This window comes from Paracoccus sp. R12_2, from assembly GCF_017744015.1.
Taxonomy (GTDB): domain Bacteria; phylum Pseudomonadota; class Alphaproteobacteria; order Rhodobacterales; family Rhodobacteraceae; genus Paracoccus.
Genome location: NZ_JAGHRA010000010.1, coordinates 56,036 through 111,154 on the forward strand (window position 1 = coordinate 56,036; position 55,119 = coordinate 111,154).

58 protein-coding genes (1 of these 58 running past the window's edge) are annotated in these 55,119 nt (G+C 64.8%); 25 read left to right on the plus strand and 33 right to left on the minus strand.

What is annotated here, in order from left to right; all coding sequences use genetic code 11:
* From rpe to J7359_RS12875, 6 genes are all read right to left on the minus strand, one after another.
* Positions 1-391 carry the 5' portion of a ribulose-phosphate 3-epimerase gene (gene rpe, locus J7359_RS12850; RefSeq protein ID WP_209057134.1) on the minus strand. Its footprint begins 293 nt before the window's first position, so the window shows 391 of its 684 coding nt (coding positions 1-391); its start codon is at positions 389-391; its stop codon lies beyond the left edge, outside the window.
* Positions 388-1,353: a CbbX protein gene (gene cbbX / locus J7359_RS12855; RefSeq protein ID WP_209057135.1), complete on the minus strand. Its 966-nt coding sequence runs from the start codon at positions 1,351-1,353 to the stop codon at positions 388-390. Before cbbX ends, rpe begins: the two co-directional genes overlap by 4 nt.
* A gap of 61 nt (positions 1,354-1,414) precedes the next feature.
* Positions 1,415-1,834, minus strand: a complete 420-nt coding sequence (locus tag J7359_RS12860; RefSeq protein ID WP_209057136.1) for a ribulose bisphosphate carboxylase small subunit — start codon at positions 1,832-1,834, stop codon at positions 1,415-1,417.
* A gap of 11 nt (positions 1,835-1,845) precedes the next feature.
* The gene (locus tag J7359_RS12865; RefSeq protein WP_209057137.1) at positions 1,846-3,312 is read right to left on the minus strand and encodes a form I ribulose bisphosphate carboxylase large subunit; all 1,467 of its coding nucleotides are present in this window, start codon (positions 3,310-3,312) and stop codon (positions 1,846-1,848) included.
* Positions 3,313-3,432: 120 nt separating this feature from the next.
* A complete protein-coding gene (locus J7359_RS12870; RefSeq protein WP_209057139.1) occupies positions 3,433-4,305 on the minus strand; it encodes a phosphoribulokinase in 873 nt (290 codons plus the stop codon).
* A gap of 8 nt (positions 4,306-4,313) precedes the next feature.
* Positions 4,314-5,309, minus strand: a complete 996-nt coding sequence (locus tag J7359_RS12875) for a class 1 fructose-bisphosphatase (protein WP_209057141.1) — start codon at positions 5,307-5,309, stop codon at positions 4,314-4,316.
* Positions 5,310-5,411: 102 nt separating this feature from the next.
* Here J7359_RS12875 and J7359_RS12880 point away from each other — a divergent pair, with 102 nt between their 5' ends.
* Positions 5,412-6,332 (plus strand): LysR family regulator CbbR, encoded by a 921-nt coding sequence (locus J7359_RS12880; protein WP_209057143.1) that lies wholly within the window; start codon positions 5,412-5,414, stop codon positions 6,330-6,332.
* Between the two features lie 109 nt (positions 6,333-6,441).
* Here J7359_RS12880 and J7359_RS12885 read toward each other — a convergent pair whose 3' ends face one another.
* Together J7359_RS12885 and J7359_RS12890 are read right to left on the minus strand one after the other, a co-directional pair.
* The gene (locus tag J7359_RS12885) at positions 6,442-7,107 is read right to left on the minus strand and encodes a flagellar hook capping FlgD N-terminal domain-containing protein (RefSeq protein WP_209057145.1); all 666 of its coding nucleotides are present in this window, start codon (positions 7,105-7,107) and stop codon (positions 6,442-6,444) included.
* A gap of 11 nt (positions 7,108-7,118) precedes the next feature.
* A complete protein-coding gene (locus tag J7359_RS12890) occupies positions 7,119-8,294 on the minus strand; it encodes a flagellar hook-length control protein FliK (protein WP_209057147.1) in 1,176 nt (391 codons plus the stop codon).
* A 102-nt stretch (positions 8,295-8,396) separates the two neighbouring features.
* On the opposite strand from J7359_RS12890, the gene J7359_RS12895 reads away from it, so the two are divergent.
* The 7 genes from J7359_RS12895 to carB all read left to right on the plus strand — a co-directional run bounded on the left by J7359_RS12895 (position 8,397) and on the right by carB (position 15,412).
* Entirely contained in the window at positions 8,397-8,642 is a 246-nt protein-coding gene (locus tag J7359_RS12895) for a rod-binding protein (protein WP_209057148.1), read from the plus strand.
* Positions 8,639-8,956 (plus strand): hypothetical protein, encoded by a 318-nt coding sequence (locus J7359_RS12900; RefSeq protein ID WP_209057149.1) that lies wholly within the window; start codon positions 8,639-8,641, stop codon positions 8,954-8,956. The genes J7359_RS12895 and J7359_RS12900 overlap by 4 nt, the downstream gene beginning before the upstream one ends.
* 176 nt (positions 8,957-9,132) lie before the next feature.
* Complete coding sequence (locus J7359_RS12905) at positions 9,133-9,975, plus strand: flagellin (RefSeq protein WP_209057150.1); 843 nt, start codon at positions 9,133-9,135, stop codon at positions 9,973-9,975.
* Between the two features lie 84 nt (positions 9,976-10,059).
* Positions 10,060-10,407 (plus strand): flagellar biosynthesis regulator FlaF, encoded by a 348-nt coding sequence (flaF, locus tag J7359_RS12910; RefSeq protein WP_209057151.1) that lies wholly within the window; start codon positions 10,060-10,062, stop codon positions 10,405-10,407.
* The gene (gene flbT, locus J7359_RS12915) at positions 10,404-10,808 is read left to right on the plus strand and encodes a flagellar biosynthesis repressor FlbT (RefSeq protein ID WP_209057152.1); all 405 of its coding nucleotides are present in this window, start codon (positions 10,404-10,406) and stop codon (positions 10,806-10,808) included. The genes flaF and flbT overlap by 4 nt, the downstream gene beginning before the upstream one ends.
* 7 nt (positions 10,809-10,815) lie before the next feature.
* Positions 10,816-11,595 (plus strand): DUF1217 domain-containing protein, encoded by a 780-nt coding sequence (locus J7359_RS12920; RefSeq protein WP_209057153.1) that lies wholly within the window; start codon positions 10,816-10,818, stop codon positions 11,593-11,595.
* A 478-nt stretch (positions 11,596-12,073) separates the two neighbouring features.
* Positions 12,074-15,412, plus strand: coding sequence for a carbamoyl-phosphate synthase large subunit (gene carB / locus J7359_RS12925; RefSeq protein WP_209057155.1), 3,339 nt, complete (start codon positions 12,074-12,076; stop codon positions 15,410-15,412).
* Positions 15,413-16,188: 776 nt separating this feature from the next.
* Here carB and J7359_RS12935 read toward each other — a convergent pair.
* Together J7359_RS12935 and J7359_RS12940 are read right to left on the minus strand one after the other, a co-directional pair.
* Positions 16,189-16,779 carry a hypothetical protein gene (locus J7359_RS12935; protein ID WP_209057158.1) on the minus strand — a complete coding sequence of 197 codons (591 nt, stop codon included), beginning with the start codon at positions 16,777-16,779 and terminating at the stop codon, positions 16,189-16,191.
* Between the two features lie 209 nt (positions 16,780-16,988).
* Positions 16,989-17,516 carry a BrnA antitoxin family protein gene (locus J7359_RS12940; protein WP_209057159.1) on the minus strand — a complete coding sequence of 176 codons (528 nt, stop codon included), beginning with the start codon at positions 17,514-17,516 and terminating at the stop codon, positions 16,989-16,991.
* 191 nt (positions 17,517-17,707) lie between these two features.
* Between J7359_RS12940 and serB the strand changes: the two genes are divergently transcribed.
* Positions 17,708-18,586 (plus strand): phosphoserine phosphatase SerB, encoded by an 879-nt coding sequence (gene serB, locus J7359_RS12945; protein ID WP_209057160.1) that lies wholly within the window; start codon positions 17,708-17,710, stop codon positions 18,584-18,586.
* Here the strand turns inward: serB and J7359_RS12950 are convergent.
* Positions 18,576-19,583 (minus strand): nitronate monooxygenase, encoded by a 1,008-nt coding sequence (locus J7359_RS12950; RefSeq protein ID WP_209057161.1) that lies wholly within the window; start codon positions 19,581-19,583, stop codon positions 18,576-18,578. The genes serB and J7359_RS12950 overlap by 11 nt on opposite strands.
* A 108-nt stretch (positions 19,584-19,691) precedes the next feature.
* On the opposite strand from J7359_RS12950, the gene J7359_RS12955 reads away from it, so the two are divergent.
* Entirely contained in the window at positions 19,692-20,450 is a 759-nt protein-coding gene (locus J7359_RS12955; RefSeq protein ID WP_209057257.1) for a TSUP family transporter, read from the plus strand.
* A 129-nt stretch (positions 20,451-20,579) separates the two neighbouring features.
* Here the strand turns inward: J7359_RS12955 and J7359_RS12960 are convergent, their stop codons facing one another.
* Positions 20,580-21,566 (minus strand): asparaginase, encoded by a 987-nt coding sequence (locus J7359_RS12960; RefSeq protein WP_209057162.1) that lies wholly within the window; start codon positions 21,564-21,566, stop codon positions 20,580-20,582.
* Positions 21,567-21,720: 154 nt separating this feature from the next.
* Between J7359_RS12960 and J7359_RS12965 the strand changes: the two genes are divergently transcribed.
* From J7359_RS12965 to J7359_RS12975, 3 genes are all read left to right on the plus strand, one after another.
* Positions 21,721-22,242, plus strand: coding sequence for an invasion associated locus B family protein (locus J7359_RS12965; protein ID WP_209057163.1), 522 nt, complete (start codon positions 21,721-21,723; stop codon positions 22,240-22,242).
* A 126-nt stretch (positions 22,243-22,368) separates the two neighbouring features.
* Positions 22,369-23,541, plus strand: coding sequence for a 23S rRNA (adenine(2503)-C(2))-methyltransferase RlmN (rlmN, locus tag J7359_RS12970; RefSeq protein ID WP_209057164.1), 1,173 nt, complete (start codon positions 22,369-22,371; stop codon positions 23,539-23,541).
* 85 nt (positions 23,542-23,626) lie between these two features.
* Positions 23,627-24,166 carry an N-acetyltransferase gene (locus J7359_RS12975; RefSeq protein WP_209057166.1) on the plus strand — a complete coding sequence of 180 codons (540 nt, stop codon included), beginning with the start codon at positions 23,627-23,629 and terminating at the stop codon, positions 24,164-24,166.
* Between the two features lie 100 nt (positions 24,167-24,266).
* Here J7359_RS12975 and J7359_RS12980 read toward each other — a convergent pair whose 3' ends face one another.
* Positions 24,267-25,091, minus strand: coding sequence for an LOG family protein (locus J7359_RS12980; RefSeq protein ID WP_209057167.1), 825 nt, complete (start codon positions 25,089-25,091; stop codon positions 24,267-24,269).
* A gap of 114 nt (positions 25,092-25,205) precedes the next feature.
* Between J7359_RS12980 and dapD the strand changes: the two genes are divergently transcribed.
* The 3 genes from dapD (at position 25,206) to J7359_RS12995 (ending at position 27,128) form a co-directional block, all read left to right on the plus strand.
* A complete protein-coding gene (gene dapD, locus J7359_RS12985) occupies positions 25,206-26,027 on the plus strand; it encodes a 2,3,4,5-tetrahydropyridine-2,6-dicarboxylate N-succinyltransferase (RefSeq protein ID WP_209057168.1) in 822 nt (273 codons plus the stop codon).
* Positions 26,024-26,476, plus strand: coding sequence for a YaiI/YqxD family protein (locus tag J7359_RS12990; RefSeq protein ID WP_209057169.1), 453 nt, complete (start codon positions 26,024-26,026; stop codon positions 26,474-26,476). Before dapD ends, J7359_RS12990 begins: the two co-directional genes overlap by 4 nt.
* A gap of 73 nt (positions 26,477-26,549) precedes the next feature.
* Positions 26,550-27,128 carry an exopolysaccharide biosynthesis protein gene (locus tag J7359_RS12995; protein ID WP_209057170.1) on the plus strand — a complete coding sequence of 193 codons (579 nt, stop codon included), beginning with the start codon at positions 26,550-26,552 and terminating at the stop codon, positions 27,126-27,128.
* Between the two features lie 13 nt (positions 27,129-27,141).
* On the opposite strand, the gene J7359_RS13000 is transcribed toward J7359_RS12995, so the two are convergent.
* The 7 genes from J7359_RS13000 to J7359_RS13030 all read right to left on the minus strand — a co-directional run bounded on the left by J7359_RS13000 (position 27,142) and on the right by J7359_RS13030 (position 32,837).
* On the minus strand, positions 27,142-27,942 hold the full coding sequence (locus J7359_RS13000; RefSeq protein WP_209057171.1) for a crotonase/enoyl-CoA hydratase family protein: 801 nt from the start codon (positions 27,940-27,942) through the stop codon (positions 27,142-27,144).
* 66 nt (positions 27,943-28,008) lie between these two features.
* Positions 28,009-28,935: an AEC family transporter gene (locus J7359_RS13005; protein ID WP_209057172.1), complete on the minus strand. Its 927-nt coding sequence runs from the start codon at positions 28,933-28,935 to the stop codon at positions 28,009-28,011.
* Between the two features lie 166 nt (positions 28,936-29,101).
* On the minus strand, positions 29,102-30,076 hold the full coding sequence (gene mbfA, locus J7359_RS13010; RefSeq protein WP_209057258.1) for an iron exporter MbfA: 975 nt from the start codon (positions 30,074-30,076) through the stop codon (positions 29,102-29,104).
* A 12-nt stretch (positions 30,077-30,088) separates the two neighbouring features.
* Positions 30,089-30,379, minus strand: a complete 291-nt coding sequence (locus J7359_RS13015) for a sulfurtransferase TusA family protein (protein WP_348524384.1) — start codon at positions 30,377-30,379, stop codon at positions 30,089-30,091.
* Positions 30,349-30,867: a DUF2478 domain-containing protein gene (locus J7359_RS13020; RefSeq protein ID WP_209057174.1), complete on the minus strand. Its 519-nt coding sequence runs from the start codon at positions 30,865-30,867 to the stop codon at positions 30,349-30,351. The genes J7359_RS13015 and J7359_RS13020 overlap by 31 nt, the downstream gene beginning before the upstream one ends.
* Positions 30,868-30,876: 9 nt before the next feature.
* Positions 30,877-31,500, minus strand: coding sequence for a response regulator transcription factor (locus tag J7359_RS13025; RefSeq protein ID WP_209057176.1), 624 nt, complete (start codon positions 31,498-31,500; stop codon positions 30,877-30,879).
* 11 nt (positions 31,501-31,511) lie between these two features.
* The gene (locus J7359_RS13030; RefSeq protein ID WP_209057178.1) at positions 31,512-32,837 is read right to left on the minus strand and encodes a histidine kinase; all 1,326 of its coding nucleotides are present in this window, start codon (positions 32,835-32,837) and stop codon (positions 31,512-31,514) included.
* Positions 32,838-32,975: 138 nt separating this feature from the next.
* Here J7359_RS13030 and J7359_RS13035 point away from each other — a divergent pair, with 138 nt between their 5' ends.
* The 4 genes from J7359_RS13035 to J7359_RS13050 are packed head-to-tail and all read left to right on the plus strand — an operon-like array spanning position 32,976 to position 35,072.
* Positions 32,976-33,428, plus strand: a complete 453-nt coding sequence (locus J7359_RS13035) for a GAF domain-containing protein (protein ID WP_209057180.1) — start codon at positions 32,976-32,978, stop codon at positions 33,426-33,428.
* Positions 33,406-33,798 (plus strand): GFA family protein, encoded by a 393-nt coding sequence (locus J7359_RS13040; protein ID WP_209057182.1) that lies wholly within the window; start codon positions 33,406-33,408, stop codon positions 33,796-33,798. The genes J7359_RS13035 and J7359_RS13040 overlap by 23 nt, the downstream gene beginning before the upstream one ends.
* A gap of 3 nt (positions 33,799-33,801) precedes the next feature.
* Positions 33,802-34,428 (plus strand): LysE family translocator, encoded by a 627-nt coding sequence (locus J7359_RS13045; RefSeq protein WP_209057184.1) that lies wholly within the window; start codon positions 33,802-33,804, stop codon positions 34,426-34,428.
* Complete coding sequence (locus J7359_RS13050) at positions 34,425-35,072, plus strand: pseudouridine synthase (protein ID WP_209057186.1); 648 nt, start codon at positions 34,425-34,427, stop codon at positions 35,070-35,072. Before J7359_RS13045 ends, J7359_RS13050 begins: the two co-directional genes overlap by 4 nt.
* Here J7359_RS13050 and J7359_RS13055 read toward each other — a convergent pair.
* Entirely contained in the window at positions 35,069-35,842 is a 774-nt protein-coding gene (locus tag J7359_RS13055; protein WP_209057188.1) for an MBL fold metallo-hydrolase, read from the minus strand. The genes J7359_RS13050 and J7359_RS13055 overlap by 4 nt on opposite strands.
* Positions 35,843-35,968: 126 nt before the next feature.
* On the opposite strand from J7359_RS13055, the gene J7359_RS13060 reads away from it, so the two are divergent.
* From J7359_RS13060 to J7359_RS13070, 3 genes are all read left to right on the plus strand, one after another.
* Entirely contained in the window at positions 35,969-37,024 is a 1,056-nt protein-coding gene (locus J7359_RS13060) for a saccharopine dehydrogenase (RefSeq protein ID WP_209057191.1), read from the plus strand.
* 1 nt (position 37,025) lies between these two features.
* Positions 37,026-38,165 carry a saccharopine dehydrogenase family protein gene (locus tag J7359_RS13065; RefSeq protein WP_209057193.1) on the plus strand — a complete coding sequence of 380 codons (1,140 nt, stop codon included), beginning with the start codon at positions 37,026-37,028 and terminating at the stop codon, positions 38,163-38,165.
* 82 nt (positions 38,166-38,247) lie between these two features.
* Positions 38,248-39,423 carry a PQQ-dependent sugar dehydrogenase gene (locus J7359_RS13070; RefSeq protein ID WP_209057195.1) on the plus strand — a complete coding sequence of 392 codons (1,176 nt, stop codon included), beginning with the start codon at positions 38,248-38,250 and terminating at the stop codon, positions 39,421-39,423.
* A 57-nt stretch (positions 39,424-39,480) separates the two neighbouring features.
* On the opposite strand, the gene J7359_RS13075 is transcribed toward J7359_RS13070, so the two are convergent.
* The 9 genes from J7359_RS13075 to J7359_RS13115 form a co-directional block, all read right to left on the minus strand.
* Positions 39,481-39,660: a hypothetical protein gene (locus J7359_RS13075; protein ID WP_209057198.1), complete on the minus strand. Its 180-nt coding sequence runs from the start codon at positions 39,658-39,660 to the stop codon at positions 39,481-39,483.
* 95 nt (positions 39,661-39,755) lie between these two features.
* Positions 39,756-40,127, minus strand: a complete 372-nt coding sequence (locus J7359_RS13080) for a DUF3775 domain-containing protein (protein ID WP_209057200.1) — start codon at positions 40,125-40,127, stop codon at positions 39,756-39,758.
* A 48-nt stretch (positions 40,128-40,175) separates the two neighbouring features.
* The gene (mutL, locus tag J7359_RS13085; protein ID WP_209057202.1) at positions 40,176-41,999 is read right to left on the minus strand and encodes a DNA mismatch repair endonuclease MutL; all 1,824 of its coding nucleotides are present in this window, start codon (positions 41,997-41,999) and stop codon (positions 40,176-40,178) included.
* Positions 42,000-42,057: 58 nt separating this feature from the next.
* Positions 42,058-43,419, minus strand: coding sequence for a pitrilysin family protein (locus J7359_RS13090; protein ID WP_209057204.1), 1,362 nt, complete (start codon positions 43,417-43,419; stop codon positions 42,058-42,060).
* Positions 43,416-44,921 carry a pitrilysin family protein gene (locus J7359_RS13095; protein ID WP_348524385.1) on the minus strand — a complete coding sequence of 502 codons (1,506 nt, stop codon included), beginning with the start codon at positions 44,919-44,921 and terminating at the stop codon, positions 43,416-43,418. Before J7359_RS13095 ends, J7359_RS13090 begins: the two co-directional genes overlap by 4 nt.
* Before the next feature lie 183 nt (positions 44,922-45,104).
* Positions 45,105-45,626 carry a DUF3035 domain-containing protein gene (locus J7359_RS13100; protein WP_209057206.1) on the minus strand — a complete coding sequence of 174 codons (522 nt, stop codon included), beginning with the start codon at positions 45,624-45,626 and terminating at the stop codon, positions 45,105-45,107.
* 29 nt (positions 45,627-45,655) lie between these two features.
* Entirely contained in the window at positions 45,656-46,306 is a 651-nt protein-coding gene (lspA, locus tag J7359_RS13105) for a signal peptidase II (protein WP_247740376.1), read from the minus strand.
* A complete protein-coding gene (gene purH / locus J7359_RS13110; protein WP_209057208.1) occupies positions 46,306-47,895 on the minus strand; it encodes a bifunctional phosphoribosylaminoimidazolecarboxamide formyltransferase/IMP cyclohydrolase in 1,590 nt (529 codons plus the stop codon). Before purH ends, lspA begins: the two co-directional genes overlap by 1 nt.
* Before the next feature lie 192 nt (positions 47,896-48,087).
* Positions 48,088-49,341, minus strand: coding sequence for a transcription antitermination factor NusB (locus J7359_RS13115; RefSeq protein ID WP_209057210.1), 1,254 nt, complete (start codon positions 49,339-49,341; stop codon positions 48,088-48,090).
* 71 nt (positions 49,342-49,412) lie between these two features.
* Between J7359_RS13115 and J7359_RS13120 the strand changes: the two genes are divergently transcribed.
* Positions 49,413-49,589, plus strand: a complete 177-nt coding sequence (locus J7359_RS13120; RefSeq protein ID WP_209057212.1) for a DUF1674 domain-containing protein — start codon at positions 49,413-49,415, stop codon at positions 49,587-49,589.
* A 2-nt stretch (positions 49,590-49,591) separates the two neighbouring features.
* A complete protein-coding gene (locus J7359_RS13125) occupies positions 49,592-50,926 on the plus strand; it encodes an amidase (RefSeq protein WP_209057214.1) in 1,335 nt (444 codons plus the stop codon).
* 15 nt (positions 50,927-50,941) lie between these two features.
* Here J7359_RS13125 and radC read toward each other — a convergent pair whose 3' ends face one another.
* From radC to dnaK, 3 genes are all read right to left on the minus strand, one after another.
* On the minus strand, positions 50,942-51,727 hold the full coding sequence (gene radC / locus J7359_RS13130; RefSeq protein WP_209057216.1) for a DNA repair protein RadC: 786 nt from the start codon (positions 51,725-51,727) through the stop codon (positions 50,942-50,944).
* A 58-nt stretch (positions 51,728-51,785) separates the two neighbouring features.
* Positions 51,786-52,952: a molecular chaperone DnaJ gene (gene dnaJ, locus J7359_RS13135; RefSeq protein WP_209057218.1), complete on the minus strand. Its 1,167-nt coding sequence runs from the start codon at positions 52,950-52,952 to the stop codon at positions 51,786-51,788.
* Between the two features lie 79 nt (positions 52,953-53,031).
* Entirely contained in the window at positions 53,032-54,948 is a 1,917-nt protein-coding gene (gene dnaK, locus J7359_RS13140) for a molecular chaperone DnaK (protein WP_209057220.1), read from the minus strand.
* Between the last annotated feature and the right edge of the window lie 171 nt (positions 54,949-55,119).

Here is a 55,119-nt window from a genome sequence, read left to right on the forward strand (position 1 = left end):
GGTAATCGACCGCCTCCAGCGGCGTGCCGGGGTTCAGCGCGATGCCCGCCTTCTTGCCGGTCGCGCGGATCGCCTGCAGCGTGCGGTGCGGATGGGGACCGGCCTCGACATGGGCGGTGATCAGGTCGGCGCCCGCCTCGGCATAGGCCTCGATATAGGCATCGACCGGCGCGATCATCAAATGCACGTCCATGAAGGTCGTCACATGCGGCCGGAACGCCTTCACGGCGGGCGGGCCGAAGGTCAGGTTCGGCACGAAATGCCCGTCCATCACATCGACATGCACCCAGTCGGCACCCTCGGCTTCGATGGCGCGGATCTCGCGCCCGAAATCGGCGAAATCGGCGGACAGGATCGACGGCGCGATCCTGATCTTGCGGTCGAATGTCATGGCGGTGTTCCCTCGGCTTGCCTGGCTGCCTGCTGCCCGCTTGCGCGCGTCCCGTCAAGCCCGCCGCGAAACACCCGGCTGGCGCGCAGGTCGGGTTCGGTGATCGTGGACAGGGTATCCGCATCAAGCGGCCCCCGCGCCTCGTTGAACAGCCGGTTCGCCTGCCGCAGCCGCGCCCGGTCCAGCGCGTTGCGGACCGAACGGGCGTTGGCGAAATGCGACTGGCCGCGTCGCGCCGCGATGTATTCGGCCATCGTCCGCCGCGCGTCGTCATCAAGGCGATAGTTCTGCTGATCCAGCATCCTCTCGGCGATGTGCAGCAGTTCGTCGTCCTGGTAATCCGGAAACTCGATGTGATGCGCGATGCGCGACCGGAACCCCGGATTCGAGGCAAAGAACCTGTCCATCCGATCCGCATAGCCCGCCAGGATCACCACCAGGTCGTCGCGGTTGTTCTCCATCACCTGCAACAGGATCTCGATCGCCTCCTGCCCGTAGTCGCGTTCGTTCTCGGGCCGGTAGAGGTAATAGGCCTCGTCGATGAACAGGACGCCGCCCATCGCCTTCTTCAGCACCTCCTTGGTCTTGGGTGCGGTATGGCCGATATACTGGCCCACCAGGTCGTCGCGCGTCACCGTCACCAGATGGCCCTTGCGGACATAGCCAAGGCGGTGCAGCAGGTCGGCCATCTTCAGCGCCACCGTCGTCTTGCCGGTGCCGGGATTGCCGGTGAAGGACATGTGCAGCGTCGGCGTCTCGGTGGCCAATCCCATCTGTCGGCGGGCCTTGTCCACCAGCAGCAGCGCGGCCGTCTCGCGGATGCGCGCCTTGACCGGCTTCAATCCGATCAGGGTGCGGTCCAGTTCTTCCAGCACGTCGCGGACGCCGCTTTCCTCGAAGGCGGCGGCCAGATCGACGCGGGTCGGTGGGGCGGTTGCGGCGGGATCGGTGTCGTCGGTCATCATGGCCTCTTGCAATCGGAACCTGTTCCGGGCGGCGAAGGGGGCACCGCCCGGAACTCCGTCAGGCGTAGCGGGCGCCTTCGGGTTCGCGCACCGCATAGCTTTCGACGGTGTAGCGGATGATCCGGCCCTCGCCTTCCTGCCGCACGACGCGGAAGCCGGGCTCGGTCGCGGGACGGTTGACGATGAACCCCATCCTGACCGATTCCCATCCGGGCGAGGCGTCGAAGGCGATCACCCGGATATATTTCCCGCCATGTTCCTTGCGGCATTCGTTGACCTCATAGACCACGGCGGCGGCATCCGGGTTGTCGAACATCGGGTGGCCCCACATCTCCCAGTAGGTGTTCCGGGGATGCGGGTCGTCGGTGTATTCGACCGACACGGCCCAGCCCATGTCGATGGCGTATTGGGCCTGAACCCGGATGTCGTCGTCGGTCAGGTCGGGCAGAAAGCTGAATTGTCCCTGGCGCAGTTTCATGTCGTTTCTCCTTACGCGGACACTTCGGGGGTGGGGGCGAAATCGGGCGCATCGGTCGAGGCATAGTTGAAGCTGACGTCCTTCCAGACATCCAGCGCCTGCTTCAGCGGTGTGCAGCTGCGGGCCGCGTCGCGCAGGATATCCTCGCCCTCGTTCCAGATGTCGCGCCCGGCATTGCGGGCAAAGACCATCGCCTCCAGCGCGACGCGGTTCGCCTGCGCGCCCGCCTCGATCCCATGCGGATGGCCGATCGTGCCGCCGCCGAACTGCAACACCACATCCTCGCCCAGATAGGTCAGCAGCTGGTGCATCTGCCCGGCATGGATGCCGCCCGAGGCGACCGGCATCATCTTGTTGAGGCTGGCCCATTCCTGATCGAAGAAGATCCCGTTCTCCAGCGCCACGGGATTCCGTTCCTCGCGGAAGATGTCGTAATAGCCCTTGGTGGTCGCCGGATCGCCTTCCAGCTTGCCGACGACGGTGCCGGCATGCAGGTGATCGACCCCCGCCAGCCGCATCCATTTCGCGATCACGCGGAAACTGACGCCGTGGCTGCGCTGGCGGGTATAGGTGCTGTGCCCCGCGCGATGCAGGTGCAGGATCATGTCGTTGTCGCGCGCCCATTTGGCCATCGACTGGATCGCGGTATAGCCGATCACCAGGTCGATCATTACGATCACCGACCCCAGCGATTTCGCGAACTCGGCGCGGGCATACATCTCTTCCATGGTGCCGGCGGTGACGTTCAGATATGTGCCCTTGACCTCTCCGGTCGCAGCAGACGCGCGGTTCACCGCCTCCATGCAGTACAGGAACCGGTCGCGCCAATGCATGAAGGGCTGGCTGTTGATGTTCTCGTCATCCTTGGTGAAATCCAGACCGCCCTTCAGCGCCTCATAAACGACGCGGCCGTAATTGCGCCCCGACAGGCCCAGCTTGGGTTTCACCGTCGCCCCCAGCAGCGGGCGGCCATAGCAGTTCAGCCGTTCACGCTCGACCACGATGCCGGTCGCCGGGCCCTGAAAGGTCTTCACATATGCCACGGGCAGGCGCATGTCCTCCAGCCGCAGGGCCTTCAGCGGCTTGAAGCCGAAGACATTACCGATGATGGATGCCGTCAGGTTGGCGATGCTGCCGCCCTCGAACAGGTCCAGGTCATAGGCGATATAGGCAAAGAACTCGCCCTCGCTGCCCGGGACCGGATCGACGCGATAGGCCTTGGCGCGGTATTTCTCGCAGGCCGTCAGCCGGTCGGTCCAGACCACCGTCCAGGTCGCGGTGCTGCTTTCGCCGGCCACGGCCGCCGCCGCCTCGACCGCGTCCACCCCGTCCTGCGGCGTGATGCGGAACAGCGCGATCACGTCCGTGTCCTTGGGCTCGTAATCGGGTTCCCAATAGCCCATCTGGGCGTATTTCATCACGCCCGCCGAGTATCTTTTCTTGGCGTCGGTCACGGTCTGGTTCGACATCTCGTTCATCTCTCTCTCCCTTCAGGCGGCGCATGCGCCGGTTCTGGCCGGGTCACGTTGCCCCGCCTCATGCGATCTGGTGGTCCTTCCCGGTGGCGGTGATCCGGCAACCGGTCCGGGGCGGCGTCCTCAGGCCCGTTTCGAATCTCCGACCAGCCGCAGGATCATCGGGGTCAGGATCAGCTGCATCGCCAGGTCCAGCTTGGGGCCTGGTATGACGATCGAATTCGCACGGCTCATCCACGACCCCTGGATCATCGAGGTCAGGTAGGGGAAATCGATCCCCCGCGGGTTTCTGAAACGGATCACCACAAGGCTTTCGTCCGCCGTGGGAATCCAGCGCGCGATGAACGGGTTCGAGGTATCGACCACCGGCACGCGCTGGAAATTGATGTCGGTCTGCGTGAACTGCGGACAGATGCAGTGCACATAGGCGTGCATCCGGCGCAGGATCACATCGGTCACCGCCTCGGTCGTATAGCCGCGGCTGGCCTTGTCGCGGTGGATCTTCTGGATCCATTCAAGATTGACCACCGGCACCACGCCGATCTTCAGATCCGCCAGCGCGGCAAGGTTCACCCGGTCGTTGACGACCGCGCCGTGCAGCCCCTCGTAGAACAGCAGGTCGCTGCCATCCTCGAACGGGGCCCAGTCGGTGAACGTGCCGGGCGGCGCGCCGTATCTGGCGGCCTCGTCATCGTCATGGACATAGTGGCGCGTCTCGCCCCGGCCGGTCTGGCCATAGATGCGAAAGATGTCTTCCAGCTTTTCCAGCTCGTTCGCATCAAAGCTGAAATGGCTGAAGGTCGCATCCCCGTCGGCCAGCCTTTGCACCAGTTCGGCCTTCATCGCGGCCCGGTCAAAGCGGTGAAAGGCGTCGCCTTCGATGCTGACCGCGCTGATGCCCTCGCGGCGGAAAATCTGGTCGAAGGTCGATTTCACCGTGGTCGTGCCCGCGCCGGACGAGCCTGTGACAGATATGATCGGATGGGTTTTGCTCATGTCATTCCTCAGGCGCGGAACAGGCCGCGATTGCCGAACAGCGCCGACACCTCAGCCTCGGGCAGGTCGTGATAGGCGGCGACTCGGTTGACCTTGTCGGCGCTGCCGAACACGAACGGCGTGCGGCCGTGCAGCGCGGTGACGCGGGCATCCAGGATCGGCAGCGCGCCGTCCGTCGCCCGTCCGCCCGCCTGTTCGATCAGGAACGCGATGGGCGCGCATTCATACAGCATCCGCAGCCGTCCGCGTCCGTATCCCGGACGGTCATCGGCGGGATAAAGAAAGATCCCGCCGCGCATCAGGATGCGATGCGCCTCGGCCACCAGGCTGCCGATCCAGCGCATGTTGAAATTCTTGTCGCGGGGGCCGTCGGTTCCTGCCAGGCAATCATCGATATAGGCGCGGACGGGACGCGGCCAATGACGATAGTTCGAGGCGTTGATCGCGAACTCGAAAGAGGTATCGGGGAATGACAGCCGCGCATCGGTCAGGTCGAAACAGCCGGTGTCGGGGTTCAGTGCATAGATCTGGGTGCCGTCGCCGAAGCTGACGACCATGCTGCAACGGGGGCCGTAAATGACATAGCCGCCGCAGATCAGCTCGCGCGCCGGGCGCAGAAAGCTTGCATTTGCGTCCGTGCCGGCGGGATAGACCGCAAAGATCGTCCCGATCGAGACATTGGTGTCGATATTGCTGGACCCGTCCAGCGGGTCGATGGCCAGCGCCCAGTCGCCGCCGTCCTGCATCGCAACGGGGTCGCACAGCTCCTCGCTGGCATACCAGCGCAGCCCCGCATGCCGCAGCGCGTCGCGAAACAGCGCGTCGGCATCCAGATCCAGCCGTTTCTGTCCGTCGCCGTTGCTGTTGACGCCCATCTCGGCGGCCATGCGACGATCGCCGCGCCGAATGACCCCTGCCATTTCCGCCGCGCCGCGCGCCATCGCCAGCATCAGGGGCCGCAGCGGTGCGGGAACATGCGTGGTGTCGATGCTGGGCGCACTCATCGGCCCCTCCTCAGGCGTCAGTTCTGTATGACATGCAGCTTGACAGGATCGCGGCTTCGGGAAAATTTAATAAGATGGAAGCCAAATTAGAGAAATTCTAAGATGCGTCTCGATGCCCTGACACTTCGGCAACTGCGCGCGCTGCGCGCCGTGGCTGAAACCGGCAGCCTGACCGCCGCGGCCGCGGCGCTTGGACTGACGCCGCCGGCCGTCCACAGCCAGCTGCGCGGGCTGGAGGGGCTGGCGGGGTGCACGCTCATGGCGCGTGCCGAACATGGTGCGTTCCGTCCCACGGCCGAGGGACGCGCCCTGCTGCAGGCCGAGGCGCAGGTCGGCGTTGCCCTGGGGCGCGCGGGCCGCGAAATCGGCGCGCTGCGGCAGGGTCTCAGCGGCAATGTGGTTCTGGGGGTGGTCTCGACCGGCAAGTATTTCGCGCCGGCGCTTGTTGCGCGGCTGCTGCGGCTGCTGCCGATGATCGAGGTGACATTGCGGATCGGCAACCGCGACGCGATCCTTGCCGCGCTGGCGGGAAACGAACTGGATCTGGCGATCATGGGCCGCCCGCCGCGAGAGCCTGCCGTGCTGGCCGACCCGATCGGCCCTCATCCCCACATCATCATCGCCGCCCCCGATCATCCCCTGGCCGCGCAGGATCCGGTCACCTCGGGCGATCTTCTGGGCCAGACCTTCCTGTCCCGCGAATCGGGATCGGGCACGCGCATCCTGATGACCCGTTTTCTGGACCGCATCGGCGAGGGCACGCCCTGGCGCGCGGTCGAAATGGGCACGAACGAGACGATCAAGCAGGCGGTGATGGCGGGGCTGGGGATCGCGCTGATCTCGCAGCATACCGTGACCGAGGAATTGCGGTCGGGGCGACTGGTGGCGCTGTCGGCGATCGGTCTGCCGATCCAGCGCAGCTGGTATCTGCTGCGGCAGGCGGATCGCGACATGACACCGGCCACCGCGCGCGTCCATGCCGAGATCGAGGCGCTGCGCGGCAGTTTCCTGCCCACGATCTGAAGACGAACCACGCGATGCGACCCGCCACCCGACCCGACGCGGCGTCGGACCGACCCGAAACGCAGGCCGGTCACAGCGACCCGCCTACGCGGCCTTTCAATAGGGGCCGTCAGGCCGGATCGCGCAACGCCGCGATGTCGGATGCGGGTGCCGAACTGCCGCCCTCGAAGATCAACTGCACGCCGTCGGAGCCGGTCTCGGCCTCGACGATGCGCGCATAGGCGCCGACCGCATCCTCGGAGATCACCTCGCCGTTGCGGCTGCTTTCGATGACGAAGGAATAGCGCCCGTCGGGCAGCTTGTCGCCGGCGGCGTCCCGACCGTACCAGTCGATCTGGCCGGCGCCGGGGCCGATTTCCTCGCGCGACACCTGCTGGCCGGTGGCTGTCAGTGTGACCAGCGTCACGGCGTCGGCCGCCGTATCAGGCCGGACATCCAGCGTCACCGCCTTGTCGCCGAACCAGACCGGCTGCGTGGTCCGGGCCTCTTTGCCGATCCAGTCCGCGACCTGACCCAGCCCGCCGCCACCCAGCTGCGCGATCATCTGGTTCAGCAGCTTGTTGGTCTGCGCCTGCTGTTCGACCCCCGAGAATGTCGCAAGCTGCACCGCGAATTCGGTCCCCTCCATGGGGTTCAGCGGATCCTGGTTCTGCAACTGCGCGGTCAGCATCTTCAGGAAGGTATCGAAATCCGCATTGCTGGTGGCGGTCGCGGCGGTGGTGGTGGTGGCGGTCGCGGCAACGGCCGCGGTGGAACTTCCAAGTGCGGAAATCATCCCTTTTCCTCTCACAATCTGATATCGATCCGGCGGTCGCCCGCCATCGTGGCTGACCCAAGCCGGACGGCATGGGCGATGATCTGACCGCTCATTTCGGCCGCCGGGACGGCGTCGGGAAGATCCGTGGCGCTGCGGTCCGGATGATCCTTCCGGCCGCGCCCTTCCTCGCGGAATTCCAGCGCCGCGCCGTTCAGACCGGCCTCGTCGAAATGGCTCTGCAGCATGGCCGCGTTGCGGCGAATCAGGTCCATGACCTCGGGCCTCTCGACCCAGACGGTGACATGCGGCGCGCGCTCGGACCCGGTCACGACCAACCGCACCCGCCCCAGTTCTTCGGGGGACAGGGCGATCTCGATCCGGTCGTCGCGCGTGGTCACGACGGCGTCGGCGATCTGCCGGATCACCGCCTGCGGATGCAGATGCGCTGGACGCCAGTCGGGCTGCGCGGCGATGCCGCGGGGCATGTCGGAGAGACCGGCCGGTGTCGCAGGTGTCGCTTGCGGTTCGACCTGCGGCATGTCTGGAAACGGGGGCGCGGCCGGCGCCGCCCGCATGGCGGTGGTGCCCGGCTGATCGCCGCGCTCTGGTCGCGGAATGGGCGCGTCACGGGTGCCGGTCGCCAATGGCGTGCGATTCGTCTCGCCGTCTGCCTGCGGATCTGCTGTCTGGCTGGCCTCGACCTGGGCCTGAGCCTGGACCTGGGCCAGCGGCGCGGCCTCGGGCTTTGCCTGCTGCCCGGCACCGGCGGACGCAAGCGCCAGCGTCGACGATGCGTCCGACAGGCCCATCGTCTGTCCCGGCATCTGCGCCGCCTCGTCTGACTGGGGCATCGGCTGCAGATCAATTGCTGCACCACCGCCAACCTGCGCGCTGATGCCCGACCAGCTTTCCAGCATCATCGCCACGGCGTCGGGCGATGCCGGGGGGGCGCTTGTCGGTACCTCCTCGGTCGCCGGATCCCCTCCGGCTTCCGGCTCGGTCGCGATATCGGGGGTTTCGCGCCGATCCCAGGCTTCTTCTGCCTTGTCGGCTGCGGGCGCGTCGGACGGCGACACCTCATTCAATATCGCGTCGAACCGGTCCGCGCCCTCGTGATCGGCGGCAGCCGCGGCGCCTTGTGGCGACGCCGACCGGCCTTCGCCTGCCGCGACCGCGCCGAATGTCATGAATGCCGAACTGTCCATATCCGCGCCCTTCGATTTCACGCATATGTAACGGCTAATCATTACCTATTATTTACCGATAGGCCCTAAATTCCGAAATTCTGAACAATTCGGAGAGTCAGGATGCAAATTCAGCATGTTTCCCTTGCGGCGCCCGCAACATCGGCGCCGACGCCAGCCGACCGGTTGGAACAGGTATTTCTGGAAGAGATGTTGAAATATTGTGGCCCGCGCGCAGCCGAGGGGGCGTTCGCGGGCGGCGCGACGGAACAGCAATTCGAAAGTTTCCTCACCCGCGAATACGCCGCGATCCTGGCGGAAAAGCTGGACCTGGGGTTCGGCGACATGATCGCGGGGGACGCGCAATGAAGACCTCGATCGCCCGAAATCTGGCATCTGTGAAGTCCGCGATCATCGCGGGCGATCCCATCACGGCGCTGATGACATTGGAAAAACTTGCAGCGACCTTGGAACGCGAGGGCTTGCCGCCTGCGGACCGGACCGCCCTGACGGACGCGATGTCCGAACTGATGGTCCTGGCCGAGGCGTCGCTGCGCGGGGCGCGGCAGGTCTCCGAGGAGGTGCAGGCCATCATCCAGGCGGCGCGCAGCCTGCAGACATATGACAGCGATGGATGTCGCCGCACGGCACTGGTCACGGCGCCGGCGCCACGCCGATTTTGACTAAAATGCGCGACGTTGCGGATTTGAGAGGAGGGCCGGAATTCACTATTTGTAAATGGCCAGCCGATTAGAACGGTGGACGTGCGAAGAAACGCACGGGGCATTTCAGCCCGCCAGGTCAGAAGGCCGGATCTCTCAATCGCGGGTGCAAAGCGCCCCATTTCACGGAGGACAACATGTCCAGCATTCTGACCAATAACGGCGCCATCGTCGCCCTGCAGACCCTGAAGTCGATCAACGCGGGTCTCGACAAGGCCCAATCCGAGATTTCGACCGGCAAGTCCATCGCCAATGCGCAGGACAATGCCGCGATCTGGGCGATCTCGAAGGTCATGGAAACCGACCAGGCGGCGTTCAAGACGATCCAGAGCGGCCTGAACGTGGCCGAGGCGACCGTCGCAACCGCCCGTGCGGGTGCCGAACAGGTGACCGACCTTCTGAACGAGATGAAGAATCTCGCGCTGAATGCCGGGACCGACGGCTTCGACTACGACAAGGTTCAGACCGACATCACCGCCAAAATGGCGCAGATCACCTCGATCGTTTCGGGCACGCAGATGAACGGCGTGAACCTGCTCAGCACGAACGGCATCGATGGCGGCGCGACCTTCACGGTCCTGGCGTCACTGGATCGTTCGGTCGCCACGGCCGCGACCACGTCGAACACCATCGTCGTGGACTCGGCTGATTTCGAGGCCAGCATCGTCGGTGGCACGCTGACCGCGATCACCGATCGCGCGACTGCGGACACCGCGGTTCACGATCTCGAGGTCCTGATCGAGGCCGCCGTGAACGGCGCCGCCGATCTGGGTTCGGCCGGCAAGCGCATCGCCGACCAGTCGGATTTCGTGGGCAAGCTGGCCGATTCGCTGAAAGCGGGCATCGGGTCGCTTGTGGACGCCGACATGGAAGAGGCGTCGGCCCGTCTGCAGGCGCTGCAGACCCAGCAGCAGCTGGGCATCCAGTCGCTGTCGATCGCCAACCAGGCGCCGTCGTCGATCCTGGCGCTGTTCCGCTGATGACATTGCGGGGCGCCTTCGGGCGCCCCGTTCCAGCTACACCACACCACATCGGGAATCACGACATTGAACGCGGTAACACCCTTGTCTGAGACCGGCTATGGCGCCAACGCCGTCCGGACGGCGCGCGACGCCGAATACGATATCCTCTCGCGTGTCACCCGGCTGCTGAAGCAGTCCGACCGCACAGGTCGCAGTGCCGACACGGTCATGGCGGTGCACAAGAACAACCAGCTCTGGACGATCTTCGCGTCGGATCTTGCAGATCCACAGAACGGGCTGGCGGATGAGATCAAGGCAGGTCTGCTGTCCCTGGCCGGTTTCTCGCTGCGCCATGGCCACGCGGTGCTGTCGGGCTCCGCCACGACCGATGCGCTGATCGACATCAACATGTCCATCATGAAAGGATTGCGCGGCGAGGCTGACATATGAGCGGCCTGGTCCTCAAGCTTGCCCCGAACGAGCGGGTGCTGATCAACGGTGCCGTGATCGAGAATGGCGACCGCAGGTCGAAGATCGCGATCAAGACCCCGAACGCGAACGTGCTGCGCCTGAAGGACGCGATCCATCCGGATCGGGCATGCACGCCAGTGGCGCGGGCCTGCTATATCGCGCAGCTGATCCTGTCGGGGGATGCCGACCTGTCGCAGGGGCGCAAGCAGCTTCTGCTTGCGATGGAACAGTTGAGCCAGGTTTTCGACGATCGCGACAGTCGCAGGGTCCTTGCGGACGCGACGGACCACGCGGTCGATGGCAATGCCTATCAGGCCCTGCGAAGCCTGCGGCAGCTTCTTCCTAGAGAGGCGCGGCTGTTCGCTGCCCGGCAACAATGAGATTGGCATGACGGCTGCGATCACCTTCGGCGCGGGCGGCCTGCTGGGATGGCGGGTTCTGAAGCAAAGCGAGGATCGGCAGATGGAAATTCTGTCGAAGGATCCGGTCCTGCAGCGCAACACCGCATATTTCAGGCAGAATATAGACACTACCTTGACCGCCGAAGATCTGGTCAAGGACTATCGCTTGCTGAACGTGGCGCTGGGCGCCTTTGGTCTGGAAGCCGATATCTCGAACAAGGCCTTTATCAGGCAGGTCCTGGACTCGGATGTCAGCGACCGCACGTCACTGGTCAACCGGCTCAGCGACAAGCGGTATCTGCGACTGGCAGAGGCACTCGGCTTTGGCGCGGGCGCACCTGCCGCGGACGAACTGGGCGCGAAGGTATCTGCCGCATATCTGCAGCGAGAGTTCGAACGGCGGGTCGGCGAAGGCGACGAAAACCTGCGCCTTGCCCTGAATGCACGCCGCGAACTGCAGGGATTTGCCGGTCGCGATTCGAAGGATTCGACCCTGTGGTTCGAGGTGATGGGAAACCCGCCGCTGCGCGAGGTGTTCGAAGGCGCATTCGGTTTCGGCAACGCCTATGGCAAGCTGTCCATCGATCGCCAGCTGGAGGAATTCACGAAGGCCTCTGAACGCTATCTGGGCAGCGCGTCCTTCGCGGATATCGCCACCGATCAGGGCATCGACAAACTGGTGCGCAACTTCCTTGCGCGCTCGCAACTGGAACAGGCTCAGGTCCAGAACCGCTACAGCGCCGCACTGACCCTGCTGTCCTCGTAGGACAACGATCTTTTCGGGTCATCCACACGCCATCGACCGGATCGGGCGTCGCACATGGCGGGTGGCCAGACCCCACCCCGTGTCGCGACCTGGTGTTCGCAGACAGGGCGGCCCTCGCGATTCGCGAAAAATCCCGGACGACACGCGGTTCCTGTTATGTCAGGCAAGTCACATCCCTCGGTCATCCGTGACCTCGGCGCCTGGCCATCGGTGAGCTTGACGCCCGGCCGCCGCAGGAACAGCAGGGTGCGATCAGCGGCTGGGCGCGCCTTCGGGCATGATCATTCGCGTTGGTCGCGGGCCCGACCGCATCTTCTGGATCCACCAGACGCCTTGCCGACCGGCGATCCGCGGCACGCGGCTTTTCGTGTCGCGGGACCGATTTCCTGCCGGATGCGGCTTCTTGCCTTGAACCCCGGGCGTGCTTGGCTATAACCCCGGACGATTTGCGCAGATCCAAGCCAGCCCCGGAGGCTCCATGCCGAAAAGAACCGATATCAAGTCCATCCTGATCATCGGGGCAGGGCCCATCGTCATCGGGCAGGCCTGCGAGTTCGACTATTCCGGCGCACAGGCCTGCAAGGCCCTGCGCGAGGAAGGCTATCGGGTGATCCTCGTGAACTCGAATCCCGCGACGATCATGACCGATCCGGAAATGGCCGACGCGACCTATATCGAACCGATCACGCCCGGCATCGTCGAAAAGATCATCGCCAAGGAACGCCCCGATGCGCTGCTGCCAACGATGGGCGGGCAGACCGGTCTTAACACCGCGCTGGCGCTGGCCGATGCAGGGGTTCTGAACCGTTACGGCGTCGAACTGATCGGGGCGCAGCGCTCGGCGATCGAGATGGCCGAGGATCGCAAGCTGTTCCGCGAGGCGATGGACCGGATCGGTCTGGAAAACCCGCGCGCCACCATCATTGCCGCACCCAAGCTGGCCAGCGGCAAATACGACATCAATGCCGGCGTCCAGCAGGCGGTCGAGGCGCTGGAGGATATCGGCCTGCCCGCCATCATCCGTCCCGCCTATACGCTGGGCGGGACCGGCGGCGGTGTCGCCTATAACCGCGATGACTATGAACGGATCGTGCGGTCGGGGCTGGATGCCAGCCCGGTCGCGCAGGTGCTGATCGACGAAAGCCTGCTGGGCTGGAAGGAATACGAGATGGAGGTGGTGCGCGACCGCGCCGACAACGCCATCATCGTCTGTTCCATCGAGAACGTCGATCCGATGGGGGTTCACACGGGCGATTCGATCACCGTCGCCCCCGCCCTGACCCTGACCGATCGCGAATATCAGCGGATGCGGAACGGCAGCATCGCGGTCCTGCGCGAGATCGGCGTAGAGACCGGCGGCTCGAACGTGCAATGGGCCATCAATCCCGAGGATGGCCGGATGGTGGTGATCGAGATGAACCCCCGCGTCAGCCGCTCCTCGGCGCTGGCGTCCAAGGCGACCGGCTTCCCGATCGCCAAGATCGCCGCGAAGCTGGCCGTGGGCTATACACTGGACGAGTTGGACAATGACATCACCAAGGTCACGCCCGCGTCGTTCGAGCCCTCGATCGACTATGTCGTGACCAAGATCCCGCGCTTCGCGTTCGAGAAATTCCCCGGATCGAAGCCAGAGCTGACCACCGCCATGAAATCAGTGGGCGAGGTCATGGCGATCGGACGCAGCTTCCATGAATCGCTGCAGAAGGCCCTGACCTCGATGGAGAACGGCCTGACCGGACTGGATGAAATCGTCATCGAGGGCGCGGCGGAACAGGGCAAGCCCGCCGTCATCGCCGCGCTGTCCAAGCAGACCCCGGACCGCATCCGCATCATTGCCGAGGCGATGCGCTTCGGCCTCTCCGATGACGAGATCCAGCGTGTCACCAGCTTCGATCCGTGGTTCCTGTCGCGGATCCGCGAGATCATCGACGCCGAACACCGCGTCCGCGAAAACGGCCTGCCCGTCGATGCCGACGCCCTGCGCGCGCTGAAGATGATGGGCTTTACCGATGCCCGGCTGGCGCATCTTACGGGCGGTGAGGAATCCGATATCCGCCGCGCCCGCGCCGCCGTCGGCATCCGTCCCGTGTTCAAGCGCATCGATACCTGCGCCGCCGAATTCGAGGCCCAGACCCCCTACATGTATTCCACCTACGAGGCCCCGGCGATGGGCGACGTGGAATGCGAATCCCGCCCCACCGACGCCAAGAAGGTCGTCATCCTCGGCGGCGGCCCGAACCGCATCGGCCAGGGCATCGAATTCGACTATTGCTGCTGCCATGCCTGTTTCGCGCTGACCGACGCGGGCTATGAGACCATCATGGTCAACTGCAACCCGGAAACCGTCTCGACCGACTACGACACCTCGGACCGGCTGTATTTCGAACCGCTGACCCTGGAACATGTGCTGGAAATCCTGCGCGTGGAACAGGAAAACGGCACGCTGCACGGCGTCATCGTCCAGTTCGGCGGCCAGACGCCGCTGAAGCTGGCCAACGATCTGGAGGCCGAGGGGATCCCGATCCTGGGCACCACCCCCGACGCCATCGACCTGGCCGAGGATCGCGAACGGTTCCAGGACCTGCTGAACCGCCTGAACCTCAAGCAGCCGATCAACGGCATCGCCAGCAGCGACGATCAGGCCATCGCCATCGCCGAACGCATCGGCTTCCCGCTGGTCATCCGCCCCTCCTACGTGCTGGGCGGCCGCGCGATGGAGATCGTGCGCGACATGGACCACCTGAAACGCTACATCACCGAGGCGGTGACCGTCTCGGGCAAGAACCCGGTGCTTCTGGACAGCTACCTGTCCGGCGCGATCGAGGTTGATGTGGACGCGCTGTCGGATGGCGACAATGTCCACGTCGCCGGCATCATGGAACATATCGAGGAGGCGGGCGTCCATTCCGGCGACAGCGCCTGTTCGCTGCCCCCGCACACGCTGGACGCCGCCACGATCCAGGAACTGAAACGCCAGACCACCGCGATGGCCCGCGCCCTGCGCGTGGTCGGGCTGATGAATGTCCAGTTCGCGCTGAAGGACGGTCAGATCTACGTGCTCGAGGTCAATCCCCGCGCCTCGCGCACCGTGCCCTTCGTCGCCAAGGCCACCGACAGCGCCATCGCCTCCATCGCCGCGCGCCTGATGGCGGGCGAGCCGATGTCGAACTTCCCCGAACGCGCGCCCTATCCCGAAGGCGTCGGCCCCGAGGATGATCTGCCCTTTGCCGACCCGCTGACGCTGGCCGACCCGATCACGCCGTGGTTTTCGGTGAAAGAGGCCGTGCTGCCCTTCGCCCGCTTCCCCGGCGTCGATACGCTATTAGGCCCCGAAATGCGCTCGACCGGCGAGGTGATGGGCTGGGACCGCAACTTCCCGCGCGCCTTCCTCAAGGCGCAGCTTGGCGCGGGCACGCTGCTGCCCTTCGAAGGCCGCATCTTCATCTCGATCAAGGATGCCGACAAATCCGACGCGCTGGCCGACGCCGCCCGCGATCTGGTCCAGATGGGCTTTTCGCTGGTCGCCACCTCGGGCACGGCCGATTTCCTGGGCCAGCACGGCGTCGCCACGACCCGCGTGAACAAGGTCTATGAGGGCCGCCCGAACATCGTCGACCGCCTCAAGAACGGCGATATCGCCATGGTCCTGAACACGACCGAGGGCACCCAGGCCATCGCCGACAGCCGCGAAATCCGCGCCGTCGCGCTGTATGACAAGATCCCCTACTTCACCACGGCCGCCGGCAGCATCGCCGCCGTGGCGGCGATCAAGTCACGCGAGGAGGGGGAAGTCGGGGTGAGGAGCTTGCAGGCTTAGGTGACTAGTGTCACGTGTTGCTAGGAGCGCGAAACCGCGCTGACTGATTAAGTAACGGCACGAGATAAGTTTGCGGAGCGTCAGTATGCGTCAAGCCACCAACTTTCGTTCCAACCTAAGTCTGCGACGAACCTTAATCGAACTTAACACTCAAGTGGACCATCTAAAGGATTGGATCGCTTTAAACGGCTCCTCCGATTCATTCTCAAGTCTGAGTAAGTCTTTTGAAGATCGCGATCATCTGCCACAGGTCGTTTTCGATATTCTTGTACTGGAAGATCGGCGTTTTTTCAAACATCGGGGGGCGGAGTTTAGATCAATCCCCCGCGGACTAAAGAGGCGAGTTCGGACCGGGAAGATTGGCGGGACTAGTACTATCGATCAACTACTAGTAAGGACCTGTATTCAAAGAAGCGAAAGAACGTTCGCAAGGAAGGCTCGTGAAACGCTGCTCGCTCTTCTGATTAATTTACACTGTGGAAAAGACGAGATTGCACTCTCGTTTGTTAATTCGGCCTATTTCGGGTCCCGAATGTATGGCGCTGACTCTGCCTCTATTCTGCTATTCGGATTACAGGCAATTCAATTGCGGGGCGACTATAGCGCATTTGTTGCAAGCTTGCTCCCATATCCCGTGCCGGTTAACGTTTCAAAGTTTGTTAGGACGGTGCATAGTTTTTCTCATCCATTCGACCTTCTTCGCGCATTCGAGGTCAGCAACCCTTGGTGGGTTGGCCGGGTTAGAGCGAGAATGGAGTATCTCAAGGACCTCCGGCCTAAATATTCAGCAGCCTCTTTATTAGCCGCCAGTCGCTGATATATTCGTTCTTCGGATCCTTCCAGTCGTAAATCTTTTGGAGAGATCCTATTTTTTCTTCTGAGATCAGCCCCGATAGTTTCTTGCAATACTGAAAAACTTTTGTAGAAATGATAGAAAGCTCACCATCGAGCGAGGCGATCTGCATTTCTAAAGGAGCGTCCTGTTTAAGGAGTTTTACTACGAGATTTCCGTGCTCTACAATTTTGTTGTTGAGCTTGTTTTCGAAATAGAGAACTTCGGAATATGACGTGTAGTAGAAGAGTCGGTATCTTATCTCGTTGTAGCTTTCCGAGTATAGCTTCACGGCGGCGCGATATTCGTCTATGATTCTATCTTTATTAACATCAGATAAATTCAGCAGCAGGAACCTCTGTGCGACGATTCTCTTGTCAAAGGCTGTCGCAATGTCGCTAACTAGCGCCGTTGCCTCCTTAGTTTCTCGAACTCGAATTTCTTCCCTAGTTGCGCGTAGCCAGTGCATCCTTTGGAAGCGCGCGGTTACAAAAATGCCGACGAAAGCAAGGAGTGCCGCTAAGGGTATGTTCATGGCGCTTGCCTCTTAGGTCAACCTTTGCAAGCTTATGATCGCACGATTAATGGTGCTTGGCCAGGGGGCCAAAGACTGGCCCGGGTAGCGCCAGCTCTGGCTGAGGAAATCCATCCGTCCGTCCGCGTGCAGTCACGACCCTGACAGCTTAGCGCAGGCTGAGGGGGCGTCAAACATTGATGCGCGCCGCGGCTGTCGCGTCTGGCCCCTCACACCTCCCCGATCCCGTTCCGCTTCTTCATCTCCTCCATCAGCGCCTGCCGCGCCACGGGGGACATCGTGGTGACGCGCTGGGGCATCGGCACGCCGCCCTTGTCGCGCCAGCCCTCGGGGTTTTCGGGGCCCAGCATGTCGTCGCGCTTGCGCTGATACTCTCCGAACTCGGGGCGCGGGCCATCCAGCATCTGATCCTCGCGCCGGGCCAGGTAATCCATCGTCTCGCCGCCATGGATCAGCCCGGCCAGGCGCGCATGCATCCAGACCGACATCAGCCGGTTGACGCGCACCTGCCAGTCCGGCCCCATGCTGCGAAAGAATTTCACGATGTCCTCGTCCAGCCGCAGGGTGACGCGGGTCCTGGGTCGGGCGGGTTTCTCGCGGGCGATCTGGTGCCATTCCTCGGGGATCCGCATCCGGTCCAGGATGGTGCTGTGCAGGTCCCATTCCAGTTGCCGCATCGCGTCGGCCATGTAGTGGTAATTGACCCGCCGCGTCTCTTCCGCCTTGCCGATGCCCATCGCCGTGCCGCCCCGTTGCTTGCCAGTGTCTGCCCGTGACGACGGTGGCGCGGGGTGGTTAACGCGGCCTTAACAGGCCGTGCGTTGTCGGTGTACGCGCTGTGCACGCCCGGTGCTGCGCGGGTGCACGGCTTGTGCGGCGGCGATCTTCGGCCTAGACGGCGTGCCGAGGATGCCCAAGGAAGACCGCCATGCACACCGTCTCGCTGATCGCCGCGCCCACCGTCGCCAATCTGGAAAGCGCGCTGCTTGACGGGCTGGCAAAGTCCTGGGATGGCGGCAGCCCGCGCTGGCTGAACCCTGGAATCGCTGGGGAATTCGACATTCCGGCGCTGCCCGACGACGCCGAACAGGTCTGGTCGGACCTGCAGACGATCGGCATAGACCTGGCCATTCAGCCCACCGCCGCGCGGCATAAATCGATCCTGCTGGCCGACATGGATTCAACCATGATCGATCAGGAATGCATCGACGAAATCGCCGCCTTCGCCGGCGCCGGCCCCCGCGTCGCCGCCATCACCGCCCGCGCCATGAATGGCGAACTGAACTTTCACGAGGCGCTGGTCGAACGCGTCAACCTGTTGGCGGGATTGCAGGAATCGGTGATCGACGAAGTCCTGGCGACGCGCATCACGCTGGCGTCGGGCGGTCGCGAACTGGTCGCCACGATGCGCGCGAACGGCGGATATGCGGCGCTGGTCTCGGGCGGGTTCACCTCATTCACGGGCCCGGTCGCCGCCCGGCTCGGGTTTGATGAGCATCGTGCCAATACACTGCTGGCCGAAAGCGGGGTGCTGACCGGCCATGTCGCCCTGCCTGTGCTGGGCCGCGAGGCAAAGATCGAGGCTTTGCGCGACGTGGCCGTCGCGCGCGGTCTGACCCCCGACGACGTGCTTGCGGTCGGCGACGGCGCCAACGATCTGGGCATGCTGCAACTGGCCGGCACCGGCGTCGCCCTGCACGCAAAGCCCGCCGTCGCCGCGCAGGCGAAGCTGCGTATCAACCACGGCGATCTGACCGCGCTGCTGTATCTTCAGGGATACCGCGCGACCGAGTTCGTCACGGACTGATCGCGGCGATTGTCTCGGCCGCAGGCCTTGCGACCGCAGCCGCCGCCCCGGTGCCGGCCCAGAACGCGCCAAACCGGGTTTCTCCGGTTGCCAGGGCCGCGGCGTTCAACGCTTTTCCTGCATCGTAAGTCACGGGATAGGCAGGGGCTTCAGCGTCATCTATCGCGGTGAAAAGATTTTCCAGTCCGCGTGCCGGCCGGCCCGATATCGCCCGGGTCATGCGGGTGCGGCCAGTACCCATCGCCTCTCGGTGGGGCGCTGAGGTCGCGGCTTCGGGGGCAAGCAGGAATGCCGTCCCGCATTGCACGGCCACAGCCCCGTCGGCGATGGCGGCACGTGCGTCCTGTCGCGTCATGATCGCCCCGGCAGCGACGACCGGCAGTCCCAGTCCGGCAATCTGGCGCAGCAGCGGCCGTGTCTGCAAGCCGGGATCCTCGGCATCGGGATCGAACATGCCGCGATGGCCGCCGGCCTGCCAGCCCTGCGCCACGATCACGTCCAGACCTGCGGCCACGATCAGGCGCGCTTCGGCCAGATTCGTGGCGGTGGCCATCAGAGCCGCGCCTGTCTGACGCAGGGCGGCAATCTGGTCCGCAGTGGGCAGGCCGAAATGAAAGCTGATCGCGGCGGGCCTGACCTCTTGCAGCAGCCGCATCATCGGGTCGTTGACCCGAAAGCTTTGATAGATTTCGGACAGGGATTGCGGAGGCTGGGCTTTGAACCGCGCAAATTCGGGCCGCAGTCGGTCCAGCCAGGCTGCTTCGCGCGCCGCGTTCCGGACCGCCGGGGCGTGGCAGAAAAGGTTCACCGCAAAGGGACGCGCGGTCAGCGCGCGTGTCTGTGCGATGGCGCTTCTTGCCCCGGCCACATCCAGTGCCCCAAGCGCGACCGAACCCAGCCCACCGGCATTGCATGCGGCCGCTGCCAGCGCCGGCGTTGATACGCCCGCCATCGGGGCCTGAACGATCGGATGCCGCAGATCCAGCTGTTCCAGCATGACGTGATCCCCTCGTTTTCCCTGCCAAGCTATCTCACGCCGGGAACGGCGAAGGAACCCCGTTGCCCAGGGCTTTACAATCCGGTGTCCGCAGCGCAATGGCCGATCATGCTGGATCTAAGCCTGAATCTTGTCTTGGTGCTGATCGCCGCGGGTTTTGCGGCGGGGTTCGTGGATGCCATTGCCGGCGGTGGTGGCCTGATTACCGTTCCGGCGCTGATGCTGGCGGGGGTGCCGCCGGCGCAGGCGTTGGCCACCAACAAGGTGCAGGGCGTGTTCGGGGCGGCGACAGCGGCGATCAGCTATGCCGCGCGCGGCCTTGTGGATCTGCGTCAGCAATGGCACCTTGCGCTGCTGGCCGGGGCCGGAGGCATTCTGGGCGCCGCGCTTGTGACCCGTCTGCCGACCGAGGGTTTGCGGCTGGCCTTGCCGGTAGTTCTGATCGGAATCGCGGTCTTCTTCGCGGTGAAGCCGGGCCTGGATGATCTGGACCGGTTGCGCCGGATGTCGCCCGCACTGTTGGGCGCGCTGGTCGTGCCGCTGATCGGTTTCTATGACGGCTTGATCGGACCCGGCGCCGGGTCTTTCTACATGATCGCGTTCGTGTCGCTGGCTGGATACGGCGTCTTGAAAGCCACTGCGCATACCAAGCTTCTGAACCTGTTTTCCAATCTGGGTGGATTGCTGACCTTTGCCTTGGTCGGATCGCCGCTTTGGGGGCTGGGGTTGATGATGGGGCTGGCCCAGGTTGCCGGGGCGGCTTTGGGCGCCCGGCTGGCGGCGCGGATCGGATCGCGCCTGATCAAGCCGCTGCTTGTGCTGACCTCGACCGTGCTGGCGCTGCGACTGATCTGGGAGATGATCTGACGGCCGTCCGCGGGCGGGCCGGCGCCCGCTCTGCCAAGGGACGCCGACCGATCTTCGCCCGGAGGGAGGCGGTGGGGGAACCGCCCTCATCGGCATTCAAGCAGAAAACTGCGTCGGATTCGTGACGATTCAGGCCGGAAATCCCGGCGCGGTTCGCATTTCTCCGGTCACCATGCCGCGCCAGTTGCGGATCGGGCCGGTCAGAAAAGTCTGGACTGCGGGCTGGGCGCGATCCAGCACGCCCAGATGGACGAGGATGGCGGTGATCGCGGCTTCTGCCGCACGGGTGCCGCCATCGGCAATCTTCAGCGCGACGCCCAGACCCTGTTCCGGCAGGATGGCGACGAAGACGGCTTCTGCCCCGGTCTTTGCCGCGACATGCCCGCCCATTGCCCGCATCAGCAATGTGCAGGCCCTGCCTTCCCCCGCGACCAATTCGGGATGGGCCCGCATGGCGTCAACCAGCCGCTTCATGGCCCGGCCGCGACGATCCGATCCGGGATTGGCGAATGCCGCCATCGCGCGTCCAAGCCCCTCGAGCGAGCATGACCAGTTCGGCGCCGAACAGCCGTCGATCCCATAGCCGGGGCTGATCTCGTCGGTGACTTCCTCGAAGGCGGTCTTCACCGCCTGCTGGACCGGATGATCGGCATCGACATAGTCGGGGCCACCGCGCAGATGCTGGTTCAGCGTCAGGAACCCCGCATGCTTGCCCGAGCAGTTGTTGTGCAGCTGGCAGGGGCTTTCATCCGAACATGTCAGGCGGCGGTTCTCGTCGCGGTCGCGGGGCATGTGGCTGCCGCAGCGCAGATCCGCCTCGGACAGGCCAAGGGTGTTCAGCCAATCGCCGACCGCGCTGACATGCATCCGCGCGCCGCTGTGGCTGGCGCAGGCCAGGGCCAGTTGTCGTTCGGTCAGGCCTGCGGCGTCGGCCGCACCGCTTTCGACCAAAGGCAGCGCCTGCACCATCTTGCACGATGATCGCGGAAATATGATCCGCGATGGTTCGCCCCAGGCCTCGACCACGCCCCTGCGGTCGCAGACCACCGCGTGCCCGCGATGCAGGCTTTCGCGCTGGCCTCCGCGCCATAATTCGATCAATTTGGCTGAACGCATCGCAATCTCCCCCTGACAATTGCGCGATTTCATGCCTTGCGCTCTTTTTCGCGCAATGATTTTGGCTATCCTGATTGCAGAAGGTTGAAAAGACCACAGCAATCGGCAAGAACGCCGGGCAAAGCGGCGAAGCGAAACGGCAGGAGGCCAGAGCATGAAGAATACCACGCTGCGCGGCATGGCAGCCATTGCGGTCCTGATGGCGGGGCTGGGTTCGGCGGTCGCACAGGAATCGACGAATGTGGTGGCGACCGAGGATGACTGGACCGTCTTCGCGGCCGACGATCCGCGGGAATGCTGGGCGGTTTCACCCCCGAAATCCACGCTGAACACCAAGGACGGCGAAGAGGTCGAGGTGACGCGGGGCGACATCCGCCTGTATGTCGCCTATCGTCCAGGCAACAACGGCGAGGTCTCGTTCACCGGCGGCTATCCGTTCGCCCCCGGCTCGACGGTCGAGGTCGATATCGGCGGACAGAAGTTCAACCTGTTCACCGAAGGCGAGAATGCCTGGACCGGCAGCCCGTCCGAGGATCAGAAGCTGATCGGCGCCTTGCGCGCAGGGTCGTCCGTCGTGGTCACCGGCCGTTCTTCCCGTGGCACGACGACCAAGGACACGTTCAGCCTGATCGGCATTACCGCCGCGACCAACAGCGCAAAATCGCGCTGCGAGTGATCCCTTCGCGGTCGGGCCTTCCAGCCCTGCCGTGACAAGGATGGCGGACTGCAAGGCAGAGGCCGGTTGAATTGCCGGCCCATTTCGCTTATCTGCGGATCTTTCACGCGCAACTCTGGTAAATCCATGTCCGCTCCGATCACGCAGGATGTCCTGACCATTCCCCGCAAGCTGCCGGAAGGCGGTCGGGTGAACATTGTCGGGTTTACCCGCGAACAGCTTCACGACGCGCTGATTGCCGCGGGCACGCCCGAGCGGCAGGCGAAGATGCGTGTCGGGCAGGTCTGGCAATGGGTCTATCACTGGGGCGTGCGCGATTTCGCGGCGATGACCAATCTGGCCAAGGATTATCGCGCGCTGCTGGCCGACCGGTTCGAGATTTCGCTGCCCGAGGTGGTGACGCGTCAGGTCAGCGCTGATGGCACGCGCAAGTATCTGCTGCGGATTGCCGGCGGGCACGAGGTCGAGGCGGTCTATATCCCCGAGGAAGGGCGCGGAACATTGTGCGTCAGCAGCCAGGTGGGCTGCACGCTGACCTGTTCCTTCTGCCACACCGGCACGCAAAAGCTGGTCCGCAACCTGACACCGGGCGAGATCGTCGGTCAGTTGATGATCGCCCGCGACGATCTGGACGAATGGCCCACGCAGGGCGCACCGAAGAACGAGACACGTCTGATCAGCAACATGGTGCTGATGGGCATGGGCGAGCCGCTTTATAATTTCGAGGGCGTGCGTGATGCGATGAAAGTGGTGATGGACGGCGAGGGGCTGTCCCTGTCACGCCGCCGCATCACCCTGTCGACCAGCGGTGTCGTGCCCGAAATCGCGCGCACCGCCGAGGAAATCGGCTGCCTTCTGGCGGTCAGCTTTCATGCGACCACCGACGAGGTGCGTGACAGGCTGGTGCCGATCAACAAGCGCTGGAACATTCAGACCCTGCTGGATGCGCTGCGCGAGTATCCCCGGCTTTCCAATTCCGAACGGATCACCTTCGAATATGTGATGCTGGACGGGGTTAACGACAGCGATGAAGACGCGCGCAGGCTGGTCAGGCTGATCCAGGGCATTCCGGCCAAGATCAACCTGATCCCGTTCAACGAATGGCCCGGTGCGCCCTATCAGCGATCAAGCTGGGAACGCATCGAATCTTTTGCGGATATCGTCCACAAGGCAGGCTATGCCAGCCCGATCCGCACCCCGCGCGGCGAGGATATCATGGCGGCGTGCGGTCAGTTGAAATCCGCCACCGAACGCGGCCGCAAGAGCCGTGCCCAGATCGCGGCCGAGGCGGCGGGATAATCGCGCGGCCGGGGCGGTCTTGGCGAATCTCCGGCGTCTTGTCTGTGGAAAACCGGCAGATACACCTCCTTACCGGAAACGCGTCATGGACTTTTCAACGGACTACACCGCTCACGCTGACGCAATCACCCAGCTCTTTCATTCTGCCTTCACCGCATCGGAAGGTGCGGAAGAGGGAGCGCTGATCAGCGATCTTGCGCGTCGAATCATGCTGGAGACGTCTGCCGAGGACCTGCGTGTCCTGACGGCTTGGCAAGATGGAACGCTTGTCGGGGGTGCCTTCTTCACACGGCTTGTCTATCCCGAGGATCGGCGTTCCGTCTTCCTGATCGCGCCCGTTGCAGTCGCGCCCGAACGGCAGGGTCAAGGCATCGGACAACTTCTTCTTCGTCGCGGCCTTGATGCACTGCGCCAGGAAGGGGTGGGCATCGCCGTCACCTATGGCGACCCGTCCTTCTACGGTCGGGTCGGGTTCAAGGCGATGTCACAGACCGACATGGCCGCCCCGCAACCGTTGCAACAACCACAGGGCTGGATCGGCCTGTCGTTGACCAGGCAGCCGCTGACACCGGTGCGCGGGCCATGCCGCTGCGTCGCGGCCTTCGACGACCCGGCATTCTGGTGATGTCGGCAACAGGCATGGTGCCGGTCGCCGTTTCATCCTGAAATTGGACTGGGGCCAACAGCCGCGAATTCTGGCTTGCAAGCCTCAATGATCAATGGCGCTAACAGGGTTCTTCCCACGCGTCGATGATCGCCACCGCCTCCTCGGCTGTTTCGACATAGTGGAACAGGTCCAGATCGGATTCGCTGATCGTGCCCGCTTCGGCCAGTGCCTCCCAATTCAGGATCCTGTCCCAGAACTCGGCCCCGAACAGCAGGATCGGGATCGGCTTCATCCGCTTGGTCTGCACCAGTGTCAGCGTCTCGAACAACTCGTCCAGCGTCCCGAAGCCGCCGGGAAAGACGGTGATCGCCCGCGCGCGCATCAGGAAATGCATCTTGCGGATCGCGAAATAATGGAAATTGAAGCACAGATCCGGCGTGACATAGCGGTTCGGCGCCTGCTCGTGCGGCAGCACGATACCCAGCCCGATCGACGCGCCACCGGCTTCTTCGGCGCCCATGTTGCCGGCCTCCATCACGCCCGGCCCGCCGCCGGTGCAGATGACGAATTCACGGCCATAGGTTTCCAGGCTGCGCCGCGTCATCTCGCGTGCGAAAAGCCTTGCCTGCTCGTAATATTTCGCCAGGTCCGCCAGCGTTTTCGTGCGGGCTTGGTCGGCGTGTTCGGGCGACGGGATGCGTGCGCCGCCGAACATGACGACAGTGGATTCGACCCCGCGTTCGTCCATCACCATCTGCGGCTTCAGCAGTTCCAGTTGCAGCCGCAGCGGGCGCAGTTCCTCTCGCAGCATGAAATCGCGGTCGGTGAAGGCCAGCCGATAGGCGGGAGACCGCGTCTGCGGCGTGTCGGGAATGCGATCGGCGCGGGCCGCGTCCTCGTCGCTGTGCGGAAAGGGGTGGGCGCGGTCTTCCTTGTCGGTCATCGAAAGCCTCGGAGGTGTTTCGCGGTCCGCGCGGATTGCGCGGCGCTTTTCACAGGCTTATAGCCCTGACGTGACAGTTTCCACCCGGACGCGACATATCGAGGAGAGGCCGCGATGACCCAAGCCCTGGAACATGCCATCGAAACCGCGTGGGACAACCGCGCCGACATCAGCAGCGCCACGCAGGGTCAGGTCCGCGAGGCCGTCGATGAGGCACTGAACCGGCTGGACACGGGCGAACTGCGTGTCGCCGAAAAGCGCGGTGCCGACTGGCATGTGAACCAGTGGGCGAAAAAGGCCGTGCTGCTGTCGTTCCGCCTGAACGACATGACAGAAATGTCGGGCGGTCCGCAGGGCGCCAACTGGTGGGACAAGGTGCCATCGAAATTCGCGGGCTGGGGAGACAACCAGTGGCGCGCCGCCGGGTTCCGCGCGGTGCCCGGCGCGATCGTGCGGCGCAGCGCCTTCATCGGCAAGGGGGCGGTGCTGATGCCGTCCTTCGTGAACCTTGGCGCGCATGTGGGCGAGGGCACGATGGTGGACACATGGGCCACGGTGGGATCCTGCGCGCAGATCGGGAAGCACGTGCATCTGTCGGGCGGCGTCGGCATCGGCGGCGTGCTGGAACCCCTGCAGGCCGGACCGACGATCATCGAGGACGAATGCTTCATCGGCGCGCGCTCCGAAGTGGTCGAGGGTTGCATTGTCCGCGAAGGGTCCGTGCTGGGCATGGGCGTGTTCATTGGCCAATCCACCAAGATCGTGGACCGAGAGACCGGGCAGGTCATGTATGGCGAGGTGCCCGCCGGGTCGGTCGTCGTCGCAGGCTCGATGCCATCCAAGAACGGCGTGAACCTGTATTGCGCCGTGATCGTCAAGCGGGTGGATGCAAGAACGCGCGCCAAGACATCGGTCAACGAATTGCTGCGCGATTGACGACGCTTTACATCGACGCGGATGCCTGCCCGGTCAAGGCCGAGGCCGAACGTGTGGCGACCCGCCTGCAGGTGCCGATGGTTCTGGTCTGCAATGGCGGGTTGCGGCCGTCGCCGAATCCGCTGGTGTCCCTGCGGATCGTGGCCGAGGGGCCGGATGAGGCCGACAAATGGATCGCCGAGGCATGCGGACCCGGTGACGTGGTGGTGACGGCCGATCTGCCATTGGCCGATCGCTGCCTGAAGGCAGGCGCGCAGGTGCTGCAGCATGACGGCGAGGTGCTGTCCGCGGCAAATATCGGCCCGCGCCTGGCGACCCGTGACCTGATGGCCGATATCCGGTCGGCCAATCCCTTTCATCAGGGTGGCGGCGCCGGGTTTTCCAAGGCCGACCGGTCTCGTTTCCTGCAATCTCTGGATCGACTGTTGCAGAGCGCATTGCGCGACTAGGGATGCGAACTTTCGGCGCCGGATGCCGTTGCCTTGCAGCTTGCCGCGATCCGCGGCGCCTGAGGGGATGGGAATGGCAGAGCATGTCAGCATCGTCGGACTGATCGAACGCGTCGAGAATGCGTCCGGCGACAAGATGACAAGCGTCGCGCAGATTCTGCGTGCGCTGGGGCAGAACTCGTTCACGCCAAACCTGCTGATCCCGGCTTTGGCGGTGCTGTCGCCGCTGTCGGGGGTGCCGCTGGTTTCCACGTTCTGCGGCTGCCTGATCGCCCTGGTCTCGGCGCAGATGCTGCTGGGGCGCGATCACATCTGGCTGCCGCGGGCGCTGATGGCGCGCCAGATCGGAACGGCACGGCTGCGGCAGGTCGGCGCGTTCATCAAGCGGCCGGCGCGCTGGCTGGACCGGGTGACGCGGCCCAGGCTGCAGATCCTGTCGCAGCCGCCCTTCAGCGTCATGGCGCGAGTGATCTGCCTGGTCGGTGGCATGTCGATGCCATTCCTTGAACTGGTTCCGTTCACCTCGTCGATCGTCGGGGCGGTGGTCGCGCTGCTTGCGTTCGGCATGCTGGCGCGGGACGGGGTTTTCACGCTTGTGGCGTTCGTGGCGGTTCTGCTTCTGGCCGGGGGGCTGGTCTGGTTGCTTGTCTGAGGCTGCGGCCGCCTCAGCCCTGTGGCTTGATCTTGTTGGCCGTGCCCTTCGCGAACGCCTCCAGCCGTGCCTTGGCGGCGTCCTGTGTGTTGACTACACCTGCCACGACCGCCTCGGCATAGGCCGCGTCCAGCGCGCTCATGTTCTGCATGTGGCTGATGGCCGAACAGATCGCGAAATTGGACAGCGGCGGATTCTGGGCCGCGTTCCTTGCGATCTCCCATGCCTTGGCCTCTGCGTCCTCGACCAGGTACTGGCACAGGCCGACATCGACGGCTTCCTGTCCGCGATACAGCCGGCCCGACAGCATCATGTCGATCATGCGCGCCTTGCCGATCAGATCCGCGACCCGGATCGTCGCGCCGCCGCCGGTGAACAACCCGCGCTGGCCTTCGGGCAGGCCGAAATAGCTGTCGGTCCCCGCCACCCGGATATGCGCGGCGGACGCCAGTTCAAGTCCGCCGCCGACGACCGCGCCCTTCAGCACCGCGATGATCGGGACACCGCCATATTCCATCTTGTTGAACGCCTCGTGCCAGCGCAGGCAGACATGCATGAAATCGCTTGCCGAGCGGTTCTCGCGGTGATGTTCCACCAGATCCAGCCCGGCGCTGAAGTGATCGCCGTTCGCACGCAGGATCGCGGCTTTCACGCCCGCCCGCGGCAGTGTCGAGAAGATGTCGACCAGTTCGTCGATGGTTGCCAGATCCAGCGCATTGCGTTTCTCGGGGCGGTTCAGCGTGACGGTCGCGATGCCGTCGTCATCGACCTCCAGCAGGATGTTTTGCAGCCTCAGATTGCCGATATCGCGCATGATACCCTCCCTAGTTTTGGCTGTGGCATAGCGCGGGTGGCGGGCCTGGTCGAGGGGGTTGAAGCATCAGGTCTGGCCGATCAGCGCCATCACCACCGGCACGGTCAGGATGCTGGCCGCTGTCGAGATCAGGATCGCCGCCGAAACGCGCTGTTGCGCGACGCCGAAATATTGCGCGAGGATATAGACATTTCCCGCCACCGGCAGTGCCGCTGCAGCCATCATCACGCCCGCCGCGAACGGGGCGACGCCGCAGGCCCAGGATGCCAGCCCGACCGCCGCCGGATGCAGCACCAGCTTGGCGAAGCTGAGCCATCCCGACGCTGCCACGCGCTGCAGTCGCCGTGCGGCCAGGCTGGCGCCGATGGCGAACAGGGCACCGGGTGTGGCTGCGGCGCCAAGCAGCGTCAGGAATTCGGCGAACGGCCCCGGCATCGGCAGCCGCATCTGCGCCCAGATCAGGCCGGCGACCATCGACAGGATCATCGGATTGGCGACGATGCCGCGCATCACCGGCAGGATCGTGCGCAGCCGCAACCCACCGCTGCGCGAGGCATGGATGATCAGCGTGATCAGGGTCGAAAACACCAGCATGTCGATGGTCAGCACCATCAGAACCGGTCCGACCGCGCGTTCGCCCAGCAACACAACCAGCATCGGCACGCCAAGAAAGCCGGTATTGCCGATCATGCAGCACTGCGCTTCCATCGCGGCCTCGGGCACGGGCAGGCCGCGCCAGCGGGCGACGGCCATGCCGATCGCCCACACGGCGGTCGATCCGGCCAGATAGGCCAGCACGAAGCGCAGGTCGAACAGCGCCGCCAGATCAAGGCTTGCGGCAAACCGGAACAGCATCGCCGACAGCGCGAAGAAGAAGACGAACTTCGTCAGCCACGCTGCGCCTTCTTCGGGAAAGAACCGCGATCGCGCGGCCAGCCAGCCAAGCCCGATCAGGCCGAAGAACGGCAGTGTTTTCAGAAACACTGCCAGCATCAGAGGCGCTGCGCGATCGTCGGAAGGACGGTCGGAATGCGTGGATATACAGGCAGGTCGCGGCGTGCGCGCCCGTTGGTCCGCCTCGGTCGAGCCGCATCATTCGCGCGCCCCGGATCGATTCCTGTTGCTTGCCGACAGGTCAAGCCGCCCCCTTTTTTCGGGGTCAGCCCGAACCGATCAGCACCCCCGTCGCGAAGACCAAACCACCGCCCACGACGACTTGCAAGGCCGCCCGCCAGAACGGTGTCTTCATCCAGCGGTTCTGGATCCACGCGATGGCCCACAACTCGACGAACACCACGATGCAGGCGATGATCGTCGCGGTCCAGAAATGCGGGATCAGATAGGGCAGGGCGTGGCCCAGCCCGCCGACCGCCGTCATCACCCCCGAGGCGACGCCGCGCTTGATCGGCGAGCCGCGTCCCGACACCACGCCGTCATCCGATGCGGCCTCGGTAAAGCCCATGCTGATCCCGGCACCAAGGCTGGCGGCCAGTCCGACCAGAAACGTCGTCCCGGTGTCCTGCGTGGCGAAGGCGGTGGCAAAGATCGGCGCCAGGGTCGAGACGGATCCGTCCATCAGCCCCGCCAAACCCGGCTGCACCCAGGTCAGGACGAATTCGCGGTGGGCGACGGCGTCCTCTTCCTCGCGGGCCTCGTCGGTCAGGTTTTCTCCGGCAAGTTCGCCGGCGCGGACTTCGTGGCCCCGTTCGGCGGCGGCCAGATCGCCCAACAGCTTGCGCGTGGCGGCGTCGGAACTGGCCTGCGCGGCGCGCGCGTAGAAATCGGCAGCGTCGTGTTCCATCAGCGCGGCCTCGCGGCGGATAGTTTCCAGCGACAGGTTCTGCATCATCCAGGCAGGACGTCGGCTGTAATATCCGGCCACATGCTCGCGCCGGATGACCGGGATCGCCTCGCCGAAACGGGCGCGATACCCTTCGATCAGTCTGGCGCGGTGATCATCCTCTTCCTCGCCCATCCCGTCGAAGATGGCGGCGGTGGCCGGATAATCGGTCCGCAGGAACTCGGCCCAATTGCGATAGATGCGGGCATCATCCTCTTCCGACGAAATGGCCAGGGCCAGGATCTCGCGTTCGGTCAGGTCGGAAAACCGCTTTCGGTTGCCAGGTATTCGCATCGTCATGTTCTGCTATCCACACATGTCCTTCGCCCCACGGGCTGGTGAACGCGCCTGGACCGTGTATTCGCGTGCACCTTTGTCCAGGTCGCGCACCCCGATCATGACATGACCTGCCTCGCGACAGAAATGCGGCACATCGACCGCCGCCATCGGATCGGTGGCAATCAGCCTCAGCCGGGTTCCCGGCGCGACACCGGCCAGGGCCTTGCGCAGCCGCAACACAGGCAGGGGGCACAGAAGCCCGCGCGCGTCGATCGTGCCATCGGGATTCACGCCGCGCCCGTCGTCTGCGCCACGCACCAGCGATCCAGTTCGTCGGGCGCGATGCGTTCGGCCAGATCGCCGCAGAACCGCGCGAAATCGGCCCTTTGTTCGGCCGGCACGTGCAGAAGCACCGGCAGTTCATCCGTGACTGCCTGGGCGATGATCGCGCGAAACCCGCGACCCACCGCCTCTTGCCGTCCGAATTTCGGCAGGATCAGCAATTCGGCGCCAGCCAGCCGCGCGCCGACTCGCGCCGCCGCCATTTCCAGCGCACCGGCATCAAGCCGGCAGCCGCTGGAACCACGCCCCAGCGACTGGGAAATGCGGATCGGGCGATCTTCTTCGCCGATCACGATCACGTCCATGTCGCAGGCGCAATCCTCGCCCAGATCAAGATTTCTCTGTACGGCACCCGCGACGCGCAGGCCGGCATCCTTCAGGTCGCACGCCAGCCGCGCCAGCATCCGGTCCGCCTCGCCAGGGGGGGCGTCGTCAGGAAGTCCGAACCATCCCAGTGTCGCCATGGCCCCGCCTCAGACCCCGCTGTCCAGTGCAAATTTCATCAATCCGTTGATTCCGTCCACGCCAAGCTTTTTCTTCAAAGAGGAAGACGTGTTCGCGGCGGTCTTGTAGCTTACGCCAAGTTCGTCGGCGATGGCCTGCAGGCTGAGGCCGCGGCCGATCAGACCCAGCACCTGCCGTTCGCGGTCAGACAATGCGGCCAGCGGATCTGCGCTGGCCCCGGCGCGCAACGTCGCCAGCGCCACAGCCTGCCGTGCCGACAGATAGAATTCGCCCGCCTCCAGCGTCCTCACGGCCTCGCGAAAATCGGCCGGAGGGGCATTCTTGGACAGAAAACCCTGCGCGCCGGCCTGCAGCGCGCGGGCCGCGAAGCCCGTCTGGTCGTTCATCGAGAAGATGAGGATGCGTGCGTCCGGCGCCAGCGCCTTCAGAGGCGCCACCAGATCAAGCCCGCCGGTGCCCGGCAGGCTGATATCCAGCACGATCAGCGCAGGTGCCGGTGCGTGGGCCAACTGCGCCAACGCATCCTCGCCCGACATCGCCTGTCCGACGGGGTCATAGCCCAGGTCGCGCAACAGGCGGCTGGCGCCCAGATGCGTGATCGGATGATCGTCGATGACCAGCGCTGTCTTCATTCCCTGTGGCCTCATTGCGCCCGCAGATGGGGCAGGCTTGCCTCGATCCGGGTTCCGTTGCGGTCCGATGACAGGGTCAGGACGCCGCCAAGCAGGGTGATCCGTTCCCGCATCCCGGTCAGCCCGGTGCCCTCGCGGCTGTCCCCGGCAAATCCTTCGCCGTCATCGGTCAGGATCATGCGCCAATGTGCCGGATCGGTCCAGAGCCGGATCGCAAGCCGGTCGGCACCGGAATGGCGCATCGCATTGGTGGTTCCCTCCTGCAGGATCCGGAACAGGGTGACGGCGGTCGCCTCGTCGGGTTCCGGCAGGCCATCGGCGATGTCCAAGTCGATGCGGATCTCGGGGAAGCGTCGTCGCAGATCGGCGACGTAATCGGACAGCACCGTGGCCAGCGGCAGCTGGCCGATCGCGGCGGGGCGCAGGTCGCCCAGAAGGGCGCGGTTGACCCGTGCGATCTGTTCGGCGATCTCGGCGATGGCGTCCGCATGACCGCGGATCATGTCGTCTGAGGCGGCCTCGTGCAGTGCATCGATTTCGACCCGAAGTCCGAACAGGCATGGACCCATCTCGTCGTGAAGATCGCGGGCAATGGCCTTGCGTTCGGCGTCGCCGCGCCCGACCACCTGGCGTTGCAGCCGGCTGGTGTCGATCCGTGCCTTCTCAAGTGCGTCCGCAAGACGGTCGACACCTGCGGCAAGGGGCGCAAGATCGGGCTGGGGCAGGGTGCCGACCCGCGCCGACAGATCGCCACGGGTCAGTTCCGCCAGCCGCCCTGTGATGCGCTGAACGGGCCTCAGGGCGCGTCGTGTTGCGATCAGGATCAGCAGCGCCTGTGCCCCCGCGGCCAGGGCAGCCAGTCCCAGAACGGTGCGAACCTGTTCCCACGCCGCCGCGATCTCGGGGCCGGGTTCGCTGGCGATATAGACATATCCGCGCAGCCGGCCCTCGATGCTGACCGGCAGCCGGGTCTCGTGCGGTTCCGGGGCAACCAGCGCCGCGAACCAGCGCGGGGCGGTGGCCTGTCGGGATGCCGGCATGAAGGGCTCTCGCACGATGCCCTCTCGCGCATCCAGAATGCCGATATGGGTGTGACGTGGCGGGATCAGACGTTCTGGCAGCAGCGCCATCAATCGGTCGGGCGGCACCGCGCCCTGCATGGTTCCGATTGTCGCCAGCACAAGTGATCTGGCCGTCTGGGCGGCCAGCTCGGTCTCGACCGAGATCTCGCGGCGCAGATTGCCAAGACTTGCCGCTGACAGCGCCGCGAACAGCAGCAACTGCACGACGAGAATCACCAGAAAGACGCGCGAGGTCAGGTTCAGCCGGTTCAACATGACGGCCAGATTGGCCGATCCCTTGCCCCGCGTCCATGATCGCGCATGGCTGCGGTGTGATGCGCCGCGCGCCGCGATTTCCGATGCCGTCCGATGACGGGGTTTTCGTCGCCCGCCTTGGCGCGTAGAACCCGATGGATGAGCCACTATGACGAACTTGCGGCGCGGATCAGCGCCTTGACCCAGGGCGAGACCGACGAGGTCGCGCTGATGGCCACGCTGGCCTGCGAAATCCATCATTCGGATGACCGCTTTGACTGGACCGGTTTTTATCGCGTGGTAGGACCTGAACTGCTGAAGATCGGCCCCTACCAGGGCGGGCATGGGTGCTTGGTCATCCCGTTCTCTCGCGGCGTGTGCGGCGCGGCGGCGCGGACCGGGCAGGTGCAGCTTGTGGCCGACGTGGACGCCTTTCCCGGTCACATCGCCTGCGCCAGTTCCACGCGATCCGAGATCGTCTTGCCGGTCTTTGGCGCCGGGGGGCGGCTGATCGGGGTGCTGGACATCGACAGCGACCGGGTTGATGCTTTCACCGCCGAGGATGCGGCGCGGCTGAGGGAGATCCTGGATGACGTCTTCGCAGAACTTTGAAATCCGGGGACAGTGCCTGTGCGGCGCGGTCCGGTTTTCTGGCCGGGCCGGTGGCCCCGAGGTGACAGCCTGCCATTGCGGCCAGTGCCGTCGCTGGTCGGGCCATGTCTGGGCGTCGTTCCATCTGGATGCGCCGGTGATCGATGGCGAGGCGCTGCGCTGGTACCAGTCCTCGCCCGAGGCCGAGCGGGGTTTCTGTTCGGTATGCGGCACGTCGCTGTTCTGGCGGCCGAACGGTCGCGAGACGCTGTCCGTGTCGCCCGGCGCGATCGAAAACCCGACGGGGTTGCGGATGGACGAACATATCTATGTCGCGGACAAGGGCGACTATTACCGGATCGCGGACGGGCTGCCGCAGCAGGACCAGTAGACGATGATCTGGGAGACGCTGGCCAACATCCCCGCCGCACAGCTGACGGCGTTCATCGCAGGCGGGCTGGTGCTGAACTTCGCGCCCGGTCAGGACGTGTTCTTCGCAAGCGCCTGTGGCATCCAGGGCGGGCCGCGCGCGGGCGCGTTGGCGGGTCTTGGTGTCGGTCTGGGCGTGCTGATGCATCTGACCATGGCGACCGTTGGTCTGGGCGCTGTCGTCGCGGCCCACCCGCAGGCCCTGCTGGCCATCAAATATGCGGGCGCCGCCTATCTTTTGTGGCTGGCGTGGAAAAGCTGGACTGCGGGGCCTGTCGATCCCTCGGCGCGCGGCAGTGTCAGACCATGGAACATCATCCGGCGCGGCTTCATGTCGAATGCACTGAACCCCAAGCCGGTGCTGTTCCTGCTGGCCTTTCTGCCGCAATTCACCAATCCGGCATGGGGGCCGGTCTGGCAGCAGATCCTTGGGCTGGGCCTGATCTTTGCAGTGACCGGAACGATCGTGACGATGGGCTATGGCATCGTGGGCGGGCTGGCGGGCCATGTCATCGGACGCAATCTGGGCGTCGTCAACAAGATCGCGGCGGTGATGTTCGCCGGCCTCGCCCTGCGCCTTGTCACGAAATGAGCTTCGTCTATTCCCCGCCTCCGGATGCGCCCGAGATCATTCATGTCGATCACGAAATCCTTGTGGTGAACAAGCCGTCCGGGCTGTTGTCGGTGCCGGGGCGCGGACCGGACCGGGCCGATTGCCTGATCGAGCGTCTGCGCGGTGCGTTTCCGACCGTGCTTCTGGTCCACAGGCTGGATCTGGACACGTCGGGCGTGATCATTTTCGGCCTGACCCCGCATGCGCAGCGGCATCTGTCCAAGCAGTTCGAAGATCGGCGCACAAAGAAAGCCTATGTCGCGCGCGTGGCAGGTCGCTTGCAGCCGGACACCGGGCGTGTGGACCTGCCGCTGATCGTGGACTGGCCGAACCGACCCCGACAAAAGGTCGATCACGATACGGGTAAGCCCGCGCGAACCGATTGGCGGGTGATGCGTGCGGGCGATGACGAAACGCGGGTCAGGCTGTTTCCGCTGACCGGGCGCAGCCATCAGCTGCGCGTCCACATGGCCGAAACCGGCCATGCCATACTGGGTGATCCGCTTTACGCCACCGGCGATGCGGCGGCGCACCCGCGCCTGATGCTGCACGCCGAAAGCCTGCGGATCAAACATCCCGAAAGCGGCGTGCAGCAAGGTTTCAACGCGCCGGTGCCGTTCTAGGCCTCGCCGTCGGGATACCAGTTCGCGATCACGACCTCGGAGTCCGAGCCGCCATCAAGGACAAACTGCGCGAATTCCTGGATATCGCTGCCACGATGGTGATAGGGAAAGACCACCGCAGGCTTGAACGCTGCCACGGCGTCGGCGGCCTGCTGCACGGTCATCGTGTAGGGCAGGTTCATCGGCAGGAATGCCACCGCGATATCAGTCAGAGCCTGCATCTCAGGCGTGGGCTCGGTGTCGCCGGCGATGTAGAAACGCTTGCCACCGATCGTCAGGACATAGCCATTGTCGCGCCCTTCCGGATGGTACTGCATCCGGTCTTCGGTCGTGTTGTGGGCCGGAACAGCCTCGATCTGCATACCCAGTGCCTCGGCCATGTCGCCATTCGCCATGGTGCTGGCCTGTTCTTTCAGCGCATCCGGCAGCATTTCGTGGACCGCAGGGTTGGTGATCAGCCGCACGTCGGGCAGGGCCTCCAGCGTGGGAAGATCGTAGTGGTCACCATGTTCGTGCGTAATCAGGATAAGCGAGGGTTGCGGCAGATCCGCGTATTGTTCGGCGCCGCCAACCGGATCGACATAGATCACCCCGCCCGGCGTCTCGACCACCATCGAGGCATGATCGACCGGGTGGAAGACGACATTGCCGCCTTCGACAGGATAGCTGAATTCCGACGCGCCCTGTTGTGCGGCGGCAAAGCGGGGCAGGGCGGTGACGCCCAGGGCGGCGACGGCAAGGGAAAGTCCGGTGCGGCGGGTGATCTGCATGGGGAATCCTCCTGTTCACAGGTGCGCGCTGAGAACCAAACCCGGATCGGCGGTCCGGGTTCCCTCTGGTTGCTGACGCGCGGGCGCTGGCCTAGAACGGCGGATGACCGGCAGCGGAGGCCAAGGATGACACATCTGTGGGTGCGGGCGGAAAGTCGCGCGAATGAAGACCGGGTGGGCATCACCCCCGACGGCGTCGCCACGCTGATCAGGAACGGCATGCGCGTCACCGTCGAAGACAGTCCGCGCCGGATCATCCCGACCGCGGAGTATCGCAAGGCAGGCGCCGACATCGCGCGCGAAGGCAGCTGGCCCGATGCGCCGGCGGATGCCATCGTCTTCGGCCTGAAGGAACTGCCCGATGACGGATCGGCACTGACCCACCGCCACATCATGTTCGGCCACGCCTTCAAGGGCCAGCCCGCCGGACAGCTGCTGCTGCGGCGGTTTCGGGCTGGCGGCGGCACGCTGTATGATCTGGAATACCTGCTGGACGAGGACGGGCGCAGGCTGGCCGCATTCGGATACTGGGCTGGATATGCCGGCGCGGCGGTGTCGTTGAAATGCTGGGCGGCGCAGCAGCAGGGGGGCGTCTGTGGGCCCGTCCACGCCTATGCCGACAAGAACCTGCTGATCGAGGATTTGCGCGCCCGGATGGATGCCACCGGTCGTCCGCGTCCGCATGCCATCGTGATCGGCGCCAAGGGGCGGGTCGGCAGCGGTGCGGCGGATCTGATGACCGCGATGGGTGTGCCGGTCACACGCTGGGACATCGAGGAAACTGCCCATGGCGGCCCGTTCCCCCAGGTGCTGGCGCACGAGATCTTCATCAACGCCATCCTTGCCCGGCCCGGTGCCCCGGTCTTCGTACCGGCCGAGGCGGTCAATCCCGGGCGTGCGCTGACCGTGATCGGCGACGTTGCCTGCGATCCGACCAGCGATTTTTCCCCGATCAAGGTCTATGACCGCACGACGACATGGGATGCGCCGGCGTTGCGCTTGGCCGACGATCCGCCGCTGGACGTGATGGCCATCGACAACCTGCCATCGATGCTGCCGCGCGAAAGTTCGGCCGACTATGCGGCGCAGCTGCTGCCGGTTCTGGCCCGACTTGACGACATCGACGCCGGCGCGTGGGGGCGCGCGCGGGCGATTTTTCGCGACAATCTGAACGAGGTTTGACATGACTATCCACTGGATCGGAACCGGCCTCAGCGCCATCCCCGGCCTGCGTCGCCTGCTGCAATCTGGTGCCGACGTGACCGTCTGGAACCGCACCGAGGCGAAGGCCCGGGCCGAGGTCGGCGATCTGACCGACGATATCCGCGCCTACAGTTTCGATGACTTGGCCGATGCGGTCGGAAAGGGCGATATCATCGTGTCGATGCTGCCCGCCGATCAGCATGTCGGGTTGGCCAGACTGGCGATCGCGAACGGCGCGCATTTCGTCAGTTCCAGCTATGTGGCACCCGAGATGGCCGCGCTGGCAGACGATGCCAAAGAGGCCGGCGTGGTGCTGATGAACGAGGTCGGGCTGGACCCCGGCATCGATCACCTGATGGCCCATGATCTGGTCGCGGACTACAAGCTGCAGGCCGCCCGTCCAGGTGATGTGGTGCGCTTCACCTCTTATTGCGGTGGCGTGCCCAAACACCCCAACCCATTTCGCTACAAGTTCAGCTGGTCGCCCCTTGGGGTTCTGCGGGCGCTTCGATCGCCCTCGAAATCGCTGCGCGGCGGGGCGGTGCGCGATGTCGCCCGGCCATGGGACGCGATCGAGCCCTATGATGCGCCGCTGCCGGTGCCGGAACGGTTCGAAGTCTATCCGAACCGCGATTCGTTGCCCTTCATCCGCCAATACGGCTTTGATACCGATTGGGACGTGCAGGATTTCGTGCGTGGCACCCTGCGTCTGAAGGGGTGGCAGCAGGCATGGTCTCCGGTCTTTGCCGAGGTCGAGACGTTGTCAGGACCCGAAGGCGATGACCGGCTGCGCGAAATGGCCGATCAGTTCTGGCGCGACAACGCCTATGCATCGGGCGAACCCGATCGCGTCGTGCTGTTCGTCGCGCTGCGGGCCGAACGGGATGGCAAGATCGTCTGGCACAAGGAATGGGTTCTGGACGCACATGGCGACGCCAAGGGCAGCGCGATGGCACAGCTTGTCTCGGTCCCGGTGTCGATGGCCGTGCAGGCGGTGGCCGATGGCCGTGTGGCGCCGGGCGTTCACGCCGCCCCGGACGATCCGTTGCTGGTGGCCGATTGGCTGGTCGAGATAGGCGAGATCGCCCAGCACATGGCGAAGGTTGATCACCTGCGTTGACGCGGACGTGATGGGGTGCGGCTTCCGCCGCGCCACGACGCGTGTCAGGCTGAATGCAAGTTGGTTGACGAGGAGATTTTCGATGAAGCGATTGACGGTCGTCGCGGCGACTACCCTGTTCGCAGGATGCGCCATTGCACAGGGTTTCAACGATCGTCCGGCCAACGCGCCGGGTCAGACGCCAGCCTTCGAGAACCAGACCCGCGCACCGGGCCTGCGAGCCTTGTCCCTGCGGCGCGAGGTCGTCGCGGACGGTCTGGAAAATCCCTGGGGCATGGCGCAGTTGCCCGACGGCAGCTGGCTGGTCACCGAAAAGCCGGGACGGCTGCGCATGATATCACCCGATGGCGCGGTCTCAGATCCGATACCGGGTCTTCCGAGAGCGGACCCCGAGGCGCAGGGGGGTCTGCTGGACGTGATCGTTGATCAGAATTTCGACCAGACCCGCCGTATCTGGGTCAGCTTTTCCGAACGCCAGCCGAACAACGACACGGCGACCGCAGTTGCGACCGGGGTGTTGTCCGCGGATGGTCGGCAGGTCGAGGACGCGAAGCTGATCTGGCGGCAGACGCCGTGGCCGTCGGCACTGCATTACGGATCCCGGCTGGTGCTGGACGGCAAGGGTGGCCTGTTCGTCACCACCGGCGAACGTGGCGGCAACGAGGCACGTCACGAGGCTCAGAACACCGCGAACACGCTTGGCACCGTGGTGCGGATCGACCCGTTGTCGGGGGCGCCGATGGGAGCGGACCTTGGCGGCGATGCGTTGCCCGAGATCTGGTCCTATGGCCACCGGAACATGCAGGGTGCGGCGCTGGCGGCCGACGGAACGCTGTGGACTGTCGAACATGGTCCGCAAGGCGGGGACGAGCTGAATCGGCCCGAGGCGGGAAAGAACTATGGCTGGCCCGATGTCAGCTATGGTGCCGAATATGGCGGCGGCACCATCACTGGCGGGCTGACGCAGAAAGAAGGCACTGAACAGCCGGTCTATTACTGGGATCCCGTGATCGCACCGGGTGGAATGACCTTCTATGACGGCGAAATGTTTCCCGACTGGAACGGCGACCTGCTGATCGGCGGGTTGCAATCGGGATCCCTGGTCCGGTTGGAACTGTCAGGCAATCGCGTGACCGGAGAGGCCCGGCATGTCGAGGGCATAGGGCGGGTGCGGGATGTCGCGGTGGCGCAGGACGGGGCGATCATGGTGCTGACCGACGACGCCAACGGCGCCCTGATCCGCCTGACCGCACGCTGATCCAGTCCAATCGATACCCGCCGCCGGATCTGGCGGCGGGGATGGTCGTCGACGTCGTCACTTGCCACCTTCGTCGTTTTCCTCGGAAATCGGATCGGCATTGCCTTCCCGACCCTCCGAATCGTCATGACGCCGGGTCTTGTGTCGATCGTGATTTTCCTCGCTGATCGGTCTGGCGCCGGTGTCCTGGCCTTGATCGGGCGAAGATTTGTCCTGATTGCTGCGTTCGTCGCTCATGGTTGAATCCTTCCGAAGATCGCGCCGTCATCATCAGGTCCGGCACGTTTCGACATCTCAACGACGGGCAGAGGGTGGTTGTTCCGGCGGGCGTTTCAAACGGGCTTCTGCAGCGCGTCCTCGGCATCCTCGGGCGAGATGCCAAGTGCGTCCATCCCGGATTCCAGCAGATCTGCAAGACGCGGCTCGCCCATCAGGTAATCCTGGGTCGGCGTGGTCCGCTCGACCCGTGCCGTGGCAATCGCTTCGGCCAGTTCCTCGGGCTCGAAGCTTTCGCGTCCGATCCACATCACTGCGACCAGACTTGCCTGTTCGTCCTCGTTCAGGTTTTCGATGAAATCATGCAACTCGGTCCGGGTTCCATGCTGACGTCGTTCGCCTTCATGCGCCCAGGCGTTGATGCCGCTTTCATATTCACGGGCGCGGATGATGATATGGGCGATCTTGTCGGGGCTGATCTGCAGCATGGCGGGTCTCCGGCGGATGCCCAGTTGTGATCCCGCCCGCGCGTCCCGTCAATCCTTCCGGCCGAACAGACGTTCAATATCGGACAGGCGCAGCTTGACCCATGTCGGGCGACCGTGGTTGCACTGGCCGGATTTCGGCGTGCGTTCCATTTCGCGCAGCAGGGCGTTCATTTCGTCCGCGCCCATGCGGCGCCCCGAACGGACCGAGCCGTGGCAGGCCATCGATGACAGCACCGCATCGATGCGCGCGCGCAGCCGGTCTGTGCTGCCCTGATCCGACAGATCGTCCAGAATGTCGCGGATCAGCGCGGCGGCATTCAGTCGTGTCAGCATGGCGGGCGCTTCGCGCACGGCGATTGCGCCGCTGCCGAATGCCTCGATCACAAGGCCCAGATCGGCAAGTTCATCGGCGATTGACAGCAGCCGGACGGCGTCACTGTCGGGCAGTTCGACGATCTCGGGGATCAGCAGGGCCTGGCTTGCGATGCCGGTCGCGTCGGCCTGCGCCTTCAGCCGTTCATAGACCAGGCGTTCATGCGCCGCGTGCTGATCGACGATCACCAGCCCGTCCTGCGTCTGGGCGATGATATAATTTTCGTGGATCTGCGCCCGCGCGGCGCCCAGGGGGGCGTCGTCGGCGAATTCCCGGGGCGTGTCTTCGAACCGGGCCGAAGGCGCTTCGGCAAATCCCGGCTGCGGGTCGGGGGCCTGCAGGTCCAAAGCGGCGCGGACGGCACCGCCCGAGGGGCGGTAGTCCATCTGATAGGTGCGGGTCGGCCGGTTCGGGGTGTCGGATTCGGGCCGGAACGCGGCCAGCGTCGCGTCGCCCACGGTAGATGAGGCCCGATGTCCCGCATTCGCCAGCCCATGCCGCAATCCGCTGACGATCAGTCCGCGCGCGGACTGAGGATCGCGGAACCGCACCTCGGCCTTGGCGGGGTGGACATTGACGTCGACCAGCTGCGGATCGCAGGTCAGGTACAGAACTGCCGCCGGATGCCGCCCCTGCGCAAGCACATCCATGTATCCCGCCCTCAGCGCCCCGGTCAGCAGCTTGTCGCGCACCGGGCGGCCGTTGACATACAGGTGCTGCGCTATTGCCGCACCGCGGGAATAGGTCGGCAGGGCGGCAAAGCCTGTCAGGGTCAGACCGTCGCGTTCGGCGTCCAGTGCGATGGTGTTGTCGATAAACTCGGGCCCCATGACGCGGGCCAGTCGCGCCTGCAGCGCGCCGAACAACTCGCCCTGTTCGGCGTCGGCGCGAAAGACCTCTCGCCCATCCGCGGTCAGCGTGAACCCGACCCAGGGCTCTGCCATCGCCAGCCGGCGCAGCGTGTCTGCGACGGCCTGCGTTTCGGCGCGTTCGCTGCGCATGAATTTCAGCCGTGCCGGTGTCGCGAAGAACAGGTCGCGCAGTTCGACCACCGTGCCCGGATTGCCGGGGGCGGGCCTGACGGAACCGGCCTTGCCCGCAGTCACGGTGATCTGGGCGCCGTCCGCGCCGCGCGCGCGCGATGTGATCGTCAGCCGCCCGACCGCCCCCAGCGATGGCAGCGCCTCGCCGCGAAAGCCGAAGCTGCGAATGGCCAGAAGATCGCTGCCGTCGATCTTGCTGGTGGCATGGCGGGACAGGGCCAGCGGCAGATCATCGGGTGTCATGCCGCAACCGTCATCCGCGACGCGGATCAGGCGTTTCCCGCCATCCTCGATGGCGACCTCGATCCGCGATGCGCCTGCGTCCAGCGCGTTCTCGACCAGTTCCTTGACCGCCGAGGCCGGGCGTTCCACCACCTCGCCCGCCGCGATCCGGTTCGCGGTCGCCTCGTCCAGTTGCCGGATGATCGGGCGGATATTGGGGGCATGGCTGTTCATGCCACCAGATTTAGCAAGAAGCGGGCCGTCCCGCCAGCGATTCGGCGGCAAGCGTCGGCTAGTTGACCGCCGCTTCCGGTTCGGTCTGGCTGGCCTCGGCCTCTTGCCCGGTCGCGCTGTCGTCCAGCCCCTCCGGGCGACCGACCAGAACAAAGCGCAGCTCGTCCGAACGCAGCAGCCGATCTGCGACGCGTTGGACGTCGCTGGCCGTCACGGCCTCAACCTTGTCGTTACGGGTGTTGACGTAGTCGATCGGAAAACCTGCAAGCTGCATTCCCGAAAGAATCGACGCGATCTTGCGGTTGCCATCGAAGCGCAGCGGGTATTCGCCGGTCAGATAGGTCTTGGCGTCGTTCAGTTCCTGTTCGGTCACGCCGTCCTCGGCCATGCGATCCCATTCCTGGCGGATCAGTTGCAGGGCCTGTTCGATATTGGCGTTCGACCCGGCCATACCGCCTTGCCATGTCTGACCGTAAAGCCCCGTCGCCAGACCGGTCCCGATGCCATAGGTCAGCCCGCGCTTCTCGCGGATCTCGTCCATCAGACGCGAACTGAAACCGCCGCCGCCAAGGATGTGGTTCGCGACATAGGCTGCGAAATAGTCCGGATCGTCGATTGGCAGGCCCGGCCCGGCGAAGCTGACGATCGTCTGCGGGCTGTCCCAGTCGATCACCGTGACCCCGCCGCTCAACTGCAGCTCTGCCTGTTCGGGCAGCGGCGCGGTTCCCTTTTCGGGCAACCCGCCAAGAACCTGATCCAGCAGGACGCCAAGCTCGTCCGGGGTGATGTCGCCGGCGGCGCCGATCACCACCCTGTCGCGGGCCAGAACGCGGTTCTTGGCCGCGACCAGATCCTTGCGGGTCAACGCGGCGTTCGAATCGGCGGTGCCGTTGATCGAGGTTGCATAGGGATGATCGCCCCAGGCCTGCGACGCCATTTCCTTGGCGGCGATGGATTGCGGATCGGTCGCCTCGGACCGGATGATCGCCTGGACCTGGGCGCGCACCCGTTCGACCGCGTCCTCGTCAAAGCGCGGCTGGGTCAGGGCCTGCGCCAGCAATCCTGCGGCCTGGTCGCGATTTTCGGTCAGGGCGCGCATCCTGATCGACAGCGCGTCGTCGCTGACATCGAAGGACAGGTCGGCGCCCAGATCCTCGACCGCCTGGGCGAAGCCGGTTGCATCCAGCTTGCCCGCCCCCTCTTCCAGAAGGCCGGTCATCAGGTTGATCGCGCCGCGCCTGCCCGGTGCTTCCAGGCTGGCGCCGCCCTGGAAGTCCAGGCTGAGGGCCGTGAAGGGGATCGAGTGATCCTCGACCAGCCAGGCTTCGATGCCGCCGGGTGATGTAACCTTCTGGATGTCGATCGCGTGGGCCGGAACGGCCAGAACGGCAAGGAACAGGGCAATGGCGGCGCGGATCATTCTTGCACCTCGTCGGCGGTAGTGGCGTTTCGGGCAGGGCGCAGCGGCGGGCGATCCCCATCGGAGTCAGGGGCACGCGACGCAGGCACGGGTCGCGCGGATTTCGCGGCCCGGTTCTGCGCCGGCGAGGACTTGGCTTGCTGCTGCGTCTCTTCGGGCAGCAGCCAGCCCGTCACCGTCGCGTCGCTGGTCAACAGATCCTGCGCCGCCGCACGCACATCCTGTGCCGTCACCGATGCCAGGATGTCGGGCCAGTCGTTCACATCCTCGATGGTCAGCCCCGTGGCCAGACCCTGGCCATAGTCATAGGCACGGCCATGGGCCGAATCGCGGGCATAGATTCGGGCGGCGCGGATGCGGGTCTTGACCCGTTCCAGATCATCCTCGTCAGGGCCCGCTTCAAGGAATTTCGCAAGGCTCTGATCCAGAAGCTGTTCTGCCTGCTCGGTCGACATGTCCTGCGCAGGCACCATCGAGATCGAGAAGGTGGTCGGATCGACCGCCAGCCCGTCATAGCCCGCGCCGACCCAGATGGCCTTGCCCGTCAGTGCCAGTTCGCGGCCCAGGACCGAGGTCTGCATCGACCCGCCCAGAAGTTCGGACAGGACCGTCAGTGCGGCGGCGCGCCGCTGATCGCCCGAATTGCGTTCCGTCGCCAGATAGCTGCGGATCAGCGTCGGCTGCGCGACGCGCGCATCATGCATCTGCATGCGCCGGGGGGATTTCTGTGCCGGCTCCTGCGGTCGGACACGCGGTTCTGCCTGCCCCTTTGCAGGGATCGGGCCGTAATATGTTTCGGCAAGTTCGCGGGCCTTTTCGGGCGTCACATCACCGGCAAGGATCAGCACGGCCTCGTTCGGCGAATAGTGGCTGTCATACCAGTCGATGGCATCCTCGCGCGTCAGCCCTTCCATCTCTTGACGCCAGCCGATGATCGGGCGGCCATAGGGGTGATTGTAGAACTGAACCGCGTCGCGTTCCTCGGAAAACAGGGCCCGCGGATCGCTGTCCACGCGCTGCGCACGTTCCTCCAGTACCACCTGACGTTCGGCCTGCCAGTCGTCCTCGCCGATCTTCAGGTTCTGCATGCGGTCCGATTCCATCTCCATGACAAGAGGCAGGCGGTCGCTGGCGATGCGCTGAAAATAGGCCGTGTAGTCGTAAGAGGTGAAGGCGTTGTCCATGCCGCCATTGGCGGTGACGGTCTTCGACAACTCGCCCGGCTCCAGCTTGTCGGTGCCCTTGAACATCAGGTGTTCAAGATAATGCGCGATGCCCGACTTGCCCGGCATCTCGTCGGCGGCGCCGATCTTGTACCAGACCATCTGCACGATGACCGGGGCGCGGTGATCCTCGATCACAACGGTTTCCAGGCCGTTTGGCAGGGTGAAATGGCTGATTCCCTCGGGCATCTCAGCGAATGCCGGAAATGCGGTGAGGCACAGGGCCAGTGCGGTGGGCAGGACAGGGTGATGCATCCGGGGCTCGACCTCCTCTTTCACGGGCGGAAATCTGAACCGGGGGGCGGTGCGGCGCAAGACGGTCTCGCGGTATTGTGTGTGTCAAGCCTACCTGCCGGAGCGGGCGCGCCGCCCGCAAATGACCGCCGATATGCGAATTCAGTCTGTTCTTCGCAAGCTATCCGGCTGACCCGCAGCGCATCGTGCTGCAAGCCTGCGCGACGATCACTCTACTGTGGGGGTCGGAGAGGTCGACGTCCGCGCCCCGGCACGCTGCCAGCGCAGCTGCTCGGCGCTGGGGTCCAGCGCCATCGGGCGATAGGCGCGCTGATAGACCGAGGTGCCGAACAGCGCCTCCAGCGGACGGCGCGCGTTCCGCGAACGCCAGCGCAGATCTGCCTCGGCCAGCGTTGTGCGGATGCCGGGATTGTTGCCGCGACGTGATGCGTAGGCGACCAGCGCCTGATCCGAGGCCGCGATGCCCTGATCGGCCAAGCGACCGGGATTGCCGCCAAGCGCCGCAACCGCGTCGGCCTGCGGCGTAGGATCGGTGATGTTCGCACCGCCGGGGCTCGGCGTCGGCAACACCGCCAGGTCGGGTGGCATCGACAGGGGTTTGGTCGGCAGGATCGCAAATTCGTCGGGGCTGTTCTGGCCAGACTCGATATTCATCAGACGCGGGTCGCCGCTGCAGGCCGAAAGCCCGGCCGCTGCCGCAAATCCGATTACCAGCGCGAATGCTCGCATCACCTGCCCCTTTATCATTCGCGCCCGTTCTAGCCGGATTTTTTTCCCCCGTCACGGGGGTTGTCCTTGCCCTGGGCCTGACGACGCGGCTTGCGGGCGGATTTGTCGTCACCGGTCTTGTCCTGTGGCATCAGCACAAGACCGATCGCCCCCGCGAAGATGGCGATGTCGGCGACATTGAAACTGTACGGGTTCTGCCAGCCAGGCAGCGACATGTTCAGGAAATCCGCGACCGCGCCATAGGCCAGTCGGTCGATCACGTTGCCGATCGCGCCGCCGATCAGCAATCCCCCGGCGACGCGGGCAAAGCGGCTGGCGGCGCTGCGCCACAACCACACCCAGACCCACAGGCAGATCGCCACGGCGATCGCGATCAGCAGCCAGCGCGTGAGATCCTGTTCCGAGGACAGCAGCCCGAAATTCACACCCTGGTTCCATGCCATCCGCAGGTTCAGCCATGGCGGCAGCACATCCAGATTGCGCAGCTGATCCAGCCGCAGCACATGAACGACCCAGTATTTCAGCAGCTGATCGAACATGATGATCGCCACGGCGATCCAGGCGGTCAGCCGCATGTCGCCGCGCTGCGGCGGCTTTGGCTTGCGCGGTCGCCGCGGCGTCCTGGGTTTCGGTGCGGGCTCGGGCGTTTGCCCGTCCTCGAAAGGCAGTTCCTGTTGCATCAGTGTCGGAAATGTCGCTGGCCGGTGAAGACCATTGCCAGACCCAGCCGGTCGGCGGCGGCGATCACCTCGTCGTCCCGCATCGAGCCGCCGGGCTGGATCACCGCCTTGGCGCCGGCCTCGGCCAGCGCCTCGATTCCGTCGGCGAAGGGGAAGAACGCATCCGATGCGACCACCGCGCCGATGGTCAGCGGCAAGGGCAGGCCAAGCGCCTCGGCCATGTCTTCGGATTTGCGGCGCCCGATTCGGGTCGAATCGACGCGGCTCATCTGCCCCGCGCCGACGCCGACCGTGGCGCGGTCCTTGGCATAGACGATGGCGTTAGACTTGACGTGCTTGGCCACGGTCCAGGCAAAAAGCATGTCGGCCAGTTCCGCCTCCGAGGGCTGGCGCCGGGTCACGATCTTCAGCGCGTCTACGCCGACATGGCCGTTATCGCGTCCCTGGGCCAGAAATCCGCCCGCGACCTGACGGAAGGTCATGCCTGCTGCGCGCGGATCGGGCAGGCTGCCTGTCGTCAGCAATCGCAGGTTCTTCTTGGCGGCGAAGATGCGCTTTGCGTCCTCGTCGGCATCCGGCGCGATCACCACCTCGGTGAAGATCTTCACGATTTCCTCGGCGGTGGCGCCATCCAGAGGTTGGTTCAGCGCGACGATCCCCCCGAAGGCCGACGTGCGGTCGCAGTCGAAGGCACGCTTGTAGGCATCGATCGCGGTCGTGCCGCGCGCGACGCCGCAGGGATTTGCGTGCTTGATGATCGCGCAGGCCGGGCCGTCCGCTGGGTCGAATTCGGCCACCAGTTCGAACGCTGCATCGGTGTCGTTGATGTTGTTATAGGACAACTCCTTGCCTTGCCATTGGCGCGCGGACGCAACGCCGGGACGCGCTTCTCCGGTCACATAGAAGGCTGCTGTCTGATGCGGATTCTCGCCATATCGCAACCCCTGGGCCAGGGTGCCGGCAAAGGCACGGCGGCGCGGCATTTCCTCGTCGATCGCGTCGGCCATCCAGTTCGAAACCGCCGCGTCATAGGCGGCGGTGCGGGCGTAGGCGATCTGCGCCTGACGACGGCGGAACTCGTAGGTCGTGCGGTCGTCGTTGTCGTCCAGTTCGGCCAGCAGCGCGTCATAGTCCTGCACGTCCACGATCACCGTAACGAAGCCGTGATTCTTGGCCGCGGCCCGGATCATCGCGGGACCGCCGATATCGATATTCTCGATGCAATCGTCATAGCCCGCACCGCTGGCGACCGTGGCTTCGAACGGATACAGGCTCACCACCAGCAGATCGATCGGCCCGATCCCATGGGCCTCCATCGCGGCCAGATGCTCTTGGTTGTCGCGCAGCGCCAAGAGGCCGCCGTGAACCGCCGGATGCAGCGTCTTCACGCGGCCATCCATCATTTCCGGAAAGCCGGTCACGTCGGCAACGTCGGTCACGGTCAATCCCGCCTCTCGCATCGCCTTGGCGCTGCCGCCGGTGGACAGCAGTTCCACGCCTCGCGCCTCCAGCTTGCGGGCGAACTCGATCAGGCCGGTCTTGTCGGACACCGAGATCAGCGCACGTTTCAGGGCGATGGGATGGGACATGGGCAAGCCTCGCATCTGGATTTTGCCGCTCACCTAAACCCGATACAGGCGAAGGTCCAGCGTCGCCGGCGTCAAGACAATCCGCTGGTCCGGGGTCGGCGGCATGCCTTGGGGTGCAGGTGGGTCAGAAAAACCAGCCGTCTCGGATCACCAGATCCGCCGTGGATCGTCCTGGCCGCTAATGCCACCCGCTCAGCCCCGCCGCAGTCGCGCCATGTAGAACCCGTCCATGCCGCCCAGATCCGACCAGTAATCCGGGCGCAGTCGCAACCCGCCTTCGGCTGTGATCCAGTCCGGCTGGATACCCGCGATTTCGGGCGCCTCGACCGTGACACCCGCATGGCGTGACAAGGCGGCGGCGATCTGAGCCTCGCCTTCGTCCGGCAGCAGCGAGCACACCGCGTAGACAAGGCGTCCACCGGGCGGGATCAACTGCAGCGCATGATCGATCAGCCGTGCCTGCAGATCGACCAGTTCCGCGATCCCGGTCCCGTCGCGCAGAAACGGCAGATCGGGATGCCGACGTATGGTGCCGGTGGCCGAGCAGGGGGCGTCCAGCAGCACCGCGTCGAACGGCGTGTCCGGCCGCCATTCCAGCGCGTCGGCAGTGACCAGTTCCGCCTGCAAACTGCAGCGGCGCAGATTTTCGGAGACCCGCTTCAGGCGCGGGGCGCTGATATCGACCGCTGTGACATGTGCCCCGGCAGCCGACAGTTGCAGCGTCTTTCCGCCCGGCGCGGCGCACAGATCGGCGATCCGTTCGCCTGGCGCAGGATCCAGCAGCCGAACCGGCAGCGCGGCGGCGGCATCCTGAACCCACCAATCGCCGGACGCAAACCCCGGCAGGGCGGATACCTGCACAGAACCGCGCAGCCGCGACGAGCCGGTCGGCAGAACCTCGGCCCCGTCCATTCGCGCGGCGCCGGGCTTCAGGGACAGATCCAACGCGGCGCCGGTCTGATGTGCGGTCTCGATCCGGCGGGCCGCATCCTCGCCCCATGCCGCCTGCACCCGCTTGCGCAGCCAGTCCGGCATTTGCTGAGGCGGCAGATCCGCCCAGCCCTCGTGGCGCGCGACCTTGCGCAGGACGGCGTTGACCATGCCCGCGGCGGCCTGACCACGCTTGCCCAGTCCGCGTGTCAGATTGACGGCCGCATCCACCACCCCGTGGGCTGCGCCGCCCAGTTCCAGCAATTCGACCGTGGCCAGTCGCAGCACATCGGCGACCTGCGGCGCAGGCTTGCGGGCGACGTAGCCTGCCAGAACCGCGTCGGCGCGATCGTGGTTGCGCAAAGTTTCCGCCGCAAGCCGCGCGGCGCGGGCCTGATCCGAGGGCGTCAGCGCCTTCAGCGCCCCGGCCTGATCCGACAGCGACACCCCCTCGCGCACGCCCTGAAGCAGTCGCAATGCGCCTTTTCGCGCCTGATCGGACCCCGGCTTTGCCAAATCGCTTTCCTTCGCCTAGATGTTGTTGAATTAGTGACACCGACCCTTAAGCCCAATCGGGGGATGTTTCCATGAATGATCGACCCGATCTTCCGCCCGCCGCGCAACGTGCGCTTGCCGAGGCCGAAGAACGTCGCAGACAGGCCGCGAAGATGGCGCCACCTCCCGTCGAATACGGCGGGCGCGACGGACCGGAACCGGTGCGCTTTGGCGACTATGAAAAGAACGGCATCGCGGTGGATTTCTGATCATGGATTGGTTGCGTGCCTCGGCGGTTCAGCAGGGCCGGGCGATCATGGCCGGGCTTCTTGACCCGATCGACCAGACCGAAGCCTATCTTGATGCGGCCAAGGCCCATCCCGACGGCAAGCGGATCTACGCACGTCTGACCGCGGCGCGCGCCCGATCCGAGGCGGTTGCGGCCCATGATCGTGCCAAGGTCGAGCTGCGCCACGGCATCCTTGACGGTGTGGCGATCAGCTGGAAAGACAATATCGACAGCGGCGGCACGGTGACCGAGGCCGGATCCAGGCTTCTGGAGGCGCGGGTTCCGCGCAAGGACGCGACCGTGCTGGCGCGATGCGCCCGGACCGGGCTGGTCTGTCTGGGCAAGACCCACATGACCGAGCTGGCATTTTCCGGTCTGGGGCTGAACCCGAATACCGCGACCCCGCCCAATGGTCTGGACCCGGCGCTTGCTCCGGGCGGATCGTCCTCGGGCGCGGCGGTGTCGGTGGCGCTGGGTCTGGCGGCGGCAGCGATCGGGTCGGATACCGGCGGCTCGATCCGGGTGCCTGCTGCGTGGAACGGGCTGGTGGGGTTCAAGCCGACCCATGACAGCCTGCCCGAGAAGGGCGTCGTTCCGCTGTGCCGCAAGTTCGATGTGGTCGGGCCGATCGCCAGAACCGTCGAGGATTGTGCCGAATTGCTGGCGGTGATGGCGAACCGCAAGGCCGTCGATCTGCATGGCGCGCAGGCGTCGGGGCTGCGGCTGATGGTGCTGGACGGGCTGCCTTTCGACGATGCCGGTGAAGGCCCCGTGACCGCGTTTCAGGATGCGGTGGAACGGCTGGCCCGTGCCGGCGCCCAGATAACCCATGTGGCGACCGAATGGCTGGACAAGGCGATGGCGCTGTCGCCGCAACTGTTCGCGCCGGAAGCCTATGGGATCTGGCGGGCGCAGATCGAAGATGCGCCCGAACTGATGTGGAACCCGATCCTTGAACGATTCCGCGGCGGCGCCGAGGTCAGCGCGCCGGACTATGTCGCGGCCTGGGAACAACTTGTCCGCATCCGCCGGAAATGGGTCAAGGACGTGGCGTCGTCATTCGATGCGGTGATCCTGCCGACGGTGCCGATCCTGCCGCCAGACGCGAAGCGGTTGATGGAGGACGAGGCGTATTTCGTCCGCGCGAACCTGCTGACCCTGCGCAATACAAGGATCGCAAACCTGTTGGGCTTGCCTGCGGCAACCCTGCCGACGGGGCATCCGGGATGCGGGATCATGATGATGGGACATGCCGGGCGCGACGGCCATCTGCTGCGCGTGGCTGCCGCCACCGAAGCTGCGCTGGACGCGGACTGAACGCCGCTGCGGCGCCTATAGCAGCCCTTCGGACCGAAAGCTGAGTTCGCGGGACTTTCCGATGATCAGGTGGTCGTGGACGGTGATGCCCATGCTGTCCGCCGCCCGTGCCACGCGCGCGGTCATTGTGATGTCCGAATCTGATGGTGTCGGATCGCCCGAGGGGTGGTTGTGGACAAGGATCACGGCCGAGGCGTTCAGTTCCAATGCGCGCCGGATGATCTCTCGCGGATAGACCGGAACATGATCGACCGTTCCACGCCCCTGTTCCTCGTCCGCGATCAGCACGTTTTTGCGGTCCAGATACAGCACGCGAAACTGTTCGACCTCGCGATGCGCCATCGTCGTGTGACAGTAGTCAAGCAGTGCATCCCAGCCCGACAGGACGGGCCGGTTCATGATCCGGGCGCGCGACAGACGCTGTGCTGCCGCCTCGACGATCTTCAGTTCGACGATGACTGCGGGACCGACCCCGTCAATTTCGGCCAGCCGGGCAGGAGGGGCCGATAGAACCCGGTTGAAGTCACCGAAACTGTCGATAAGTCGCCGGGCCAGCGGCTTGACATCCTGTCGCGGAATGGCGCGGAACAGGACAAGTTCCAGCATTTCGTAATCCGGCATCGCGGCCACGCCGCCCTGCATGAAGCGGTCGCGAAGCCGCGCCCGGTGGTCGGCAAGATAAGATGGTGCGCCCGCGCCCTGCTTCCGCGTGGGTATGACCGCGACTGGTATCGCCACGTCGTCGGAAGCGGGCGAGAACAAGGGCAGCGGCATTTCGCCAAAGGCGCGATTCTGGTCCATGACGACAGTCTGGCGCGGCAGGGGTGAAGAAAGCGTTAACGCCTGCCGCGCCGTGCGATCATCGTGTCATGTCGTCCCAGAAACCTTTGACCTTCTTGAAGAAGCTGTCGGACTGCGGGCTGTTGTCGGCTTTCACTGCCTCGAACTCTCGCAGCAGTTCTTTTTGCCGGGTCGTCAGGTTTACCGGCGTCTCTACTGCAAGTTCGATCAGCATGTCGCCATGTTCCCCGCCTGCACCCGCGCCGTGGCGCAAAGGCGGCATGCCCTTGCCGCGCAGACGCATCTGGCGGCCGGACTGGCTGCCTGCGGGAACCTTGACGCGGGCGCGGCCGCCATCGATCGTCGGCACCTCGACCTCGCCGCCCAGGGCTGCCGTGGCCATGCCGACAGGCACCTGGCAGGCCAGCATCCTGCCGTCGCGGATGAAGATCTCGTGCTCCTGCACCTCGATGAAGATATACAGATCGCCCGCAGGGCCGCCGCGCAACCCGGCCTCGCCTTCGCCTGCCAGGCGGATGCGGGTGCCGGTTTCGACGCCGGCGGGGATGTTCACCGACAATGTGCGGTCCTTTTCGATCCGGCCGGCACCGTGGCATGCCTTGCAGGGGTTCTTGACGATCTGGCCCGCGCCGCCGCAGGTCGGGCAGCTGCGTTCGACGGTGAAGAAACCCTGCTGCGCGCGCACCTTGCCCATACCGGCACAGGTCGGGCATGTCGCCGGCTGAGTGGCGCCTTCGGCACCCGTCCCCTCGCATTCCTCGCAAGCGGCCGAGCCGCGGACGGAGATGGTCTTCTGCAGGCCCCTGTAGGCGTCTTCCAGCGAGACATGCAGGTTATAGCGCAGATCCTGGCCACGCTGCGCCCGCGAACGGCCGCCGCCCGGGCCGCGCCGTCCCATCATGTCGCCGAAAAGATCCTCGAACACATCTGCGAAGGCGCTTCCGAAATCGCCCGGATGGCCGCCACGCGCGCCGCCGAACCCACCGCCCATGCCGCCATTCTCGAACGCGGCGTGGCCGAAGCGATCATAGGCCGCCTTCTTCTGGTCGTCCTTCAGGCAGTCATAGGCCTCGTTTACTTCCTTGAAACGTGCCTCGGACTGGCTGTCGTCCTTGTTGCGGTCTGGGTGAAGCTCTTTCGCCTTGCCGCGATAGGCTTTCTTGATTTCTTCCGACGAGGCCCCGCGGGTGACGCCCAGAACCTCGTAATAGCAACGCTTGGCCATGTGGTTTCCTGTTCACTTCCCCAAGAAGGCGGGCCGGCCCGCTGGTTGGCGGACCGGCCCGGACGGGGTGCGGCCCGGATCAGCCGCGTTTCTTGTCGTCGCCGAGATCCTCGAAATCGGCATCCACGATGTCGTCATCCACATCGCGCGGCGAATCGCCCTCGGACTCGGCGCCTTCCGAACTGTCCTGCTGCGCCTTGTAGATCGCTTCGCCCAGCTTCATCGAGGCGTCCATGACGTTCTGAAGACCGGACTTGATCTTGCCGGCATCTTCCGACTTCACGGCCTCTTCCAGGGCGCCGATCGACAGCTCGATCGCCTCGACGGTCGATTCGTCCACCTTGTCGCCATGCTCTTCCAGCGATTTGCGGGTGGTGTGGATCAGGCTTTCGGCCTGGTTCTTGGCCTCGACCAGTTCGCGGCGGCCCTTGTCGGCCTCGGCGTTCTGTTCGGCATCCTTCACCATCCGATCGATATCCTCGTCGGACAGCCCGCCCGAAGCCTGGATGGTGATGTTCTGTTCCTTGCCGGTGCCCTTGTCCTTGGCACTGACCGAGACGATGCCGTTGGCGTCGATGTCGAAGGTCACCTCGATCTGCGGCATGCCGCGCGGTGCGGGCGGAATGTCCTCGAGGTTGAACTGACCCAGCATCTTGTTGTCGGCGGCCATCTCGCGTTCGCCCTGGAAAACCCGGATCGTCACGGCGTTCTGGTTATCCTCGGCGGTCGAGAAGATCTGCGACTTCTTGGTCGGGATGGTGGTGTTGCGGTCGATCAGGCGGGTAAAGACGCCACCCAGGGTTTCGATCCCCAGCGAAAGCGGCGTCACGTCCAGCAGCACGACGTCCTTGACGTCACCCTGCAGCACACCAGCCTGAATCGCGGCGCCCAGGGCCACGACCTCGTCGGGGTTCACGCCCTTGTGGGGTTCCTTGCCGAAGAAATCGGAGACTTCCTGGAAAACCTTCGGCATCCGGGTCATGCCGCCGACCAGAACCACCTCGTCGATTTCGCCCTTGCTGACGCCGGCGTCCTTAAGGGCGTCCTGCACCGGCTTCATCGTGCGCTTGATCAGGTCACCGACCAGGCTTTCCAGCTTGGCGCGGGTCAGCTTCATGACCATGTGCAGCGGCGTGCCCGAATCCTTGTCCATCGAGATGAACGGCTGGTTGATCTCGGTCTGGCTGCTGCTGGACAGTTCGATCTTGGCTTTCTCGGCGGCCTCTTTCAGGCGCTGCAGGGCCATCTTGTCCTTGGTCAGATCGACGCCGTGCTCTTTCTTGAACTCGTCCGCCAGATAGTTGACGATCCGCATGTCGAAGTCTTCGCCACCCAGGAACGTGTCCCCGTTGGTCGATTTGACCTCGAACAGGCCGTCGTCGATTTCCAGAATGGTGATGTCGAAGGTGCCGCCGCCGAGGTCATAGACCGCGATCGTCTTGCTTTCCTTCTTGTCCAGACCATAGGCCAGCGCGGCCGCAGTCGGCTCGTTGATGATGCGCAGGACCTCAAGGCCCGCGATCTTGCCGGCGTCCTTGGTGGCCTGACGCTGCGCGTCGTTGAAATAGGCCGGAACGGTGATGACGGCCTGCGTCACCTCTTCGCCCAGATAGGATTCGGCGGTTTCCTTCATCTTCTGAAGGATCATCGCGCTGACCTGAGCGGGGGAATATTTCTCGCCCTTCACCTCGACCCATGCATCGCCATTGCCGCCGTCGACGATCGAATACGGGACCAGTTTCTTGTCCTTCTCGACGGCTTCGTCGCCGATGCGACGGCCGATCAGGCGCTTGACGGCAAAGACGGTGTTGGTGGGGTTGGTCACGGCCTGGCGTTTCGCAGACTGGCCGACCAGACGCTCACCGTCGGTAAAGCCGACGATCGAGGGCGTGGTGCGTGCGCCTTCGCTGTTTTCGATGACCTTCGGCTGGCTGCCATCCATGATGGCGACGCAGCTGTTGGTGGTGCCAAGGTCGATGCCGATAACTTTGGACATGAGTTTCTAACCTCTCTTGCGGCGATATCTTGGGCTGTGGGTCCGTTGCGGCCCCCGCAGTCCGATCCCAGTGATTGTTCAGCTCCGGACATGCCCGGAGGCTTCGGGGGTGTATATAGGGATGGTTTTCAGGCCCGCAAGCGTCCCGCCGGTCCAAATTGCATGGCATTT

Bases quoted from the DNA above. Each gene is read 5' to 3' on its own strand.
- cbbX (WP_209057135.1), bottom strand. From the start codon at position 1,353: ATGACCGACGACACCGATCCCGCCGCAACCGCCCCACCGACCCGCGTC.
- J7359_RS12860 (WP_209057136.1), bottom strand. From the start codon at position 1,834: ATGAAACTGCGCCAGGGACAATTCAGCTTTCTGCCCGACCTGACCGAC.
- J7359_RS12865 (WP_209057137.1), bottom strand. From the start codon at position 3,312: ATGAACGAGATGTCGAACCAGACCGTGACCGACGCCAAGAAAAGATAC.
- J7359_RS12870 (WP_209057139.1), bottom strand. From the start codon at position 4,305: ATGAGCAAAACCCATCCGATCATATCTGTCACAGGCTCGTCCGGCGCG.
- J7359_RS12875 (WP_209057141.1), bottom strand. From the start codon at position 5,309: ATGAGTGCGCCCAGCATCGACACCACGCATGTTCCCGCACCGCTGCGG.
- J7359_RS12880 (WP_209057143.1), top strand. From the start codon at position 5,412: ATGCGTCTCGATGCCCTGACACTTCGGCAACTGCGCGCGCTGCGCGCC.
- J7359_RS12885 (WP_209057145.1), bottom strand. From the start codon at position 7,107: ATGATTTCCGCACTTGGAAGTTCCACCGCGGCCGTTGCCGCGACCGCC.
- J7359_RS12890 (WP_209057147.1), bottom strand. From the start codon at position 8,294: ATGGACAGTTCGGCATTCATGACATTCGGCGCGGTCGCGGCAGGCGAA.
- J7359_RS12895 (WP_209057148.1), top strand. From the start codon at position 8,397: ATGCAAATTCAGCATGTTTCCCTTGCGGCGCCCGCAACATCGGCGCCG.
- J7359_RS12900 (WP_209057149.1), top strand. From the start codon at position 8,639: ATGAAGACCTCGATCGCCCGAAATCTGGCATCTGTGAAGTCCGCGATC.
- J7359_RS12905 (WP_209057150.1), top strand. From the start codon at position 9,133: ATGTCCAGCATTCTGACCAATAACGGCGCCATCGTCGCCCTGCAGACC.
- flbT (WP_209057152.1), top strand. From the start codon at position 10,404: ATGAGCGGCCTGGTCCTCAAGCTTGCCCCGAACGAGCGGGTGCTGATC.
- J7359_RS12920 (WP_209057153.1), top strand. From the start codon at position 10,816: ATGACGGCTGCGATCACCTTCGGCGCGGGCGGCCTGCTGGGATGGCGG.
- carB (WP_209057155.1), top strand. From the start codon at position 12,074: ATGCCGAAAAGAACCGATATCAAGTCCATCCTGATCATCGGGGCAGGG.
- J7359_RS12935 (WP_209057158.1), bottom strand. From the start codon at position 16,779: ATGAACATACCCTTAGCGGCACTCCTTGCTTTCGTCGGCATTTTTGTA.
- J7359_RS12940 (WP_209057159.1), bottom strand. From the start codon at position 17,516: ATGGGCATCGGCAAGGCGGAAGAGACGCGGCGGGTCAATTACCACTAC.
- serB (WP_209057160.1), top strand. From the start codon at position 17,708: ATGCACACCGTCTCGCTGATCGCCGCGCCCACCGTCGCCAATCTGGAA.
- J7359_RS12950 (WP_209057161.1), bottom strand. From the start codon at position 19,583: ATGCTGGAACAGCTGGATCTGCGGCATCCGATCGTTCAGGCCCCGATG.
- J7359_RS12955 (WP_209057257.1), top strand. From the start codon at position 19,692: ATGCTGGATCTAAGCCTGAATCTTGTCTTGGTGCTGATCGCCGCGGGT.
- J7359_RS12960 (WP_209057162.1), bottom strand. From the start codon at position 21,566: ATGCGTTCAGCCAAATTGATCGAATTATGGCGCGGAGGCCAGCGCGAA.
- J7359_RS12965 (WP_209057163.1), top strand. From the start codon at position 21,721: ATGAAGAATACCACGCTGCGCGGCATGGCAGCCATTGCGGTCCTGATG.
- rlmN (WP_209057164.1), top strand. From the start codon at position 22,369: ATGTCCGCTCCGATCACGCAGGATGTCCTGACCATTCCCCGCAAGCTG.
- J7359_RS12975 (WP_209057166.1), top strand. From the start codon at position 23,627: ATGGACTTTTCAACGGACTACACCGCTCACGCTGACGCAATCACCCAG.
- J7359_RS12980 (WP_209057167.1), bottom strand. From the start codon at position 25,091: ATGACCGACAAGGAAGACCGCGCCCACCCCTTTCCGCACAGCGACGAG.
- dapD (WP_209057168.1), top strand. From the start codon at position 25,206: ATGACCCAAGCCCTGGAACATGCCATCGAAACCGCGTGGGACAACCGC.
- J7359_RS12995 (WP_209057170.1), top strand. From the start codon at position 26,550: ATGGCAGAGCATGTCAGCATCGTCGGACTGATCGAACGCGTCGAGAAT.
- J7359_RS13000 (WP_209057171.1), bottom strand. From the start codon at position 27,942: ATGCGCGATATCGGCAATCTGAGGCTGCAAAACATCCTGCTGGAGGTC.
- J7359_RS13005 (WP_209057172.1), bottom strand. From the start codon at position 28,935: ATGCTGGCAGTGTTTCTGAAAACACTGCCGTTCTTCGGCCTGATCGGG.
- mbfA (WP_209057258.1), bottom strand. From the start codon at position 30,076: ATGCGAATACCTGGCAACCGAAAGCGGTTTTCCGACCTGACCGAACGC.
- J7359_RS13020 (WP_209057174.1), bottom strand. From the start codon at position 30,867: ATGGCGACACTGGGATGGTTCGGACTTCCTGACGACGCCCCCCCTGGC.
- J7359_RS13025 (WP_209057176.1), bottom strand. From the start codon at position 31,500: ATGAAGACAGCGCTGGTCATCGACGATCATCCGATCACGCATCTGGGC.
- J7359_RS13030 (WP_209057178.1), bottom strand. From the start codon at position 32,837: ATGTTGAACCGGCTGAACCTGACCTCGCGCGTCTTTCTGGTGATTCTC.
- J7359_RS13035 (WP_209057180.1), top strand. From the start codon at position 32,976: ATGAGCCACTATGACGAACTTGCGGCGCGGATCAGCGCCTTGACCCAG.
- J7359_RS13040 (WP_209057182.1), top strand. From the start codon at position 33,406: ATGACGTCTTCGCAGAACTTTGAAATCCGGGGACAGTGCCTGTGCGGC.
- J7359_RS13045 (WP_209057184.1), top strand. From the start codon at position 33,802: ATGATCTGGGAGACGCTGGCCAACATCCCCGCCGCACAGCTGACGGCG.
- J7359_RS13050 (WP_209057186.1), top strand. From the start codon at position 34,425: ATGAGCTTCGTCTATTCCCCGCCTCCGGATGCGCCCGAGATCATTCAT.
- J7359_RS13055 (WP_209057188.1), bottom strand. From the start codon at position 35,842: ATGCAGATCACCCGCCGCACCGGACTTTCCCTTGCCGTCGCCGCCCTG.
- J7359_RS13060 (WP_209057191.1), top strand. From the start codon at position 35,969: ATGACACATCTGTGGGTGCGGGCGGAAAGTCGCGCGAATGAAGACCGG.
- J7359_RS13065 (WP_209057193.1), top strand. From the start codon at position 37,026: ATGACTATCCACTGGATCGGAACCGGCCTCAGCGCCATCCCCGGCCTG.
- J7359_RS13070 (WP_209057195.1), top strand. From the start codon at position 38,248: ATGAAGCGATTGACGGTCGTCGCGGCGACTACCCTGTTCGCAGGATGC.
- J7359_RS13075 (WP_209057198.1), bottom strand. From the start codon at position 39,660: ATGAGCGACGAACGCAGCAATCAGGACAAATCTTCGCCCGATCAAGGC.
- J7359_RS13080 (WP_209057200.1), bottom strand. From the start codon at position 40,127: ATGCTGCAGATCAGCCCCGACAAGATCGCCCATATCATCATCCGCGCC.
- mutL (WP_209057202.1), bottom strand. From the start codon at position 41,999: ATGAACAGCCATGCCCCCAATATCCGCCCGATCATCCGGCAACTGGAC.
- J7359_RS13090 (WP_209057204.1), bottom strand. From the start codon at position 43,419: ATGATCCGCGCCGCCATTGCCCTGTTCCTTGCCGTTCTGGCCGTTCCG.
- J7359_RS13100 (WP_209057206.1), bottom strand. From the start codon at position 45,626: ATGCGAGCATTCGCGCTGGTAATCGGATTTGCGGCAGCGGCCGGGCTT.
- lspA (WP_247740376.1), bottom strand. From the start codon at position 46,306: ATGCAACAGGAACTGCCTTTCGAGGACGGGCAAACGCCCGAGCCCGCA.
- purH (WP_209057208.1), bottom strand. From the start codon at position 47,895: ATGTCCCATCCCATCGCCCTGAAACGTGCGCTGATCTCGGTGTCCGAC.
- J7359_RS13120 (WP_209057212.1), top strand. From the start codon at position 49,413: ATGAATGATCGACCCGATCTTCCGCCCGCCGCGCAACGTGCGCTTGCC.
- J7359_RS13125 (WP_209057214.1), top strand. From the start codon at position 49,592: ATGGATTGGTTGCGTGCCTCGGCGGTTCAGCAGGGCCGGGCGATCATG.
- radC (WP_209057216.1), bottom strand. From the start codon at position 51,727: ATGGACCAGAATCGCGCCTTTGGCGAAATGCCGCTGCCCTTGTTCTCG.
- dnaJ (WP_209057218.1), bottom strand. From the start codon at position 52,952: ATGGCCAAGCGTTGCTATTACGAGGTTCTGGGCGTCACCCGCGGGGCC.
- dnaK (WP_209057220.1), bottom strand. From the start codon at position 54,948: ATGTCCAAAGTTATCGGCATCGACCTTGGCACCACCAACAGCTGCGTC.